The organism is Kitasatospora sp. NPDC098652, assembly GCF_044760155.1.
In the GTDB taxonomy this organism is placed as follows: domain Bacteria; phylum Actinomycetota; class Actinomycetes; order Streptomycetales; family Streptomycetaceae; genus Kitasatospora.
Genome location: NZ_JBIWAQ010000008.1, coordinates 283279 through 338458, shown reverse-complemented (window position 1 = coordinate 338458; position 55180 = coordinate 283279). Strand labels below are relative to the sequence as shown.

At 74.6% G+C, this 55180-nt stretch carries 50 protein-coding genes and 4 pseudogenes (2 of these 54 running past the window's edge); 24 read left to right on the top strand and 30 right to left on the bottom strand.

Annotation, left to right across the window (positions count from 1 at the left end; all coding sequences use genetic code 11):
• Positions 1–137, bottom strand: partial view of an AEC family transporter gene (locus ACIQWA_RS20365; RefSeq protein ID WP_402484272.1) — the 5' portion only. It extends 790 nt beyond the left edge of the window; only the first 137 of its 927 coding nucleotides appear in the window; its start codon is at positions 135–137; its stop codon lies beyond the left edge, outside the window.
• Between the two features lie 207 nt (positions 138–344).
• On the opposite strand from ACIQWA_RS20365, the gene ACIQWA_RS20360 reads away from it, so the two are divergent.
• Entirely contained in the window at positions 345–803 is a 459-nt protein-coding gene (locus ACIQWA_RS20360) for an HD domain-containing protein (RefSeq protein ID WP_402484270.1), read from the top strand.
• Positions 804–1031: 228 nt separating this feature from the next.
• Here the strand turns inward: ACIQWA_RS20360 and ACIQWA_RS20355 are convergent, their stop codons facing one another.
• Complete coding sequence (locus tag ACIQWA_RS20355; RefSeq protein ID WP_402484268.1) at positions 1032–1406, bottom strand: transglycosylase SLT domain-containing protein; 375 nt, start codon at positions 1404–1406, stop codon at positions 1032–1034.
• Between the two features lie 551 nt (positions 1407–1957).
• Entirely contained in the window at positions 1958–3586 is a 1629-nt protein-coding gene (locus ACIQWA_RS20350) for a carboxyl transferase domain-containing protein (RefSeq protein WP_402484303.1), read from the bottom strand.
• Positions 3587–3876: 290 nt separating this feature from the next.
• Here ACIQWA_RS20350 and ACIQWA_RS20345 point away from each other — a divergent pair, with 290 nt between their 5' ends.
• Complete coding sequence (locus tag ACIQWA_RS20345; RefSeq protein ID WP_402484266.1) at positions 3877–4269, top strand: ribonuclease; 393 nt, start codon at positions 3877–3879, stop codon at positions 4267–4269.
• Between the two features lie 67 nt (positions 4270–4336).
• On the opposite strand, the gene ACIQWA_RS20340 is transcribed toward ACIQWA_RS20345, so the two are convergent.
• Positions 4337–5161, bottom strand: a complete 825-nt coding sequence (locus ACIQWA_RS20340; RefSeq protein ID WP_402484264.1) for an MOSC domain-containing protein — start codon at positions 5159–5161, stop codon at positions 4337–4339.
• A gap of 136 nt (positions 5162–5297) precedes the next feature.
• Between ACIQWA_RS20340 and ACIQWA_RS20335 the strand changes: the two genes are divergently transcribed.
• Both ACIQWA_RS20335 and ACIQWA_RS20330 read left to right on the top strand, forming a co-directional pair.
• Complete coding sequence (locus ACIQWA_RS20335) at positions 5298–5969, top strand: TetR/AcrR family transcriptional regulator (protein ID WP_402484262.1); 672 nt, start codon at positions 5298–5300, stop codon at positions 5967–5969.
• Positions 5970–6140: 171 nt separating this feature from the next.
• Positions 6141–6665: a universal stress protein gene (locus tag ACIQWA_RS20330; protein ID WP_402484260.1), complete on the top strand. Its 525-nt coding sequence runs from the start codon at positions 6141–6143 to the stop codon at positions 6663–6665.
• A 75-nt stretch (positions 6666–6740) separates the two neighbouring features.
• Here ACIQWA_RS20330 and ACIQWA_RS20325 read toward each other — a convergent pair whose 3' ends face one another.
• Both ACIQWA_RS20325 and ACIQWA_RS20320 read right to left on the bottom strand, forming a co-directional pair.
• A complete protein-coding gene (locus tag ACIQWA_RS20325; protein WP_402484258.1) occupies positions 6741–7451 on the bottom strand; it encodes an alpha/beta hydrolase in 711 nt (236 codons plus the stop codon).
• Between the two features lie 226 nt (positions 7452–7677).
• Entirely contained in the window at positions 7678–8514 is an 837-nt protein-coding gene (locus ACIQWA_RS20320; RefSeq protein WP_360237191.1) for an IclR family transcriptional regulator, read from the bottom strand.
• A 330-nt stretch (positions 8515–8844) separates the two neighbouring features.
• On the opposite strand from ACIQWA_RS20320, the gene ACIQWA_RS20315 reads away from it, so the two are divergent.
• Genes ACIQWA_RS20315 through ACIQWA_RS20305 form a run of 3 tightly spaced genes read left to right on the top strand, consistent with a single transcriptional unit; the run spans position 8845 to position 12021 of the window.
• Positions 8845–10155, top strand: coding sequence for an extracellular solute-binding protein (locus tag ACIQWA_RS20315; RefSeq protein WP_402484256.1), 1311 nt, complete (start codon positions 8845–8847; stop codon positions 10153–10155).
• A gap of 28 nt (positions 10156–10183) precedes the next feature.
• Positions 10184–11164: a carbohydrate ABC transporter permease gene (locus ACIQWA_RS20310; RefSeq protein ID WP_402484254.1), complete on the top strand. Its 981-nt coding sequence runs from the start codon at positions 10184–10186 to the stop codon at positions 11162–11164.
• Entirely contained in the window at positions 11161–12021 is an 861-nt protein-coding gene (locus ACIQWA_RS20305; protein WP_402484252.1) for a carbohydrate ABC transporter permease, read from the top strand. The genes ACIQWA_RS20310 and ACIQWA_RS20305 overlap by 4 nt, the downstream gene beginning before the upstream one ends.
• 30 nt (positions 12022–12051) lie before the next feature.
• On the opposite strand, the gene ACIQWA_RS20300 is transcribed toward ACIQWA_RS20305, so the two are convergent.
• Positions 12052–12687 carry an alpha-ketoglutarate-dependent dioxygenase AlkB gene (locus ACIQWA_RS20300; protein ID WP_402484250.1) on the bottom strand — a complete coding sequence of 212 codons (636 nt, stop codon included), beginning with the start codon at positions 12685–12687 and terminating at the stop codon, positions 12052–12054.
• 48 nt (positions 12688–12735) lie between these two features.
• On the opposite strand from ACIQWA_RS20300, the gene ACIQWA_RS20295 reads away from it, so the two are divergent.
• The 3 genes from ACIQWA_RS20295 to ACIQWA_RS20285 all read left to right on the top strand — a co-directional run bounded on the left by ACIQWA_RS20295 (position 12736) and on the right by ACIQWA_RS20285 (position 14316).
• The gene (locus ACIQWA_RS20295; RefSeq protein ID WP_402484248.1) at positions 12736–13041 is read left to right on the top strand and encodes a helix-turn-helix transcriptional regulator; all 306 of its coding nucleotides are present in this window, start codon (positions 12736–12738) and stop codon (positions 13039–13041) included.
• 71 nt (positions 13042–13112) lie between these two features.
• Positions 13113–13709 (top strand): hypothetical protein, encoded by a 597-nt coding sequence (locus ACIQWA_RS20290; RefSeq protein ID WP_402484246.1) that lies wholly within the window; start codon positions 13113–13115, stop codon positions 13707–13709.
• 85 nt (positions 13710–13794) lie between these two features.
• Complete coding sequence (locus ACIQWA_RS20285; protein ID WP_402484244.1) at positions 13795–14316, top strand: universal stress protein; 522 nt, start codon at positions 13795–13797, stop codon at positions 14314–14316.
• A 32-nt stretch (positions 14317–14348) separates the two neighbouring features.
• Here ACIQWA_RS20285 and ACIQWA_RS20280 read toward each other — a convergent pair whose 3' ends face one another.
• The 12 genes and pseudogenes from ACIQWA_RS20280 to ACIQWA_RS20225 form a co-directional block, all read right to left on the bottom strand.
• Positions 14349–15980, bottom strand: coding sequence for an amidohydrolase (locus tag ACIQWA_RS20280; protein WP_402484242.1), 1632 nt, complete (start codon positions 15978–15980; stop codon positions 14349–14351).
• Positions 15977–16819, bottom strand: coding sequence for a PaaX family transcriptional regulator C-terminal domain-containing protein (locus ACIQWA_RS20275; RefSeq protein ID WP_402484240.1), 843 nt, complete (start codon positions 16817–16819; stop codon positions 15977–15979). Before ACIQWA_RS20275 ends, ACIQWA_RS20280 begins: the two co-directional genes overlap by 4 nt.
• A 109-nt stretch (positions 16820–16928) precedes the next feature.
• On the bottom strand, positions 16929–17681 hold the full coding sequence (locus tag ACIQWA_RS20270; RefSeq protein WP_402484238.1) for an Asp/Glu racemase: 753 nt from the start codon (positions 17679–17681) through the stop codon (positions 16929–16931).
• Positions 17682–17697: 16 nt separating this feature from the next.
• Entirely contained in the window at positions 17698–18591 is an 894-nt protein-coding gene (locus ACIQWA_RS20265; protein ID WP_360237167.1) for a fumarylacetoacetate hydrolase family protein, read from the bottom strand.
• Between the two features lie 16 nt (positions 18592–18607).
• Positions 18608–19750 (bottom strand): cupin domain-containing protein, encoded by a 1143-nt coding sequence (locus tag ACIQWA_RS20260; protein ID WP_402484236.1) that lies wholly within the window; start codon positions 19748–19750, stop codon positions 18608–18610.
• A gap of 13 nt (positions 19751–19763) precedes the next feature.
• Complete coding sequence (locus ACIQWA_RS20255; protein WP_402484234.1) at positions 19764–20732, bottom strand: carbon-nitrogen hydrolase family protein; 969 nt, start codon at positions 20730–20732, stop codon at positions 19764–19766.
• Positions 20733–20741: 9 nt separating this feature from the next.
• Entirely contained in the window at positions 20742–23147 is a 2406-nt protein-coding gene (locus ACIQWA_RS20250; RefSeq protein ID WP_402484232.1) for an FAD-dependent monooxygenase, read from the bottom strand.
• On the bottom strand, positions 23144–23668 hold the full coding sequence (locus tag ACIQWA_RS20245; RefSeq protein WP_402484302.1) for an acyl-CoA thioesterase: 525 nt from the start codon (positions 23666–23668) through the stop codon (positions 23144–23146). Before ACIQWA_RS20245 ends, ACIQWA_RS20250 begins: the two co-directional genes overlap by 4 nt.
• A 12-nt stretch (positions 23669–23680) precedes the next feature.
• Positions 23681–25279, bottom strand: a pseudogene (locus ACIQWA_RS20240) (AMP-binding protein); the annotation flags it as partial.
• A 229-nt stretch (positions 25280–25508) separates the two neighbouring features.
• Positions 25509–28127 carry a hypothetical protein gene (locus tag ACIQWA_RS20235; RefSeq protein WP_402484230.1) on the bottom strand — a complete coding sequence of 873 codons (2619 nt, stop codon included), beginning with the start codon at positions 28125–28127 and terminating at the stop codon, positions 25509–25511.
• A gap of 96 nt (positions 28128–28223) precedes the next feature.
• The gene (locus tag ACIQWA_RS20230; protein ID WP_402484228.1) at positions 28224–28766 is read right to left on the bottom strand and encodes a GNAT family N-acetyltransferase; all 543 of its coding nucleotides are present in this window, start codon (positions 28764–28766) and stop codon (positions 28224–28226) included.
• Positions 28763–30130, bottom strand: a complete 1368-nt coding sequence (locus ACIQWA_RS20225; RefSeq protein WP_402484226.1) for a DUF6271 family protein — start codon at positions 30128–30130, stop codon at positions 28763–28765. Before ACIQWA_RS20225 ends, ACIQWA_RS20230 begins: the two co-directional genes overlap by 4 nt.
• A gap of 425 nt (positions 30131–30555) precedes the next feature.
• Here ACIQWA_RS20225 and ACIQWA_RS20220 point away from each other — a divergent pair, with 425 nt between their 5' ends.
• The 7 genes from ACIQWA_RS20220 to ACIQWA_RS20190 all read left to right on the top strand — a co-directional run bounded on the left by ACIQWA_RS20220 (position 30556) and on the right by ACIQWA_RS20190 (position 36723).
• Complete coding sequence (locus ACIQWA_RS20220; RefSeq protein ID WP_402484224.1) at positions 30556–31755, top strand: peptidoglycan-binding protein; 1200 nt, start codon at positions 30556–30558, stop codon at positions 31753–31755.
• A gap of 204 nt (positions 31756–31959) precedes the next feature.
• Positions 31960–32586 (top strand): DUF2269 domain-containing protein, encoded by a 627-nt coding sequence (locus tag ACIQWA_RS20215; RefSeq protein ID WP_402484222.1) that lies wholly within the window; start codon positions 31960–31962, stop codon positions 32584–32586.
• A gap of 63 nt (positions 32587–32649) precedes the next feature.
• Complete coding sequence (locus tag ACIQWA_RS20210) at positions 32650–33657, top strand: MsnO8 family LLM class oxidoreductase (protein WP_402484220.1); 1008 nt, start codon at positions 32650–32652, stop codon at positions 33655–33657.
• A 610-nt stretch (positions 33658–34267) separates the two neighbouring features.
• Positions 34268–34651 (top strand): hypothetical protein, encoded by a 384-nt coding sequence (locus tag ACIQWA_RS20205; RefSeq protein WP_360237141.1) that lies wholly within the window; start codon positions 34268–34270, stop codon positions 34649–34651.
• A gap of 55 nt (positions 34652–34706) precedes the next feature.
• Positions 34707–35753 carry a hypothetical protein gene (locus ACIQWA_RS20200; RefSeq protein ID WP_402484218.1) on the top strand — a complete coding sequence of 349 codons (1047 nt, stop codon included), beginning with the start codon at positions 34707–34709 and terminating at the stop codon, positions 35751–35753.
• 82 nt (positions 35754–35835) lie between these two features.
• The gene (locus ACIQWA_RS20195; RefSeq protein ID WP_360237138.1) at positions 35836–36231 is read left to right on the top strand and encodes a roadblock/LC7 domain-containing protein; all 396 of its coding nucleotides are present in this window, start codon (positions 35836–35838) and stop codon (positions 36229–36231) included.
• A 117-nt stretch (positions 36232–36348) separates the two neighbouring features.
• Positions 36349–36723 carry a hypothetical protein gene (locus ACIQWA_RS20190; RefSeq protein ID WP_360237137.1) on the top strand — a complete coding sequence of 125 codons (375 nt, stop codon included), beginning with the start codon at positions 36349–36351 and terminating at the stop codon, positions 36721–36723.
• Positions 36724–36783: 60 nt separating this feature from the next.
• Here ACIQWA_RS20190 and ACIQWA_RS20185 read toward each other — a convergent pair whose 3' ends face one another.
• The 7 genes and pseudogenes from ACIQWA_RS20185 to ACIQWA_RS20155 all read right to left on the bottom strand — a co-directional run.
• Entirely contained in the window at positions 36784–37230 is a 447-nt protein-coding gene (locus ACIQWA_RS20185; protein WP_402484216.1) for a DUF6188 family protein, read from the bottom strand.
• Positions 37211–38410 carry an NUDIX hydrolase gene (locus ACIQWA_RS20180; protein WP_402484214.1) on the bottom strand — a complete coding sequence of 400 codons (1200 nt, stop codon included), beginning with the start codon at positions 38408–38410 and terminating at the stop codon, positions 37211–37213. Before ACIQWA_RS20180 ends, ACIQWA_RS20185 begins: the two co-directional genes overlap by 20 nt.
• Positions 38411–38673: 263 nt before the next feature.
• The gene (locus ACIQWA_RS20175) at positions 38674–39558 is read right to left on the bottom strand and encodes an SGNH/GDSL hydrolase family protein (protein ID WP_402484212.1); all 885 of its coding nucleotides are present in this window, start codon (positions 39556–39558) and stop codon (positions 38674–38676) included.
• Complete coding sequence (locus tag ACIQWA_RS20170) at positions 39533–40729, bottom strand: glycosyltransferase (protein WP_402484210.1); 1197 nt, start codon at positions 40727–40729, stop codon at positions 39533–39535. Before ACIQWA_RS20170 ends, ACIQWA_RS20175 begins: the two co-directional genes overlap by 26 nt.
• Positions 40730–40929: 200 nt before the next feature.
• Positions 40930–42078 (bottom strand): annotated as a pseudogene (locus tag ACIQWA_RS20165) (glycosyltransferase family 4 protein); the annotation flags it as partial.
• 154 nt (positions 42079–42232) lie between these two features.
• Positions 42233–42421 carry a YegP family protein gene (locus ACIQWA_RS20160; RefSeq protein WP_402484208.1) on the bottom strand — a complete coding sequence of 63 codons (189 nt, stop codon included), beginning with the start codon at positions 42419–42421 and terminating at the stop codon, positions 42233–42235.
• A 177-nt stretch (positions 42422–42598) separates the two neighbouring features.
• Positions 42599–42805, bottom strand: a pseudogene (locus tag ACIQWA_RS20155) (transcriptional regulator); the annotation flags it as partial.
• Positions 42806–42997: 192 nt separating this feature from the next.
• On the opposite strand from ACIQWA_RS20155, the pseudogene ACIQWA_RS20150 reads away from it, so the two are divergent.
• The 3 genes and pseudogenes from ACIQWA_RS20150 to ACIQWA_RS20140 all read left to right on the top strand — a co-directional run.
• A pseudogene (locus ACIQWA_RS20150) lies at positions 42998–43167 on the top strand (SDR family NAD(P)-dependent oxidoreductase); the annotation flags it as partial.
• Positions 43168–43439: 272 nt separating this feature from the next.
• Positions 43440–44852: a hypothetical protein gene (locus tag ACIQWA_RS20145; RefSeq protein WP_402484206.1), complete on the top strand. Its 1413-nt coding sequence runs from the start codon at positions 43440–43442 to the stop codon at positions 44850–44852.
• A gap of 95 nt (positions 44853–44947) precedes the next feature.
• Positions 44948–46321, top strand: a complete 1374-nt coding sequence (locus tag ACIQWA_RS20140) for an MFS transporter (protein WP_402484204.1) — start codon at positions 44948–44950, stop codon at positions 46319–46321.
• On the opposite strand, the gene ACIQWA_RS20135 is transcribed toward ACIQWA_RS20140, so the two are convergent.
• A complete protein-coding gene (locus tag ACIQWA_RS20135; protein WP_402484202.1) occupies positions 46318–46986 on the bottom strand; it encodes a TetR family transcriptional regulator in 669 nt (222 codons plus the stop codon). The genes ACIQWA_RS20140 and ACIQWA_RS20135 overlap by 4 nt on opposite strands.
• A gap of 143 nt (positions 46987–47129) precedes the next feature.
• Here ACIQWA_RS20135 and ACIQWA_RS20130 point away from each other — a divergent pair, with 143 nt between their 5' ends.
• Positions 47130–48029 carry an SDR family NAD(P)-dependent oxidoreductase gene (locus ACIQWA_RS20130; RefSeq protein ID WP_402484300.1) on the top strand — a complete coding sequence of 300 codons (900 nt, stop codon included), beginning with the start codon at positions 47130–47132 and terminating at the stop codon, positions 48027–48029.
• A 30-nt stretch (positions 48030–48059) separates the two neighbouring features.
• Here the strand turns inward: ACIQWA_RS20130 and ACIQWA_RS20125 are convergent, their stop codons facing one another.
• Positions 48060–49499, bottom strand: a complete 1440-nt coding sequence (locus ACIQWA_RS20125) for an amino acid permease (RefSeq protein ID WP_402484298.1) — start codon at positions 49497–49499, stop codon at positions 48060–48062.
• 402 nt (positions 49500–49901) lie between these two features.
• Here ACIQWA_RS20125 and ACIQWA_RS20120 point away from each other — a divergent pair, with 402 nt between their 5' ends.
• Positions 49902–50126: a hypothetical protein gene (locus ACIQWA_RS20120; RefSeq protein WP_402484201.1), complete on the top strand. Its 225-nt coding sequence runs from the start codon at positions 49902–49904 to the stop codon at positions 50124–50126.
• A gap of 120 nt (positions 50127–50246) precedes the next feature.
• Here ACIQWA_RS20120 and ACIQWA_RS20115 read toward each other — a convergent pair whose 3' ends face one another.
• Positions 50247–52337, bottom strand: coding sequence for an MMPL family transporter (locus tag ACIQWA_RS20115; protein WP_402484199.1), 2091 nt, complete (start codon positions 52335–52337; stop codon positions 50247–50249).
• 196 nt (positions 52338–52533) lie between these two features.
• Positions 52534–53475, bottom strand: coding sequence for a deoxyribonuclease IV (locus ACIQWA_RS20110; protein ID WP_402484197.1), 942 nt, complete (start codon positions 53473–53475; stop codon positions 52534–52536).
• 307 nt (positions 53476–53782) lie between these two features.
• On the opposite strand from ACIQWA_RS20110, the gene ACIQWA_RS20105 reads away from it, so the two are divergent.
• Both ACIQWA_RS20105 and ACIQWA_RS20100 read left to right on the top strand, forming a co-directional pair.
• Entirely contained in the window at positions 53783–54862 is a 1080-nt protein-coding gene (locus ACIQWA_RS20105; protein WP_402484195.1) for a nitrous oxide reductase family maturation protein NosD, read from the top strand.
• 115 nt (positions 54863–54977) lie between these two features.
• Positions 54978–55180 carry the 5' portion of a methyltransferase gene (locus tag ACIQWA_RS20100; RefSeq protein WP_360237107.1) on the top strand. 832 nt of this gene lie beyond the right edge of the window, so the window shows 203 of its 1035 coding nt (coding positions 1–203); the start codon lies at positions 54978–54980; its stop codon lies off the right edge, out of view.

Genomic DNA, 55180 nt, shown 5'->3' with positions numbered 1-55180 from the left:
GCGACGTGGAAGACGAAGCGGGTCAGCACCAGCTCCGCCTGCGGTCCGAGCAGCCCGGCGCGGGCGACGACGTAGCCGACCGCGGTGAGGGCCCAGATCGGGGCGAAGGCGGACAGCAGCGGGTGGAGGTCTGGCATGGTTCCTCGGATCGCTCGGACGGGTCTGCCGGGTGCGGCGGGGATCGCCCGCCGGAGGGCCCCGGAACGCCGGTGCCGCCGAGAACCCCCCGTGGCAGTAAATCAGTGGCCGTCCGGGTGTTGATCAAGGGGCCCGGGTCCGGGGCGGGCCGCCGGCCGGTGGCCCGCGCCGGGAGGGCGGCGCGGGGGCGGGCCTACGATGAGCGGGTGGAGAACCAGTACCTGAGCCTGTCCGAGGTGGAGGCCGTCGCCCGCCGGGCCCACCAGGGGCAGGTGGACAAGAACGGGCACCCGTACGCCGAGCACATCGCGGCGGTCGCGGGCGGGACGGCGGCGCGGGGTGGCAGCGAGGCGCAGATCGCGGCGGGCTGGCTGCACGACGCCGTCGAGGACGACCGGCTGAGCCGGGAGTGGCTGGCGGGGGCCGCGCTGCCGGCCGAGACCAAGGCGATCGTGGACGCGCTCACCCGGCGGCCCGGGGAGCCGGTGGAGGCGTACACCGCGCGGATCCTGGCCACGCCGGGCGCGCTGCTGGTCAAGCGGGCGGACCTGGCGCACAACTCGGACCCGGCGCGGCTGGCCGCGCTGGACGGGGCGACCGCCGAGCGGCTGGCCGCCAAGTACGCGCGGATGCGGGAGCTGCTGGGGCTGACCGGGGAGCTCTGAGGACGCGAGCGGGGCGGGCGCGAGCCCAGGGGCGCGCGAACGCGCGGGAACGTACGGCAGAGCGGGAACGTACGGCAGGGCGGGAACGCACCGGAGGGCCCGGGCTCGCGCGGATCGCGCGGGCCCGGGCCCTCTCGGGTCACCCCGGTGGTCCCTGTCCGACCCCCGGGGTGAGGGGGGAGTGGTCAGGAGACGGGTGGAAGCTCGGTACGCCGGTGGTCGGGCGGCTTAGTACCAGTGGTGGGTCTGCCAGAAGGCCCAGGCGGCGTTCGGGCTGCCGTAGCGGGTGTTCATGTAGTCCAGCGCCCACTTGATCTGGGTGGCCGGGTTGGTCTTCCAGTCCGCGCCGGCGGAGGCCATCTTGGAGGCCGGCAGCGCCTGGCCCAGGCCGTACGAGCCCGAGCTCGGGTTGGTCGCGGTCACGTTCCAGCCGGACTCGTGGGAGATGATCTGGCTGAACGAGGCCAGCTGGTTCGCCGGGACGATCTGGGCGGCGATGGCCTGCGGGGAGGCGGTGGCGGCGTTCGCGGTGGCGGGCAGGACGCCCGCGCCCAGGGCGGTGAGACCAGCGGCGCCGGCGAGAATCGCGGCGGAAGTGCGCATACGGAGCTTGAAAGCGGGCATGTAGAACAGGACCTCAATCAGGTTGGGCCGAGTCGCGCCCCACCCAGGACCACGGGCCGGACAGGGGCCGTTGCGGTTGTGGGGCGCGACTCGGCGGTAAGCCGTCGACCGGCGGGACAGGAGCCGGTGCGGCTGACGACGAGAGCCATTGTTGCCAGACGGGATCGGCCGTCGCCAAGACCCCCTCGTTACGACGCACCGTCGTAGCCGCGACGGTGGCCGTGGATTCGAAGGGCGGCCCGGGCGGGGTGCTCCGACCGGGTCCGAGCTGGGCGGACGCCGGTCGGCCGGCCGGTGGTCCGGAGGGGCGGCGGGGGGTTCCAGGCCACCACTACCCGCCGTCGTAGCCGCGATTCGCCTGTGAGCGCACTCACCGTTTGAGGGGCGCGGCCGTCACCGGACGGTCCGGTCACAGCACTTTGGGTACTGACGATCTGTGCCCGGCGCCACAGGATTCGGTCACGGTCCGCAGCCGCCCCTTCGCCGGGCGCCACCGGAGGTCACCGAAGGTCGTCAAAAGCCGCCGGGGATCACCGAAGGTCGCCGAGACGGCGGTGCCGGAGCGCCCGGGCGGCGAGCCGGTCCGCCTCGCCGACGGTCGAGAGCTCGCCGAGCGCCCGCGCGACCGCCGCGCCCAGTCGCTCGCAGAAGGCCGCCGGCTCCTCGGCGGCGTCCGGCAGCTCGGGGACCACCTCGTCCACCAGGCCGACCGCCGCCAGCTGTCCGGCGCCGATGCCCTGGGCCCGGGCCAGCTCGGCGGCATGCGCGCCGTCCCGGTGCACGATCGCCGAGGCGCCCTCCGGTGGTAGCGGTGCCAGCCAGGCGTGCCCGGCGGCCAGCACCCGGTCGGCCGGGAGCAGTGCCAGCGCCCCGCCGCCGGACCCCTGGCCGAGCAGGACGGCGAGGACGGGGGTGCGTAGCGCCAGCAAGGTGGTCAGGCAGTGCGCGATCTCGACCGCGATCCCCTCCCGCTCGGCCCCGGCCGACAGCTCGGCGCCGGCCGTGTCCACCACGGTGACCAGCGGCAGGCCCAGTTGCTCGGCCAGTCGGGCGCTGCGCCGGACGGCCCGAAGGTCGGCGGCGGTGAAGGGGCGCTCGTGGTCGGCGCCCTGCCGCTGCTGGCCGACGACCAGGGCGGGGTGCCCGCCGAGCACGGCGAGGGCGCGGACCAGGGCGCCGTCGTGGCCGCCGGGGGCGTCGAGCAGGACCAGTTCCTGGGCGGTGCGGCGCAGCAGCTCGCGGGTGCCGGGGCGGTCGGGGCGGCGGGTGCGGCGGACGGAGTCCCAGGCGTCGGGGGGTGCGGCGGTGGCGGGGGACTCCGCCGGGGGAAGAGGGGTGCCCTTATAAGGAGGAGGGGTGGCCTTGTGAGGGGGAGGGACGGCCCCCAGGACGGCGAGGGTGCGGCGCAGCAGTTCGCGCAGTTCCTGCGGCGGGACCACGGCGTCCACCAGCCCCTGCCCGGCCAGGGCCTCGGCCCGCTGGACGTCCGGCGGCAGCTGTACGCCGCGCAGTTCCTCGTACACCCGGGGGCCGAGGAAGCCGAGCCGGGCGCCCGGCTCGGCGAGGACCAGCTGGCCGAGGGTGCCCCAGGAGGCGAAGACCCCGCCCATGGTCGGGTTGCGCAGGTAGCTGAGGTAGGGGAGGCCGGCCGCGCGGTGCGCCTGGACGGCGGCGGTGATGCGGAGCATGCAGAGGAAGGCCGCCGAGCCCTCCTGCATCCTGGTGCCGCCGGAGACCGGCAGGGCGATCAGCGGGAGGCGTTCGGCGGTGGCGCGCTCGACGGCCCGGGTGATCCGTTCGGCGGTGGCGACGCCGATCGAGCCGCCGAGGAAGCCGAACTCGGAGGCGATCAGGGCGACCGGCCGGCCGTCGATCAGGCCGCGGCCGGTGAGGACGGCCTCGTCCAGGCCGGTGCGGTCGCGGGCCCGGTCGAGCGCGGCGCGGTAGTCGGGGTCGGCGGTGGGGAGGGGCGGCGGTTCGTCCCAGCTGTGGAAGCCGCCCGGGTCGACCAGCAGGCCGATCAGCTGGTGGGCGGTCAGTGCGGCGGCCCTGGCGGTCCGCCCGCCGCCGTCCGTGCGCCCGCCGCCGTCCGTCCGTCCGCCGCCGCCCGTCTGCCCGCCGCCGTCAGTGCTCGCGTCCGTGCTCGCGCCCGTGTCCATGTCCACCCCGTCAGTGATCGTTCCGGTCCGGCACGGTCCGTCACTCTATGCGGCGCGGGCGGGGAGCTGTGGGAGTGCTGTGAAGGTGTGAGGAGCCCGACAGCGGCGCGGATGGAAGTTCGACGGCGGTCGACCCAAGGATGGTGCGGACGGTTCGTGGACGGCTTCGGCACACCGGCTCCGGAGGCTGGCGTACGGGTGAAGTCGCTTGTGGGACAAGGGAGTTACCCCTCGGTAAAAAGTTGACTCAAGCCTTCCGGAGTTGTCGGGGGACCGCCACACTGATGGACATGACCCGCACTCTACGCGCGTGGAAGACCCGCGCTGCCGCCATCACCGCTGTCGCCCTGATGACCCTCGCCCCCGTCGCCGTCGCCACCGAGGCGCACGCCGACGTGAGCGGCACGGTGTGCCTGTCCGCGCTCCCGCCGCAGGCCACCGACACCCTGAACCTGATCGCCGACGACGGGCCGTTCCCGTACTCGCAGGACGGCGTGGTCTTCCAGAACAGAGAGGGCGTCCTGCCGAGCCAGTCGTACGGGTACTACCACGAGTACACCGTCATCACCCCGGGCGCCCCGACCCGCGGCGCCCGCCGGATCATCACCGGCGAGGCCGCCCAGGAGGACTACTACACCGGCGACCACTACGCCACGTTCTCCCTGATCGACCAGACCTGTTGATCGAGTCCCGGTACGACCGTGGCCCGGCGGATCCCTCCGCCGGGCCACGGGCCCACCAGGAACCGGGTCACAGCTCGGACGGCCCCCAGCCGCTCACCGTCAGCTCGTCCCCCACCCGCACCGTGCCCGGGCGCAGCACGGCGAACTTGCTGCCGAGCGCCACCCCGCCGACCGCCGCCCGGCGGTACCGCGCCAGGGTGCGCAGCGGCTCCGGGCCCGCCTTGGCGCCGGTCGACTGGTCCACCAGCGTCACCGCGCAGCGGATCGCCAGCTTGGTGTAGCCGAACTCGGCGCCGCCGACGCGGAAGCGGCGCAGCAGGTCCTCGGTGTGCGGCTCCGGCCAGCCGTCCACCACCAGGTTCGGGCGGAACCGCTCCACCGGCAGCGGGTCGACGTCCTCATCAATGCGCGCGTTGAAGTCGTCCAGGGTCGCCCGGGACAGCAGGTGCATCGCGCTGCTGTCGGCGAAGCCCGACGTCCCCGGCGTCAGCCCGTCGGTCGCCCGGTCGTGCTCCGGCGGCACCCGGACCAGTCGGCTGGGCGCGCCCAGCACCCGGGACAGCCAGGCGGCCGCCTCGTCGCCCTGGTCGACGGCCGGGTACGGCACGCCGAACAGCTCGACCTTGCGCCGGGGGCCCGAGGTGTCCACGGCGAAGGCCACCGGCTGCACGCCGGGCGCGGACAGCGACAGCCGGGCACCGCCCTCCGCCACCGCCGGGCGGACGGTCGCCAGCAGCGGATCCCGCCGCTGGGAGCGGAACACGCCGTCCTGGTCCACCACCATGAACTCCCGGTCGTGCGCCAGCCCCGCCCCGGTCACCTCCGCCCGCTCCGTGCGCACCCCGGCGCAGCCCTTCACCGGGTAGTACCGCAACTCCGTCACCCTCGCCATGTCGCCCCCCGTGGTCCGCGGCCGCCCGGGCCGCTCTTCTCCTCGCCCCCGTAGGGTAGTTGCACGGCAGGTGCGGGCCGGCCCGGCCGTCGTGCCGGTGAACGCCCGGCGGCCGTGCGGTTGCTAGGGTCTGCCCATGGCACCGAGCAGCGCGAACCCCCCGGGACGGCTCCGGCGCGACGCGCAGCGCAACCGGGACCAGCTGCTCGCCGCCGCCCGCGAGATGTTCTCCCGGCACGGCCTCGACGTCCCGCTGGACCAGATCGCCAAGGAGGCCGGGGTCGGCAACGCCACCCTCTACCGGCACTTCCCGACCCGCGAGGCGCTGATCGCCGAGGTCTTCGCGGACGCCGGGGCCGGACTGGCCGAAGCCGGGCGGGAGGCGCTCGCCGCCGAGGACGCCTGGACCGGTCTGGAGGGCTACTTCGAGCGGATCTTCGCCCTGGTCGCCGCCGACCGCGGCATCAACGACCTGGTCACCCAGGCCATTCCGGTCATCCCCGGCATGATCGAGATCAGTCGCGGGCACGCCGCCACCGTCGGCACCCTGATCGCCCGGGCCCAGGAACAGGGCACCATGCGGCGCGACGTGGTCGCCATGGACCTGCTCTTCCTGCTCGGCCCGCTCTGCCGCGCCCTGCCCGCCGCCACCGAGCTGCGCCCGGACCTCTGGCGCCGCTTCCTCGCCCTGCTGCTGGACGGGTTCCGCGCGCGGGCCGCCCACCCGCTGCCCGTTCCGCCGATCGGCGAGGAGCTCCTGGATCGGATGTTCGCCGACCTGTGGGAGGCCGAGGCGCCGGAGGCCTGACGTCCGTCGGTCATCGGTCGTCCGTCGTCGGCCGTGGGCATCAGGGAGGCGTACGGAACACCGGGTGGCGCGTCAGGGCCGTGTCAACGGGTGCGGGTGGGCGTGGGCGGGCCGCTTTGCTGGGGTGATCCGCCCGGGGGCGGCGGCGCGGACGGAGAGGCGGGGCGGGCGATGACGGACACGGGTACGGGCGACGGCCGGATCGTGGTCGGCGTCAGCGGTTCGCTCGGCAGCCTCGCCGCCCTGCACCACGCGGTGGCCGAGGCCCGGCGGACGGACGTCGAGGTGCTGGCGGTGCTGTGCTGGACCCCGCCGGGGGAGGAGCTCGGGTACCGCCGCTCGGTCTGCCCGCCGGTGGTCGGCGCCGGCCGGGACGCCGCCGTCGCCCGGTTGCGGAAGGCACTCGACGAGGCCTTCGCCGGGCGGTACACCGGAGCCCGGCTGCGCTGCCAGGCCGTGCGCGGCGAGACCGCCCACACCCTGCTGCGCTGCGCGGACCGGCCGGGGGACGTCCTGGTGCTCGGCGCCGGACGGGACCGGGGCTGCCTCTCCCGGCTGGTCCGGCCGTCGGTCACCGCTTACTGCGTCCGGCACGCGACCTGCCCGGTGCTCACCGTGCCGCGCCCGCCCCTGCAGCGGGACTTGGAGGCGCTGGAGCGCGGTTACGGCCTGCGGGACCTGGTGGCAGGAAACTAGCGGGCAGAGTAAGGCCGTTGGGCGCGGATGAGGGCGCTGTGACGGTCACCCTCCTGGGCCCGCCCGCCGGAGCGTCTAACCGAGCCCGGCCGCCCGGGCGAGGAGTGCGGCGGTCCGCCGGCCGGCCGCCAGGGTGGCCGGGTCGGTGGCGGGCAGGCAGCGGTTGGCCCCGGGGTCGTAGGCGGTCATCACCACCCCGGCGTGGTCGGTGGGGAGTTCGAGCAGTTCGGCGCCCGGCACCACCGCGTGCAGCTGACGGGTCAGCTCGGCGGGTACCACCTCGTCCGCGGTGCCCAGCACCAGCAGGACCGGCACCGGGGACGGGCCCGCCGCCAGGTGGTCGAGCGGGACGTCCCCGGTGGTGACCGCCGGGCGGCCGTACGCGGAGGCCATGCCGACGGCGGCGGTGGGACGCAGCTCGGCCGGGGTGTCCGGGTGGGTGGCCACGGCCACGGCCTCCCGGCCGCCGAGCGACCAGCCGGCCAGTACGAAGCGGTCCGGATCCCCGCCGTACGCCGCCGCGTTGCGCCGGGCGAAGGCCAGCGAGGCGAGCAGGTCGGCGCGGCCGCCGTCCGCCCGGTCGGGGCGCCAGTCCGGGACGAGGACCAGCAGGCCGAGCCCGGCGGCCTCCCGGGCGAGGGTGTGCAGCACGTCGCGCTCGTCGGGGCCCGAGCCGTGCCAGAGCAGCACGACGGGGGCGGGCCCGGAGCCGGCGGCGGTGGGGCGGTGGACGTCCAACAGCCGTCCGTCCGCGTACGGAACGGCCTCCGGTCGCGCGGTCGTCATGCCGGGTTCGCCTCCGATTCGGTGGGTGGTCACGGGGCTGCTACTGTACTTCCTGTCGCGAGGGAGATGATCTCTCGTCAGGCGTCAGCGGTGCTACCAGAGCACGTCCTACTTTCAGTAGGAAGAGTCCGTGCGATCCGGGCCTGGCGCTCCACGGTCGGACCGGGTCCGGCACCTTCACGGGTGCCGGGCCCCGTTCGCGTTTTCGCTTGCGGGGAGCGGGAGTTCAGGACGGCTGGCGGTCGGAGCCCAGTTCGCGGGAGATCCGCAGGCCGACCTGGGCGACGACCGGGCCGAGGGCGCGGACCCGGGCGGCCGTCATCCGGGAGGTGAGGCCGGAGACGGACAGGGCCGCCGTGACCTCGCCGGTGTGGTCGAAGATCGGCGCGGCCACGCAGCGCACCTCGGGTTCGTTCTCCCGGTCGTCGATCGAGTAGCCGCGGGCGCGGATCCGGGCGAGGTCGGCGCGCAGCCGCGGCTCGTCCGCGATGGTCCAGGCGGTGACCGGGCGCAGGCCGGCCGCGACGACCTCGGTGACCGCCTCCTCGGGCAGCCAGGCGAGGATCGCCTTCCCCGTGGCGGTGCAGTAGGCGGGCGCCCGGCTGCCGACCCGGGAGGCCATCCGGACGTTGGTCTCGTCCTCGACCTTGTCCAGGTAGACGATCCCGGGTGCCTGCCAGACGGTCAGGTGGACGGTCTCACCGGCCTCGCGCTGGAGCCGGCGCAGGTGTTCGGCGGCGACGCTGCGCAGGTCGAGGGTGGTCAGGTAGGCCTGGCCGAGCCGGAGCGAGCCGTGGCCGAGGCGGAACCAGCCGGTCTCGCGGTCCCGTTCGAGCAGGTGCTCGTCGAGCAGTGGGCCGGCCAGCCGGAGCACGGTGCTCTTGTTGAGGCCCAGGGCGTCGGCGAGTTGGGCGAGCGGCACGCCGCGCCCGTCGCCGTGGTCCCGGACGTGGCCGAGGACGGCGAGTGCGCGGCGCAGCGAGGAGGACTGGTTGCGCTCGGTCGTGGGCTTCGACGCGGGCGCGGCCGCCGTCGTGGGCTGCTGGGGCGACGTCTCCGTCATGGGTGCGTTTCCCTGGTCCGGGTTCTGCTGGCGTGGCCCCGCACGCCGGCGGGGGTGGTCAGAACGTACCCCTTCGGGCCCGGATCACCGCATCCTCGATACAACGTTGTGCAGTGCAAAACTTCGTGAACCGCCTCTTGTTGGGCCCGATCGCCCGCGCCTAACGTCCCTGCCATCGAGCAGGCGGCGTCGCCCACCCGAGGCGCTGCGCCCTGCCGTCACCCCCACCACTTCACCCACCACCGGCCCCGGTCAGGGCCTGCTTCGACGCGCCCGTCCCCCGGCGGAGCGCGTCCTTGCGGCAGCTGTCGGGAGGGGAGGTCTCCACCCATGCGACTCACCAGTCGGGCCGCCGCGGCCGTCGTGCTCGCCGTCGGCTGCCTCGCCGCCACCGCCTGTGCCCCGGGCACCGCGGCGCCGGCCGGCGGCAGGGCCGCCGACGACCGCACCGGCACCCTCCAGGTGTGGCTGTACAACGAGGCGGGCAATGCGGCCAAGGAGGCCGTGGTGGCCAAGGCCGTCAACGAGTTCCAGGCCTCCCACCAGGGCGTCACCGTGAAGGTCGGCTACATCGACACCGACGCCTCGGCCCGCGCCGCCAAGATGAAGGGCGCCTTCAACGACCCCAACAGCGCGCCCGACCTGGTCGAGTTCGGCAACACCGACCTGCCCGGCTACGTCGCCGCCGGCGGACTGGCCGAGATCGGCGCCGAGTTGGACCGGTGGCAGGCCAAGGGCGACCTCGACCCGGCGATCGCCGGGACCGCGGTGGTCGACGGCAGGACCTACGGCCTGCCCTGGTGGGTCGGCGTGCGCGCCCTGTACTACCGCACCGACCTGTTCACCGAGGCCGGGCTCAACCCGCCCGCCTCGTACGCCGAACTGGTCGCGGCCGGGCAGCGGATCCACGCCGCGCACCCGGACACCTTCGGCATCGCGGTCGGCGGCAGGTACACCTACGGCGCGCTGCCCTTCGTCTGGGACGCGGGCGGCGACATCGCCGCGAAGAACGGCACGGCCTTCAAGGCCGCCATCGACTCGCCCGCCGCGCAGGCCGGGATCAAGCGCTACACCGACCTGTTCGGGCCGGACGGCTGCCCCGCCCAGCAGTGCGCGGACCTGACCGGCGGCAGGACCGTCGACCTGTTCGCGGCCGGGAAGTCGGCGATGGCGATCCTGGTCAACTCCAACCGCAGCAAGGTGGACGCGGGCGCGGTCAAGGGAAAGTACGGTGTGGTGCCGCTGCCCGGGGAGAAGGCCGGCTCGATCGCCCCCGCCTTCGCCGGCGGCAACCACCTCGGGGTGATGAAGGCGGCCAAGCACCGCACGCTGGCGGTGGAGTTCGCCGAGCTGCTGGCGAGCCCGGCGTACCAGGAGCAGATGTACGACGCGATGGGCAACCTGCCGACGCTCAGGTCGGTCAGCGCCGAGGTCGGGGCGAAGGACGCCTTCCTCAAGCCGTTCACCGACACCATCGCGGCCGGCACCCGCTTCGTGCCGCTGGACCAGGCGTGGGCGCAGATCGACGCCCAGGCGGTGATCCCGACCATGCTGCAGCAGGTGGTCACGGGCAAGGCGGACGTGGCCAAGGCCTCCGCCGACGCCGCGGCGCAGATCAACTCGGCCTTCGCCGCGCACTGACCCGCCGAGCAGAGAGCAGGTCCCGCACGTGTCCGCATCCACCACGACCGCCCCGTCGGCGCCGGCCTCCCCGCAGCGACGCCGTGGGGGCAGGGCGCCGGCCGCACCCCCGGGCGGCCGGCGCCGACGGCCCCCGCTGCTGCTGCTCCTGCCGGCCGCGGTCATCCTGGTCCCGCTGGTGGCCTACCCGATCTACCAGCTCGGGCTGTTGTCCGTGCTGGACTTCGGGCAGGCCCAGGCCTCCGGCGGCGTCCCGACCTCCTTCGTCGGCCTCGGCAACTACGCGAGGATCCTGGCGGACGGCCAGTTCTGGACGGTGCTGGTGCAGACCGTCGGCTTCGCCGCCTTCTGCGTGGTCGCCACCCTGGCCGTCGGCGCGACCCTCGCGGTGCTGCTGACCAGGGTCGGCCGCTGGCCGCGGCTGGTGCTGACCACGGCGGCGACGGCCGCCTGGGCGGCGCCCGCGATGACCGGTTCGACGGTGTGGAGCTTCCTGTTCGACACCAACCTGGGGCTGGTCAACCACACCCTGGTGAGGCTCGGGCTGAGCGGCTTCCACGAGTTCAACTGGTTCTACGACAAGTGGACGGCGTTCCTGATCGTCGGCGCCGTGGTGGTGTGGCACTCCTACCCGTTCGTGATGGTCACCCTCTACGCGGGCATCCGGGCCATCCCGGAGGAGGTGATGGAGGCCGCCGCCCTGGACGGCGCCGGCACCTGGACCACCTTCCGCCGGATCACCGCGCCGATGCTGCGGCCGATCCTGACCATCGTGGTGATCCAGTCGGTGATCTGGAACTTCAAGGTCTTCACCCAGATCTACGTGATGACCGAGGGCGGCGGCATCGCCGGCCAGAACCTGGTGCTCAACGTGTACGCGTACCAGAAGGCCTTCGCCTCCTCGCAGTACGGGCTGGGCGCGGCGATCGGCGTGATCATGCTGCTGATCCTGGTGGTCCCGACAATTCTGTACATCCGCAGCCTGCGACGGACGGGGAACGAGCTGTGAACGCCCTGCGCAACCCCCGCGGCCGGTGGCGGCTCGCGGCGAACAGCGGTGCCGTGCTGCTGGGCGTGGTCACCGCCTTCCCGATCTTCTGGATGGTGCTCTCGGCCTTCAAGCCCAAGGGCGAGGTGCAGTCGCTGGACCCGAGGCCGTGGACCGCCCACCCGACGCTGGACAGCTTCCGGCAGGTGCTCAGCGTGGACGGCTTCGGCCGGTACTTCGTGAACAGCCTGGTGGTCGCGCTGTCGGTGGTGGTGCTGTCGGCGGTGGTGGTCTTCCTGGCCGCCGTGGCGGTGACCCGGTTCAGGTTCCGGTTCCGCACCACGATCATGGTGATGTTCCTGATCGCCCAGATGATCCCGGTCGAGGCGCTGACCATCCCGCTGTTCTTCATGTTCCGCGACGCCGGCCGGTTCGCACCGGGCATCGGGCTGAACACCCTGGCCTCGCTGGTGCTGGTGCAGTTGGCGTTCTCGCTGCCGTTCGGGATCTGGATGATGCGCGGCTTCGTCGCGGCCGTGCCGGTCTCGATCGAGGAGGCCGCGCAGCTCGACGGCGCGAGCCGGACCCGCATCCTGTGGCGGATCCTGCTGCCGCTGGTGGCCCCGGGGCTCGCCGCGACCAGCGTGTTCTCCTTCATCGCGGCGTGGAACGACTTCGTCTTCGCGAAGACCTTCATCATCAGCGCCACCCAGAACCAGACGCTGCCCTCCGCGCTGCTGGTGTTCTTCAAGCCGGACGAGAACGACTGGGGCGGGATCATGGCGGCGTCCACGCTGATGACGGTGCCGGTGCTGGTGTTCTTCGTCGCGGTGCAGCGCAGGCTGGTGTCCGGGCTGGCGGGCGCGGTCAAGGACTGACGGGCGAGGGGTGGCTCGCCGGGGCGGCGCTCAGGCGACCCCGTACGGGCGGAACTGGATGCTGATCCGCGGGCCGACCGGGCGGGCGGTCTTCGGGATCGCGTGCTCCCAGGTGCGCTGGCAGGAGCCACCCATCACCACCAGGTCCCCGTGGCCGAGCGGCCGGCGGACGACGGCGCCGCCGCCGTTGCGCGGCCGCAGCGCGAGGACGCGCGGCTCGCCCACGGAGAGGATCGCCACCATGGTGTCCTCCCGGGCGCCGCGCCCGATCCGGTCGCCGTGCCAGGCCACGCTGTCCCGGCCGTCCCGGTAGTAGCAGAGCCCGAGGGTGCGGAAGGGCTCGCCCAGCTCCGCCGCGTAGTGCCGGCTCAGCTCCGCCCGGGCCAGGCCGAGGACGGGGTGCGGCGGTTCGGCGTCGGCGCCGTAGGAGGCGAGCAGCCGGGGGACGTCGACGGTGCGCTCGTACATCTCGCGCCGCTCGGCCCGCCAGGGGACGTCCGCGGCCAGCTGTTCGAACAGCCGGTCGGCGCCGTGCAGCCAGCCGGGCAGCACGTCCAGCCAGGCGCCGTCGCCGAGGAGCAGGCGCTGGACGCCGTCGAGCGGGCCGAGCCGGGGGTCGGCGGCTTCTTCGAACAGCGAGGGCTGGAGGTGGACGGTGCCGTGCATGGGACCAGCGTACGCCGCGAATCGAACAGGTGCGCGAATATGTCGGGCGTGGTCTTCGGAGAACCCGTGCAGGCCACCCGGCTCACCGGGCCGCCCCGGCCGCAGACCGCGGTGACCATCGAGCCCGCGCCGCCACGGCAGCGGTCCTCGCTGCTGCTCAGCGCCTACGGCCTGAGCCCGGCGCAGACCAGGGTCGCCACCCTCGTGCTGCGCGGCCGCTCCACCCGCGAGATCTCGGCCGAGCTGTGCATCTCGGCCAATACCGTGCAGGAGCACCTGACCGCGGTCTTCGACCGGCTGGGCGTCCGCAGCCGCCGGGAACTGGTCGCGCTGGCGCTGGCGGGGAACGGCTGAGCAACGCCCCCGGGGCCCGTCCCGTGTCGCGCGCCCGGCGGGATCCGCCGGACGGGATCTAGCCTGTCGTCATGGCGGTCAACGGGTTCGGGGTCACCGAGTTCCAGCTCTTCCTGCTACGACGGATGGCCGACTACCACCCCGAGTTGGTCGAGGATGCGGTGCGGCGGCTCGGCGCCACCCGGGCCTCGATGCGGGAGGCGAACAAGCGCTGGCAGGCGATGGTCCGGGCGCCCCGGTTCCCGCGCGGCGGCGCCCGGTACGCCGCGGTGCTGGGGCCGGCGGAGGTGAGCCTGCCCCGGCGGATCGGCGACCTCGCCTGCACGGCCCGGCAGTGGGTGCTGCCGCTCTGGCCGGAGCTGCGCTTCGAGGTGCTGCTGGGGCCGGCGGAGATCGGTGCGCCGGTGCTGAACGAGTGGCTGGTCCGCGCGCCGGGAGCCCCCGGGCCCGAACTGCGGACGGTGGCCGACCTGGCCCCCTGGGGCTGCGTGGTGGGCGACGTGGGGGAGGCGTTCCCGGGGGCCGTGCCGCGCGAGGGGAGTGCGCCGACCCGCTTCCGGCTCGACTTCGCGGCGCCGGGCGCGGACGGGCGGACGGTCGCCTGGACGGCCGACTTCACCTGGGGGCTGCTCCAGGAAGTCCGAGCGATGCAAGGCGATATTCAGTGAATGCCTTCGATTTGCAGGTTGGCGCGGCGATGTGGAAGCATAATCGCAGACACTGGATAGGCTTCACATCGGAAAGCGAAGGATCATGTCGGACGGCGCCCGCGTCATCGTCGGAGTCAGCGGCTCCCTGCACAGCGTGACCGCCCTGCACCGGGCGGCGGAGGAGGCCCGGGCCCGACAGGCCGTCCTCGTCCCGGTGCTGGCCTGGACCCCGGTCGGCGGCGAGCGCAGCTACCGCGCCCGGCCCTGCCCGCCGCTGCTCCGCGCCTGGCAGGACGCCGCCGGAGCCCGGCTGGAGAGCGCGCTCGGCCAGGCCTTCGGCGGCCTGCCGATCGGCCTGCCGGTGCAGCCGCTGGTGATGCGCGGCGAGGCCGGCCCGGTGCTGACCGCGCTGGCCGACCGGCCCGGCGACCTGCTGGTGATCAGCGCCGGCCGGCACGGCTCACTGCGCGGCCGCCTGCGCCGACTGCTGCGCGGCTCGGTCGCCCGCTACTGCCTCGACCACGCGCGCGGCGGCGTGCTCGTCGTCCCGCCGTCCACCCTGCACGACGACCTGCGCGCCCTGCACCGCGGCGACATCGACCTGCGGGAGCTCATCGCGGCCTGACGTCCCATCAACTACCGTGCACGGTCGGGCCGTCATCCCCCGTGCACGGTACGGCCGCCGACCACCGTACGCAGCGGCAGCAGCCCGCGCAGTCCCGCCGTCGGGCAGTGCAGCGGATCGACCGGCCACAGCGTCAGGTCGGCGAGCGCCCCCGGCCGCAGGCTGCCGCGCTCGGCCTCCTCGCCGGTCAGCCGGGCGGCGTTCACGGTGTGCAGCGCGATCGCCTCGGCCCGTCCGATCGCGTGCTCGGGGCCGACCACCCCGGCCGTGGTGCCCCGGGTCGTCATGCCCCACACCGACAGCATCGCGCCGTACGGGCCGACCGGGAAGTCCGAGCCGGCCGACAGCTGCGCTCCCTCGTCCAGCCACTCGCGCAGCGGGAACAGCGCGGCGGTGCGCTCCGCGCCCCAGGCCCGCTGCTGGGTGAGCGCGCCGTCGTGCAGCAGCGGGTGCTGCACCGTCACCGGGATCCCCAGCGCGACCGCCCGGGCCCGCTGGTCGGCCCGGGCCAGCCCGCCGTGCTCGACCACGAGCGTTCCCGGCGGCAGCCCCGGGTGGCGCTTCACCACCTGCTCGAAGACGTCCAGCAGCACCCGCAGCCCGCGGTCGCCCCAGGCGTGCACGCCCACCCGCCAGCCGCGCCCGACCACCCGCTCGACCGCGGCCAGCAGCTCGGCCGGCTCCCAGAGCAGCCGCCCGTGGTAGCAGGGCTGTCCCTGGTACGGCTGCTCCAGGGCGCCCGCCTCGAAGCCGCCGTCGATGCCGAACTTGACGCCCCACAGCCGCAGTCGGGCGTCGTCCCGGCCGTCCGCGCGCCAGCCGTCCATCCGGTCCAGCAGGGCGTCCACCTGCGCGGGGGTGCGGGCCGCGAAGCCGGAGACCAGGGCCCGGACCCGGACGGCGAGCGCCCCCGCGGCCCGGGCCGCGTCCAGTACGTCGAGGTCCTCGACCGGGACGAGGCAGTCGCGCACCGTCCCGATCCCGGTGGCCGCGTAGTCGGCGGCGGCCGCGCGCAGGCCCTCGATCCGCTCGGCGAGGGTCGGCCTCGGCAGTACCCGTTCGACCGCCTCGATCGCCCGGTTGATCAGCCGTCCGGTCAGCCGCCCCCGCTCGTCCCGCTCGATCACCCCGCCGTCCGGGGCCTCGGTGGACTCGTCGATCCCGGCCAGTCGCAGCGCGGCCGAGTTGAGCACCATGTTGTACGCGCCGCGGCGCACCAGCACCGGGTGGGCGGCGGTGGCGGCGTCCAACTCCTCGGTGGTGGGCAGTCGTTGCTCGGTGAGCAGCACCTCCTGCCAGTTGACCGTGGTGACGATCCACTCCCCGGCGGGGGTGCGGGCGGCCCGCTCGCGGATCAGCGCCAGGAAGCCGTCGAGGTCCCGGGCCCGGTGCACCGGGACGCCGTGGACGCTGTGCCCGGCCAGGATCAGATGGGTGTGGGTGTCGTCGAAGGCGGGCAGCGCCGTCGCGCCCGGGGCGTCCACCACCTCGGTGTCCGGCCCGACCAGGCTGTCCAGACCGGTCGGTTCGGCGGCGAGGGCGGTGATCCGGCCGCCGGTGACGGCGATCGCCCGCTGCGGCGCCTCGCCCGGGACGAGGGTGTGCACGGCGGCGGCGCGGATCAGCAGATCGGCGGGGGCGGGGGTCCGCTCCGGGGTGGTCATGGCAGCTCCTGGGGGTGGGACAGTCCGGTGACCTTCTCGACGTAGCGCAGGCTCGGCTCGGCGAGCAGCCCGTGCACCTCGCTGAACACCGCGCGGGCCGGTACGGCGTTCCAGTGGTCGGGCAGCAGTGGCGCGGGCAGCCCGGGGTCGAGGTACGGCAGCCGGCGCCACTGGGTGAGCATCGGCACGTAGTCCCGGAAGGCCTCGACCGGGTCGATCCGCTCCCGCCCGCGCACCTGCTCGGCGACCGGGCGCCAGGCGTCGGTGAAGGCCGCGTACTGCGCCTCGATCGCCGGGAGGTCCCACCAAGTCGCCACCGCCGTACGGAGTTCGGCGAAGCCGGCGTACTCGGCGGAGAGGAAGAGGTGGACGTAGGCGCTCAGGCCGAGGCGTTCCAGCAGCCGGCGGGCGTCCGGCAGCAGCCGGGCGGGGGCCAGCCAGACGCCGGGGGCGGCGTTGCCGAAGCCGAGCCAGCTCAGCCGGGAGCGCAGCTGGTGGCGGTGGGCGCGTTCGGACTCCGGCACCGAGAAGACCGCCACCACCCAGCCGTCGGCGAGTTCGGCGGGTTCCAGGCTGTGGAAGATCCGGCGGTCGCCCTCGTCGAACACCGGGCCCATCGCGGGGGCCAGCCGGTAGCCGGTGCCCGAGCGGCGCTCCTGGAGCAGGGTGCCGGCCTTCTTCAGGCGGGAGATGGCCGAGCGGACGGCCGGGCCGTCGACGTCCAGCTCGGCCATCAGCGCGATCAGGTCGGCGATCGATATCCAGCCGCCGAGGCGGCGGACGAACTCGCCGTAGACGGTGTTGATCAGGGAGCTGGGCCGGGTCGTGCTCTCCGGCATCTGCGGGCCCTCCTCCCCGACGGCTGGTGGTGATCATAGCGACGCCACCGCGGGTCGGGTGGGCCGGTGGTGGGTCGGGCGTGCGGGTGGGGCGTTGGTCCGGTCGGGCTCAGGCGTACGCGCCGGAGAGCAGGTGCCCGGCGCCGGGGGCGAAGGCGGGCAGGCCGAGCGCCCGGAGCAACTGGTGGGTGGTGCAGATCGCCGCCGAGACCACCGGCTTGCCGAGCAGCTGCTCGGCCTCCTCGACGGCGGACAGCGAGGGCATCTGGACGCAGGCGGAGAGCACCACGGCGTCCGCGTCGCCGTGTGCCAGGCCCTTGGCGATCCCGGGCAGCCGGGCCGGGTCGTGGGCGGCCACGTCGAGGTTGTCGGCGATCTCCAGCGCGGCGTGGTCCAGCACCTCGATGCCCTCCCCGCCGAGGTAGTCGACCACCGTCGCGGCCAGCGGGCGCAGGTACGGGGTGACCATCGCGACCTTCCGCGCACCGAGCGCCCGCAGCCCGGCGACCAGGGCGCCGGCGCTGGTCACCACGGGCGCGGGCGCGCCGTTCTCGACGGTGCGGCGGTGCAGCCGCTGCTCGGCCTCGCGGTGGTAGCCGGGGCCGGCGGCCATCACCGCGACCAGGCAGGCGTAGCCGATCACGTCGACCCGGGCGTCCGAGAGCTCGGCGGCGCAGCGGTCGGACTCGCCGTCCATGGCGCGCAGTTGCTCGGGGGTGACCTTCGTCATCCGCATCCGGCTGGAGTGGAAGGTGAACCGTTCCGGGGCGACCGCCTCGCGGGCCCGCAGCAGGGCCGGGACTTCGGTCTCCATGGTGACGTTGGAGCTCGGGACGATCTGGCCGATCCGGTAGGTGGTCATCTGCGCCGGACTCCTCTCAGCGGGCGTCGATCACGGGGTTGGCGAGGGTGCCGATCCGCTCGATGGTGGCCTCGACCAGGTCTCCGGGCTGCAGGAACTGCGGCGGGACCATGCCGGCGCCGACCCCGGAGGGGGAGCCGGTGGCGATGACGTCGCCCGGTTCCAGGGTCATCCCGGCGGAGATGTCGGCGATCAGCCGGGCGATGCCGAACAGCATGTGGCGGGTGTTGGAGTCCTGCCGCAGTTCGCCGTTGACCCGCAGCGAGAGGTCGAGCTGCTGCGGGTCGGGGATCTCGTCGGCGGTGACCACGACCGGGCCGAACGGCGCGTAGCTGTCCTGGCCCTTGGAGAAGAACCACTGCCCGCTGCGGCGCTGGTCGCGGGCGCTGATGTCGTTGACGATGCTGTAGCCGAACACGTGCCGCCAGGCGTCCGCCTCGCTCACCCGGAACGCGGGCTCGCCGATCACCACGGCGAGTTCGCACTCCCAGTCGAGCTGCTTGGTGAGGTCGGCGTTGTGCAGGATGGGTTGGCCGGGGCCGGTGACGGCGGTGGCCGGCTTGCCGAACAGCACCGGGCGGTCCGGGAGTTCACGCTCGGTGTCCAGGGTGCGGTGCGACTCGGCCACGTGCTCCACGTAGTTGAGGCCGACCCCGACGATCTTGCCGGGGCGCAGCGGGGCGCACAGCGAGACCTCGGCCAGCGGCCGGGTGGCCGGCGTCCCGGCGGTCAGGGCGCGGGCGGTGGCCAGGGCCGGTTCGCCCGCCCGGATCAACCCCAGGAGGTCGTCGGGGAGTTCGACGCCGGCGCCGGTGGCGAGGGCGGTCAGGTCGGCGACCCGGTCGCCGTCGGTGCGGGCACCGAGCCGGGGGGTGGGGTCGCCGTCGGCGCGGTAGGTCAGCAGCTGCATCGGGTGGACTCTCCTGTTACGGGGTGGTGGGGTCGGTGGTGTCGGTGGTGTCCTGGTGCCCGTCGTGGGCCGGGTGGGCCTCCTCGCGGTAGAGGCCGAGGGAGTGCATCACCGGGAAGTCGTTGAAGGAGAACAGGCAGGCGTCCTCGCCCTGGTCGAGGTTCTCGTGCTCGTGCCAGGCCCAGGACGGTACGACGAAGATGTCGCCCTGCTGCCACTCGAAGCGCTGCCCGGCGATCACCGAGACGCCCCGGCCCTTGGCGGCGGTGTAGACCACCGAGCCGGTGTGCCGGTGGGCGCGGGTGGCCTGGCCGGGGCGGAGCAGCTGGAGGTGGGCGGACATGGTGGGCATCACCGAGCCGCCGGTGACCGGGTTGGTGTACTCCATGATCACGCCGTCGTACGGGGATCCCTCGGTGGCGCGGGCCAGTTGGCACAGCGCGTGGTAGCTGGGACCCCAGGGCCAGCCGAGCAGCGGCGAGTAAGGGCGGGTCCACTTCTCGACGCCGTACGGGAGCAGGTTGCCGCCGTAGCTGAGCAGCGAGGAGTTCGGGACCGGGCCGGGGCGCTGGTAGAGGTCCGGGTGGACTTCGTAGAAGTTGGCGTCGAGGGTGTTGACCAGCGGGATGTCCAGGCCGTCCTGCCAGATCACCGGGTTGTCCTCGGCCTCGTTGCCGTGCTCGTGCCAGGTGCCGTTGGGGGTGATCGCGAAGTCGCGCGGGCCGACCCGGAGCTTCTGGCCGTCGACGATCGTCCAGGCGCCGGTGCCCTCGTGGACGAAGCGCAGGGCGGAGGCCTGGTGGCGGTGCGCGGTCATCGCCTCGCCGGGGCCCATGATCTGCAGGCCGGTGTACAACAGGCCGACAGCGGCGCTGAGTTCGCGGCGGCCGGGGTTGACCAGCATCACCACCCGGCGGCCCGCGTCGTCGGCCTTCACCAGCGGGAGGGCCTTGCGGACCAGCGGGCGCAGGTCGGCGTAGCGCCAGAGCACCGGGACGGACTTCGGCTGCGGGTACCAGGGTTCGATCTCGTTCGCCACCGTCCACAGGGCGCCGGCCTCGTGCTTGGCCAACTCCTCGTAGTAGGCCAGGAGTTCGGGGCTGTCGTGGACGCGGGCCCGGCCGATCCGGCCGTCGTCGTAGCTGCCTTCGGTGCTCATGGCTCCTCCTCGGTCAGGTGTCGTCGCGGGGGTACGTCAGGGGCCGCAGTGGGCGGTCGTTCACGTGCAGTTGGAAGACGTCGAAGCGGTTGTAGTGGCCGACGATGTCGTGCATCTGCTTGGGCTGGATGCAGCGGCCGAGGTCGATCTCGGCGTAGACGATGCCCTCCTCGTCCACCAGCGGCTCGGTGACCGCCCGGCCGTCCGGTCCGAAGATTCCGGACAACGCGCTGTGCGGGCGGGTGAGTTGCCTGCGCAGCTGCGGGTCGTCGCCGGCGATCAGGTCGACCATCTCCGGTGAGATGGTCGAGCAGGAGACCACGGTGAACAGCTTGCCCTCGAAGCAGTGGGCGGCGGCGCGCAGCGCGATCGCCTCCGCCATGTCGTAGTCCTCGGGGCCCACCGGCAGGGCGATGTAGGCCGCGGCGTGGACGAGTTCGCCCTGCGCCAGCAGGGTGAAGCGGGCCAGGGTGTTGGTGTTCTCCCCGCAGGCCAGAGCGCCGAGCGGGCCGACGGCGGTGCGGTGCACCTTCAACGAGCTGCCGTCGCCCTGGGTCCAGGTCAGCTTCTCGGCCCAGGTGGGCACCAGTTTGCGGTGCGCCCCGAGGAGTTCGCCGTCCGCGCCGATGATCAGCAGGGTGTTGTACAACACCCCGAGGCTGTGCCGGCCGCGCTCGTTGACGCCGATCACCAGCACCACCCCGGCCTGCCGGGCGGCCGAGCACAGGGTTTCCACGTACGGCCCGGGGACGTCCACCGCGGCGCGGTACAGCCGTTCGTACCAGGGCGAGCCCTGCACCGGGGTCATCGTCCAGTTCCAGTACGGGTAGCCGGGTACGAAGACCTCGGGGAAGACCACGAGTTCCGCGCCGCGGCCGGCCGCCTCCCGGATCAGGGCGACGGCCTTGTCCACGGTGGCGGCCGGGTCCAGGTAGACCGGGGCGGCCTGGACGGCGGCGGCGGTGAAGCGCGGCAGGTCCATGGGTCTTCCTCACTCCCCGGTCGGAGCCGGCCGCCAGCGGCGGTGGACGGGCGGGGCGGCCTCCCGCAGCAGGTGCAGGCGCGGGGAGACCTTGTCGGCGCCCGGTCCCGGCGGCCTGCGGCGCCCGGCCAGCCAGGGCGCGGGCCAGGGGGCGCCCGGGCCGGTGTAGTCCTGGTCGGCGGCGGCGTGCAGGGTCCAGAACGGGTCGTGCAGCTGGGCCCGGCCGACCGCGACCAGGTCGGCGCGGCCCGCCAGCAGGACGGAGTTGGCGTCGTCGTGGCCGGAGATCGCGCCGACGGCGACGGTCGGCAGGCCGGTGGCGGCGCGGACCAGTTCGGCGAAGGGCGTCTGGAAGCCGCGCCCGTACGGCGGCCGCTGGTGCGCCACCACCTCGCCGGTGGAGACGTCCACCGCGTCCGCCCCGGCCTCGCCCAGCGCGCGGCAGATCGCCACCGCCTCGGCCTCGGTGGTCCCGCCGGGGGCCCAGTCGGCGGCCGAGATCCGGACCAGCAGCGGCCGCCCGGCGGGCCAGACGGCGCGGACGGCGGTCAGCACCTCGACCGGCAGTCGCAGCCGGTGGGCGAGCGGCCCGCCGTAGCCGTCGGTGCGGTGGTTGGTGAGCGGGGAGAGGAAGGTGGAGAGCAGGTGCCCGTGGCCGAACTGGAGCTCCAGCACGTCGAACCCGGCCCGGGCGGCGCGCTCGGCAGCGGCCGCGAAGTCGGCGGTGACGGCCGCCAGTTGGACCTCGTTCGCCTCGTGCGGGACGGCACTGCCGGAATCCCAGGGCAGTGGCGAGGGGGCGAGCAGCGGCCAGCCGTCGGCGAGCGGGCGGCCGATGCCGTCCGGTCCGGGTGCGGCCGTGGCGCCCCGGCGACCGGCGTGGGTGAGCTGGATGCCGACCGGGGTGTCGCTCACCGCCGCGACGGCGCGCCGGAGTTCGGCCCAGGCGCCCTGCTGGCGGTCGGTCCACAGTCCGGGGCAGTGGTCGGTGGCCCGGCCCTCGGGGCCGACCGCCGTCATCCCGGCGATCACCAGCCCGGCGCCGCCGAGCGCGTGGGCGGTCAACTGGGCCCGGTCGAAGGCGCTGGGCAGCCCGTCGGGGGAGGTGAAGGTCGCCAGCGGGGGCACCACGATCCGGTTTCGCAGCTCCAGGGCGCCGAGTTTCAGCGGCCGGAACATCGGCGGCACCCCGGGGGAGCCGCCGGTGGCGGCGTCCACGGCGGCGGTGAACTCCGGGTCGCGGGCCCGAAGATTGCCGTAGGTGACCCGGCGGCTGCGGGTGAGCAGGTTGAAGGCGAACCGGTCCGGGTCCTGCCCGGTACGGCGCCCCACCGTCTCGAACCACTCCAGGCTGGCCTGCGCGGCCCGCTGGGTGGACTCCACCACCGGCCGGCGTTCGGCCTCGTAGGCGGCCAGTGCGCCGTCCAGGGTGGGCTGTTCGCTCAGCGCGGCGGCCAGGGCGAGGGCGTCCTCCAGGGCCAGCTTGGTGCCCGAGCCGATCGAGAAGTGCGCGGAGTGCGCGGCGTCGCCGAGCAGCACGGTGTTGCCGTGGCGCCAACTGGCGTTGCGGACGGTGGTGAAGCGGATCCAGCGGGAGGCGTTGGGGATCAGCCGGTGGCCGTCCAGGTGCCCGGCGAACAGCTCCGCGCAGCGCTCCACGCTCGCCAGATCGCTCTCGCCGCGCGCGAACTCCCGTGCCGCGAGGGCCTCGAAGCCCGCGCGGCGCCAGGCGTCGGCGGCGACCTCGACGATGAAGGTCGAGCGGGTGGCGCTGTACGGGTAGGCGTGCACCTGCACGGTGCCGAAGTCGAACTCCTCGACGATGAAGGTGAAGGCCTCGAAGACCTTGTCGGTGGCGAGCCAGATGTAGCGGCAGTGCCGCGCGTCCAGTTCGGTGCGGAAGGTCTCCGGATGGGCGGCCCGGGTACCGGAGTTGATGCCGTCGGCGGCCACCACCAGGTCGTACTCGGCGGCGAGCCGGTCGGCCGGCGGGGCGGGCGTGCGGTAGCGCACGTCCACCGCCAGCTCGGCGCAGCGGTCCTGGAGGACGGCGCGCAGCCGGTTGCGGTCCAGGGCGGCGAAGCCGTGCCCGCCGCTGGTGCGGACCTGACCGGCGTAGCGGATGTCGATGTCGCTCCAGCGGGCGAACTCGGCGCTGATCGCGGCGAAGACCTTCGGGTCGGCCTGGGCGATGCCGTCCAGGGTCTCGTCGGAGAACACCACGCCGAAGCCGAACTCGTCCTCCCGGCCGTCCCGTTCGAACACGGTGATCTCGCGCCGGGGGTCCAACTGCTTGGCCAGGGCGGCGAAGTAGAGCCCGCCGGGGCCGGCGCCGATCACCGCGATCCGGCGCGGGCCGCCGGCCGTGCGCTGCTGCGGCGCGCCGGCCCCGGCGGGCTGGGGCTTGACCGTCATGCGACCACCTCCGGCTGCTGCGGACCGGCCTCGGTGAGCGCCCGGCGGACCGGGGCGGGCCAGGGCTCGGCGCCCTTGACCCGCGGCGCCGCGTGCACCACCGACATCCGGCCGCTGGCGGCCAGTCCCTGCGGGCCGTGCACCTCGAAGGCGTAGTGCAGCGAGGAGCCGCCGACCCGGACCACCCGCAGCTCGGTGCGGACCACGTCCCCGAACCAGAGCCGCTCCCGGTAGTCGGCCTCGAAGTGCACCCGGGGGATCCGTCCGAACAGCTCGGCCAGTCCGAGCCGGCGCAGCAGCGCCGCCTCGGCGGCCTCGGCCCAGCGTTGCACGGCGGAGAAGTGGTAGTGCCCGGCGGCGTCGGTGTCCGACCACTCGACCCGGCGCTCGATGGTGATGGCGGCGGGGGCGGGCGCCGGTTCCGGGGTCGCTTCCGGCGGTGCGGTGTGCTGTCGTGCCGCGTCCTGGGGTGCGGTGTCCTGCCGTGCGGCGTTCTGGGGTGCGGCGTTCTGGGGTGTCACGGCGGCCCTTCTGCGCAGCTCGGCGCGGAGCAGCTTGCCGGTCGCGGTGCGCGGCAGCTCGGGAACGAACTCGACGGCGCGCGGATACTTGTACGGCGCGATGGTGCGTTTGACGTGCTCCTGGAGCTCCTTGACGGTCTCGGCGCCGCCCGAGGTGCCCGCGGTCAGCACCACGTACGCCTTGACCACCGTGCCGCGCCGCTCGTCCGGCGCGGCCACCACGGCGCAGTCGGCGACCGCCGGGTGGGCGGCCAGCGCCTGTTCCACCTCGGGGCCGGCGATGTTGTACCCGGCCGAGACGATCATGTCGTCGTTGCGGGCCTGGTACCAGAAGTAGCCGTCCCGGTCGCGCAGGTAGGTGTCGCCGGTGAGGTTCCAGCCGCCGCGGACGTACTCGCGCTGGCGCTCGTCGTCCAGGTAGCGGCAGCCGGTGGGGCCCTTGACGGCGAGCAGTCCGGGTTGGCCGTCCGGTACCGGGTTGCCCTGCCGGTCGAGTATCGCCGCCCGGTAGCCGGGGACGGGGCGGCCGGTGGCACCGGGCCGGATGTCGTCGTCGGCGGCCGAGATGAACACGTGCAGCAGCTCGGTGGCGCCGATCCCGTCGATCAGCCGCTGGCCGGTGGCGGCGTGGAAGGCCTCCCCGACGGCGGCGGGCAGCGGCTCGCCGGCCGACACGCAGCGCCGTACGCCGGACAGCCGGTCGGCGAGCCCGGCGGCCAGGATCGCCCGGTAGGCGGTGGGCGCGGTGAACAGCACGCTCACCCCGTGCCGGGCCACCTCCTGGGCGAGCTGTTCGGGGGTGGCCTTCTCCAGCAGCAGGCTGGCGGCGCCGACCCGCAGCGGGAAGACCAGCAGGCCGCCGAGGCCGAAGGTGAAGCCGAGCGGCGGGGTGCCGGTGAAGAGGTCGTCGGGGGTGGGGCGGAGCAGGTGGCGGGAGAAGGTGTCGGCGTTGGCCAGCACGTCCCGGTGGAAGTGCAGGGTGGCCTTGGGCCGGCCGGTGGTGCCGGAGGTGAAGGCGATCAGCGCGACGTCGTCGGCGGCGGTCGGTACGGCGGTGAAGCCGGGGCGCTGGGTGGCGCTGCGGGCGGTGAGGTCCTCGGGGCCGGGGCCGCCGAAGGAGAGGACCCGCAGCCCGGGGGTGTCGGCGAGGTCGAGCTCGGTGCGGAAGCGGTGGTCGCACAGGGCGACGGTGGGGCGGGCGATCCGGGCCAGATCGGTCAGCTCGGCCGCGCGGAGCAGCGGCATGGTGGTGACGACCACACCGCCGGCTTTCAGCACCCCGAGCCAACAGGCGGCCAGCCAGGGGGTGTTGGGGCCGCGCAGCAGGACGCGGTTGCCGGGGACCAGGCCCAGTTCCTCGGTGAGCAGGCGGGCTGTCCGGTCGGCGTGGTCGCGCAGTTCGCCGTAGCTCCACCGGGTGGTGGGGGTGAGCAGGCAGCGGCGGTCGGGGCCGAGGCGGGCGATGGTGTCGTCGAGCAGGGCGGATGCGCAGTTCAGGCGGTCGGGGTAGGCCAACTCCGGTAGGTCGAAGAGGAGTTCTGGCCACTGGTCGAAGGGTGGGAGATGGTCTCGGCAGAACGTGTCCATGTGCGCCGAGGGGGAGAGCTCCATGGGCGGCACCTCGTCGGGCGAGCGGGAGTGAAGCCAGTATGGCGCGCTCGTGACGCCAGTCAAGGGAGCGATACACGCATTCGGGCGACGGGGGCGGTCGGCGCAGGTCGGGGGCGGGGCGGGGCACGCGGAACGCCCCGCGGGCCGGTGGGGCCCGCGGGGCGGATGGGGCGAACGGGTGTGGTGGTGGGTGGTGGGGTTCCTGGGAGCAGCGGGCGGCGCCGGGCGTTCAGCCCCCGGTGGTGTGGAGGACGGCGTCCGGGGTCCGGCCGTCCTCGGCCTGCCGGGTGCGCTCGGCGAGCAGTCGGACGAACGGGGTGAGCCCGGGCAGTGCCACCGCTGCCCCCGGGCCGGCGTAGTGCACGTAGAGCAGCGCCGAGTCGACCCGGGCCACCGTCTCCGCCGTCGAGTCGCCCCGGGTGCGGGCGGCGCTCTGGTCGCCGACCGCCTGGACCGCCGCCGGGGCCGCGTCGCCCCGGGCGTTGAGCAGGTCGAGCCGGGTGTCGAAGGCCCGGCCGGCCGCCTCGGCGGAGCTGAAGGTGACCACGGTGAACTGCACGGACGGCAGCGGAGGGGCGCTGAACGAGACGGTCGCGTAGGCGAGTTGCTGGTCGCAGGCGCCCGGGAGCAGGCAGGGCGCGCCCGGCCCGCTGCCCGTCCCGGAGCGCGGTGCGCCCTGCTGCTGCCAGCCGCTCGGCATCGCGGCGGCGTCCGGCAGCACGCCCTGCACCCGCGCGGGATCGCGGATGGTCCGGGCGGCGTGGGCGAGGTCGGGCCCGGTGGGTTGCAGCAGCGGGCGCGAGCCGAGGTTGATCCCGAGGGCGACCAGCGCGGCGATCAGGACCAGGGCCAGGACGGTGAGGACGGCGGCGTTGCCGCGCCGGGCGGCCAGTGCCCGGGCGGCGCCGGCGGCTGCCGGGTCGACCCTCAGCTGGACGGTGCTCGGGCCGCCGGCGGGGGCGTCCGGGTCGACCCGGAGCTGGACGGTGGTCGGATCCGAACCCGGGCCGGTCCGCAGCTGGACGGTGCTCGGGCCCGGGTTCGGGTCCGTCCGCAGCTGGACGGTGGTCGGGCCCGCCTCCGAGTCCGTCCGCAGCTGGACGGTGTTCGGATCCGCCGTCCCGCCGAGGTCGGTGGTGGTCAGGTACTGCGCGAACCCCTGGTCGGTGGCGAGCAGTCGGGCGACGGCCGCGGCCAGCTCGGCCCGCGCCGCCGGAGCGTCCGGGTCCGCCTCGATCGCCGCCAGCGCCCGGGCCCCCTCGGGCAGCAGCCGCAGCCGGGCCCGGACCACCTCGGCCACCGCCTGCCCCCGCCCGCCGGGCGTGCCCCGGGCCAGTCGCACCAGCGCTCCCACCGCACCCGCCACCAGCTCGCGGCCGTCCCCCATGGCAATTCCCCCCGCCGTACGAGTCGTTGCCTCCAGGCTCCCGGACCGGCCGTCGCGGCACACCCCCCTCCGGTCGAACGGAGACGCAACTGCAACCGCGTGCGGACCTGGCGGAAACCCGGCGGCCCGCCGGTCCCGCCCGTCACGGGGGGGCAGCTCCGCCATCACCGCCACCGGCAGGGCGGGGTTGGCGGCCGCCGCCTCGGCGGTGCGGGGGTCCGGGGAGGCCAGGCAGGCGGCCAGGGCGGCGGGGGAGGCGTTGGGGTGGGCGGCGATGGCGCGCAGGGCCTTGACGGGGGTGGGCGGGGTGGTGGCGATGCGGTCCAGCAGCGCGGTGGGGGTGCCCGGGTTCCTGGCCACGGCGGTGGCCACCTTCGTGCCGAACCGGTCCAGCACGGTGGCGAGTTGGATACCGCCGAGGCCCGGATGCGGGGCCACTGACTTGACCACGCTCGCGTCCGCGTCCGCGGCGAGTCGGTCCCGGAGGTCCGTCGGCAGCGCCCGGTGCTCGGCGACCAGCATGCGGACCCTGGGCTCGGGCGCGGCCGCGAGGGCACGGAGTTCGGCAGGAGCGGCGGCGGCGATCCGGGGGAGCAGGGTCGGGCCGATCCGGACGGCGGCCGCGAGCCGGGCGAGCAGGTCGAACGGGACGGCGGGGTGGTGGGCGAGCAAGCGCCGGACGTCGTGGCCGTCGTCCTCGGCCAGCCGGCTCATCAGTGCCGCGTCGATCCCCGGGTTCCGGGCCAGGTTGGACCGGACCCAGGGGATCTCGTCCCCGGCCAGCCGGTGGTACGTCCCGGCGGGCAGCCCGGGGTGGGTGGCGAGCGCCTGCCGGATCAGCATGTGGTCGGCCACCAGCCGGGCGGCGGCCGCCCCCGGGGTGGCCGGATTGGCTGCCGCCTGTTCGCGGACCGTCATCTCGGGATCGTCCAGCAGGGCCGTGAGCACCTCCGCCGGCGTGGCCTCATTGGCCGCGGCCGAGCGTCGGACCTGCGCCGCCGGGTGCGCGGCCAGCCGTGCCAGCAGGTCCGATCCGGTGGTGTGGAGGGCGAGTTCGGACACCACGTCGTCGGATCCGTCGGCCGCGAGGAGTGCCGCGACCTCCTCCGGCAGTCCGACCGCGGAGGCGAGCCGTACCCGCACCAGCCCGTCCGGGCCGTGGGCGAACAACGAGGCCCAGGCCGGGTCCCCGCGTCCCTCGTCCAGCAGGATGAGCGCGACCCGCGGCCGGGCGAGCGGGTTGACGTCCCCGACGGGCAGCAGGCCGCGCTCGGCCAGCCGGACGGCGGCGTCCTCGAACCGTTCGGCCAGCAGCCGCACCTGCCCCGGATCGAGGTCCGTCCGCTCCGCGAGTCCGTATGCCAACTCCTCGTCGGCGTCGGTGAGTCGGGCGATCATCCGCCCGAGCAGCTCGGGCGGCAGGGCGGGGTTGCGGGCGACGGCGTGCAGCAGGGCGGGCATCCGCGCATTCTGCCCGCCGCCCGCCGGGGCCCGCCGCCGGTTTTCGTGCGGGCCCGACCGGCTGCCGTCGTCCGCCCGCCGGGGTGTCGGCCCGGGTCAGCGCACGGGTGCCGACATCACGGGTGCCGACATGTAGACGGCGCGCCGCCCGTAGTACTCCGGCACCGTGACCTCCCGGTGCGCCCGGTAGCCGAGCAACCGCAGCAGGATGTCCGCGCCGCGCACCGCGACCATCGAGATCCGCTCGAAGCCCTGCTCCTCGGCCCGTTCGCGGAAGTGCCGCATGAACCCCAGGGCGACCTCCCGGCCGCGCAGGTCCTCGGCGATCACCAGGTCGTGCACGTGCAGGTTGGCCGAGGCGTACGCGGTCCGCTCCGGCTGGGTGAGGTCCGGGCAGCGCAGCGGTGGGTAGGGCAGGCTCAGCAGGTAGCCGCGGACGGCGCCCTGCTGCTCCAGCACGTAGCAGGTGTCCGGTGAGCTGCGGGCCCGGGACTGCAGCGCCTCCCGGCCCTCGGACAGGCCGTCGGCGGCGTAGGCGTCGTGTTCGAGCGCGACCACGGCGTCCCAGTCGCCGTCGGTCAGCGGCCGGATCCGGAGGTCCTCGCTCACCGGGTCGCCGCTCACCGGGTCGCCGCTCACCGGGCCGCCCCCTCCGCACCGGTGACCGGGCCTTCCGCACCGGCGTCCGGGCCTTCCGGGCCGGCGTCCAGCCCCTGGGCGCGGGCGGCGGCCACCAGCGGCGCCCAGGCCTCGACCAGTACCGCCCAGCGCTCGGCGTCCTGCCGGGCCTCGTCCAGGAGCTGCCCGCGCCGCGCGGCCACCACGTCCGCGAGCTCGGCGTACTTGCCGCCCAGCTTGCGGTAGGAGCGGTCCAGGACGTCCAGGCAGTGCTCGTTCCCGGCCCGGTCCCAGTCGACGCTGCCGCGCACCAGGTCGATGATCGGCTCGACCCGCAGCCCGTGCCGCTCGTCCAGCAGCTCGCGGCCCAGGTCGATCATGCCGCCGTAGACCGGGTACAGGTACAGCATCGAGAGCAGGAACTTGACGAACCGCAGCTGGTAGTTGACGAAGCCGGTGCCGGTGCGGCGCTCGGGCGTGTAGTAGTTGACGATGTGCCGGTTGTGGACGACGCCGGGCAGCCGGGAGTGGACCAGGGCGTGCAGCAGGGCGTAGTCGCTGCCGATGGTCTCGATCGAGGGCAGCAGCGGCAGCACCTCGTAGGCCCGGTGGTCCAGGGCGATGTTGCACATGTAGACGTCCCAGATGTCGGGCACGCCGAGGACGGACTCGTCGGTGGTGAACGGCTCCGAGCCGGCGCCCTTGAACGAGACGTCGACCATCGCGTCCCGCTCCTCCTCCGGCCACACCGGCGGGGTCCACAGGCGCACCACGTCGCGGTAGACGGCCGGGTCCAGCTCGTGGATCTCGCTGATGTCCACGTTGAGTTCGCCGATGAAGGAGCCGCTGACCAGCATCACCGGCTTGTCCGCGTCGGCCGGGTCGAGTTCGGAGCGGGTCACCCCGGCCACCGCCTCGCCGGCCGGTCGGCCGATCGAGAGCAGCTCGTGGTGGATCGGGAAGACCTTCCGGCCGTCGACGACCTGGAAGTCGGCGTCGTCGTTGCGCAGGTGCGCCGAGGTGCAGCCGAGGGCGGCCGCGCCCAGGAAGAGCCGGTTGACGCAGGAGCCGTACGCGACGGCCGGCGGGAGCATCAGGTCGAGCAGCAGGTCGGGGTCGGCGGCGCCGGAGCGCTCGGCCACCCGGTGCAGGAACTCCCGCTGCCGCGCCTCGCCGAGGTGGTGGACGACCACGCCGGGGGTCGGCTCCAGCGCGGCCACGGCGCCCGCGTTCTGCGCGAAGGTAGCGGCGTCGGTGGTGTCGAGGATGACCAGGTGCACCTCGGCCCCGAAGTTCGCGACGGCGTAGGCCGCCTCCTCGGCGAGTTCCGCGATGGTCTCGGGGCAGGAACGCATGGTGGGCAGGGCGAGGCAGACTCTCTGCATGTCGGTGGCTCTCCGTCGGTTCGTCAGAACGGTTGCGGCAGTGGCGCCGTGAGGGCTTGGAGCGCACCACCGTGGACTAGACCACTTCCCAAGTCAACGATTGACAGCGGGGCTGCGGCGGGGTGGAATGCGCCCCCGCCCGCCCGGCTCCGGAGGCCCTTCGGGGATCCTCCGAGGCCCTTCGGAGGTCCTTCGGGGCCTTGCGGGCCGAGCCCGGACCCGCTTCCGGACAGGGCGGAGCACGGCCCCGGCGGCGCGCCCTGTCGCCGCCGGGTCCGCATGTGCGGACGAATTCCCCTCGTTGATCCGAACGGCCGTGCGGCCCTGGGCGGTTCAAGCCCGTCGATTCCGCCGCTAGGGTCAATTCGTGACCGGTACCTGCCGATACCGGCAAGGACGTCATTACGCCGTTCGGAGGAGCCAGCATGCCCGAACAGTGGCTGCCCGGTGCCGAGATCCACGACCTCGGCGACCACGCGCCGACCGACCACCAGTACCCCCCGAAGGCCATCGCCCACATCACCTGGGACCGCAACGCCACCGCCGCGGCGCCGCAGGACTGGTGCCCCTACGAGGACCTCGTCGGGTACTTCACCGGCGCCGGTGCCGGCAACGCCCCGCACCTGGTCTGGGACCCGTTCAGCGGCCGCACGGCCCAGCTCTTCCCCGCCGACTCCCGCTCCAAGAGCCTGCTCAGCCCCGACCGGAGCCCCACCCGCACCAACCGGGCCGGGCTGGTCGTGATCCAGATCGAGGCGGTGTTCTTCCCCTACTGCCGCTACCAGGGCACCGTCTACCCCCGGCTGGTCGACACCCCGTGCGCGGGCTGGGACCGGATCCACGCCTGGATCTCCTCCTGGGGCGTGCCCGACGTCTGGCCGATGGGGCGGCCGACCGACTTCACCGAGCACCGCGACGAGCGGGTCTGGGAGACCGCGGGCGGCTGGTACGCGCACGCCCACGTGCCGTACAACGACCACGTCGACCCCGGTTCCTGGCCCGCCTTCACCGCCGGCCCCGGCTCGCCCACCGGCCCGCCCTCCCAGCAGCACCCCGTCCCGCCCGCCGACCCGACGCCCGCCCGGTACCAGGTCACCGTCAACGGCCTGGCGTACGGCTACGGCGCCCAGGGCTACCAGGTGACCACCGTCGGACGGGCGCTGGTCGCGGCCGGCTTCGGCACCCACTACCACTCCGGGCCCGGACCGAACTGGACGGACGCCGACACCGAGAACTACGCGGACTACCAGGCGAGCCTGGGGTACTCCGGGCAGGCGGCGGACGGCGTTCCGGGCGAGGCCTCGCTGCGCCGGCTGCTCGGCTACCTGCCCGGCCCGCGGACCGTCTCGCTCGCCCACGTCGTCGCGGCGGCGCGCAGCGACCCGGGGGCGGAGCAGGGGCACCGGACGTACGGGGCGGAGGTGGCGATCGTCGAACAGGCGCTGGCGGACGAGGGGTTGCTCGAACAGCGCTGGGTGGACGGGTCGTACGGCAGCCTCACGGTGACGGCCTATGCGGGCTGGCAGCGGCGCTGCGGGTACTCGGCGGCGGCCGCGGACGGGATCCCCGGGCAGGACTCGCTGCACCGGCTCGGTGCGGCGCGGGGGTTCGCGGTGACGGACTGACGGACTGCCGGGCCGAGGGGCTGCCGGCCGACGGGTCGTCGGGGTCGGCGTGGGTACTCCCCGGGGAGGCGGTCGGCCGCGGCGACGCCGGGGCACCTACTCGCCGGGGAGTAGCCGAGGTTACTTCCGCCGTCAGATGCCCGATGAGGGGCGGGCGGGGGAGTCTGGGCGCGTCATCGTGACCCAGACTCGAAGGAGGTACCCGTGCCCCCGTCCACCGAAGCCGTCGCGGCCCCCGGCGCTGGGCGGCGGTCCGCCGGCCGCCGGCTGTCGCCGGGAGCGCGCAAGCGCCTGGTGGTGCTGCACGTCGTCGTCTCGGTGAGCTGGCTGGCCCTGATGCTCTGCCTGCTCACCCTGGCGGTGACGGCTCTCACCACCGACGACGCCGACCGGCTGAGAACGGCCTACCGGGCGATGGGCCTGCTCGGCGACGCACTCGTCCTGCCGCTGAGCCTGCTCACCTTCCTGAGCGGGGTGGCGCTGGGGCTCGGCACGTCCTGGGGCCTGTTCCGGTACTACTGGGTGAGTACCAAGTTCTGGCTGACGCTCGGCGCGATGGTGGCCTCGGTCTTCGCCCTCACCGCCCGGCTGCACGACGCGGTCCGGGTGGCGGACGCCCACCCGACCGGCCCCGTCCCGGTGGCGGAGCTCGGGTTCGTCCGCTACAACTCGGTGATCGTGCCGGCGGTGGCCCTGGCGCTCTACCTGTTCAACGTGATCCTCTCGGTGTACAAGCCCTGGGGCCGCCGCAAGGCCGCGGGCGCACGTCCGGGCCGAATACCCGGTGCCTCGGGCGCGGCCGCTCCCGGCCCGGAGTCCGAGGGCCGGTGACGGCGCGCCCGGGCACACCGGCCCGGGGAATGCCCGTACGCCGGGTGGGCGTTGTCCACCCACGTGACCAGCGCTACGCCCGCGACCAGGCTCTCCGTCCTCGACCGCTCCCGGACCAGGCAGGGCGAGGAGCCGGCGCAGGCACTGCGCGACACCGTGGCCTTCGCCCGTGAGATCGAGCGGCTGGGCTACCACCGCTTCTGGGTCTCCGAGCACCACGGCGTGCCCGGGGTGGCCGGGTCGGCGCCCACGGTCCTCGCGGCGGCGGTCGCGGCGGCCACCAGCCGGATCCGGGTCGGCACCGGCGGGGTGATGCTGCCCAATCACCAGCCCATGGTGGTGGCCGAGCAGTTCGGGGTGCTGGCGGCGCTGTTCCCGGGCCGGATCGACATGGGGCTCGGCCGCTCGGTGGGCTTCACCGACGGCGTCCGGCGGGCGCTCGGGCGGGAGAAGGACGCGGCCGACGACTTCGGTGGCCAGCTGACCGAGTTGCTCGGGTACTTCGACGGCACCCAGCAGGTGCACCGCGGCGTTCACGCCCGCCCGGCCGAGGGCCTGCACGTGCCGGCCTTCGTACTGGCCACCGGCGCGGGCGCCGAGCTGGCCGCCGAGGCCGGGCTGCCGCTGGTCATCGCCGCCGCGCGCGGGGAGGAGCGGATGCTCGCCGCCCTCGACGGCTACCGCCGCCGCTTCCGCCCCTCCGCGCAGTCCGCCGAACCGTATGTGGTGGTCTCGGGCACGGTCGCGGTGGCCGAGACCGAGGAGCAGGCCCGTGACCTCCTCCTCCCGGAGGCCTGGGCCGGCGCCTACTCCCGCACCCACGGGGAGTTCCCGCCGCTGGCCCCGGCCGCCGAGATCCGGGCGCGCACGATGAGCCCGCGCGAACGGGCGGCCTTCGAGCAGTCGCTCAAGGGCCACATCGCGGGCACCCCGGAGCAGGCGGCCGCCGAGCTGTCCGCCCTGGTGGCGCGCACCGGTGCGGACGAGGTCCTGATCGCCACCAGTACCTACGACCGGTCCGCCCTGCTCGACTCGTACCGACTGCTCGCCGAGGCCGTCGGCCAGCTCTGACCCGCTGCGGCCCGGCGCCCGGGCGGATTTCTGACCAGCCCTGCTGACCTGCTACTGTTCTTCTCGTCGAGGGGAAATGATCTTCCGAAGCGGAGGATCCCAGGAACCCTCGAACATGCGTCAGCGGTGCTACCAGAGCACGTCCTACTTTCAGTAGGAAGAGTCCGTGCGACCCGGGCCTGGCGCTCCATCCGAAGGGGCCCGTTCCGTCAAGGAACGGGCCCCTTCGTCATGTCCGGCTGCGCCCCGTTCGCCCGCGCCCCGCCCGGCCGTACCCCGCCCTCGGCGCCGGCGTGCGCCGAGGCCTCTTATCGCACTTTCGCTTTCGAAACTCCGGGCCCCGATCCGGTATCGGTCAAGGTCCCGTGCCAGGTGGCCGACGAGTGGCGGTCCGCGGCGGCTGACCGGCCAGCAGTTTTGCCGCTCCGGTAGGGGCGGCGCATCGTCGCACCTTGGCCGGAAGTCGCCGTAGTTGGTGTGAATATGCCATTGGAATGTTCGTCAGATGGAATCCGGCAGTAGCCTTCCGTGTCGAACCTGCCACTGCTGGTGGCGATCCGGCCGGATCTGCGCTGCGCCCGGCCACCCAGACCCCCTCGAAGGAGCCGGTGTGCCGGGTATCGACGAATGTCTCTCCGGAGCGATGGCGATCGCCGGAGCCCGCTCGGCGAGCCTGGTCGACTGGAGCAGCGGACTCGCCCTCGGCAGCCTGGGCGAAAGCCCGGTCGGCGAACACGAGACCGCCGCCGCCGAGGCAACCGACCTGGTGCGCGCGGCTGTTGAGAGCCAGACCTTCACCGCGGCGGAGGACCGGCGCTCGCCGTTGGAGGACATCATCGTCACCGCGGGCCGCAGCTACCATCTGATCCGCTTCATCGACACCGCCTTCGACAGCCGGCTCGTCCTGCACCTCTGGCTCGACCGCGAGTCGGGCAATCTCGCCGTCGCCCGGTTCCGCCTCCAGGCCCTCGTCGAGGACCTGGTGCTGGGGTGAACACGGGGCCCGCACCGAGCGTCGCATTCCAGCCAGCCCTCCGGCGGTGGCCCGCGTGACCGCCGCGCCGCCCCTGGCGGAGCCCGCCGACCACCACGTCCAGCCCACCGCGCCGAGGTCCCCGGGCGAGGCCGTCGCCCTGCTCGCCGCCCGCCGTGCCACCGGGGCCCTGCGCGGCCCGCTCGGCATCCTGTGGCTGGTCGACGGGCAGGTGACCGCCGCGGAGTCCCCCCGCGCGCCCGGCCTGGCCGACCTGCTCACCGGCTGCGGTCGGCTCACCCCCGAGGCGTGGGCCGACCTCCTGCACCGCCACGGCCCGCACGGGCGGGTCGGCGAGGCACTGGTCGACCGGCAGCTGCTCACCCGCGGTGAACTCGAACTCGGCCAGCTGGGAACGCTGTTCGATGCCGCCTACTTCGTCCTCGCCGACCGGGCCGGCGGCACCTGGTGGTTCGAGTCCGAGGCCCGGCACTGGCTCGGAACGGTGACGCCGGTCGACCCGGCGCGGCTCGGCCGCGAGGTCGAGCGCCGGCGCCAACTCCTGGACCGGATCTGGCCCTGGCCACAGCTCGACACCGCGCCGGTACGGCCGGTCGAGCACAGCAGGCGCGCCTCCCACCGCCCGCCCGGGCGTCGGCGGCGCGAACTGCTGGACCACGCCGACGGCCGAAGAACCCCGGCGGACCTGGCCCGGCTGCTCGGCCGCTCCGGCTTCGGCGTGACGGCGGACATCCGCCGCCTGGCCGCCGCCGGACTGCTCGACACCCCTCGGCACGCCGCGCCGGCCGCCGAACCCGTCCCGTCGGCCGCTGAACCCGCCCGACCGGCCGCCGAACCGGGCCCGTCGGCCGCCGTGCCCGCCAGACCTGGCGGCGGCCTGCACCGCAGGGTCCCCGGCGCCACCCTCCGCGGCCTCCCGGGCCCCGGCCCCGCAGCCGGCGGCGGCCTCGCGGTCCCCACAGCCCCCGCAGTCCCCGTAGCCCCCGCCCCCACGCGCTCCGACCGACCGCCCACCACGGCAGCGGCCCACCCGCTGGCCGTCCCCGACCCGGACATCGCGCTGCTGACCCGGGTCCGAGACCTTCTGGAGGCCCGACTTTGAGTCACTCCCCGCCCGCGACCCCGCCGTACCGGCCATGAGGCGGGCACTCAAGCAGCGTGTCGGAAGGAGACAACTGATCGCCTTGGAGACCGAGCTGCTCGCCGAACTCCGCGCCGTCAAACGTCGCGTCCCGCACCTCGCGGGCGGGCTGGTGGCCAGCGTGGACGGCCTGTTGGTCGCGCATGACACCCACGGGACCGAACCCTCGGGCCTGGCCGCGATGACGGCGGCCTCGCTCTCGCTCGCCCAGCGGCTCGCCGACACCACCGGGCAGGGGGAGTTCCGCGAGTCCGTGGTGCGCGGTGAGCACGGCTACGTCGCCACCTACGCGGCCGGCGGCAGCTGCGTGCTGACCCTGCTGGCGCTCCCGGACGTCAACGTCGGCCGGCTCCACCTGGAGGCCCGCCGCAGCGCCCGGCACATCGCCGAACTGCTCAACGACGCCCTGGTGCCGAAGGATCCGCGCGACGCGCTCTGAGCTGTCCCGGACCGTCCCGTCCGGTCCCGGACCGGACCCCCGCCCACCCCTGTACCAGCCAACCGACCCACCGGCCCACCGACCCACCGACCCACCGACCCACAGGAGTTGATCAGAATGACCGACGCAGCCGGCGCGCTCAAGCAGGCCATGACCGTCATCGAGGGCGCCATCGGCGCAGCCCTGGTGGACTACAACAGCGGCATGGCGCTCGCCACCCTCGACGGCCCCGGCGGCCTGGACCTCAACGTCGCCGCGGCCGGGAACACCGACGTGGTGCGCGCCAAGATGCGCACCATGGACATGCTCGGCCTCCAGGACGGCATCGAGGACATCCTCATCACGCTGAGCAGCCAGTACCACCTGATCCGCCCGCTCACCGGTCGCACCGGCAAGGGCCTGTTCCTCTACCTGGCGCTGGACAGGAGCCGCGCCAACCTGGCGATGGCCCGCCACCAGCTGGTCAGGATCGAGGCCGACCTGGAGGTCTGACCGGGCACCGGCACGGCCCCGGCGGCGGCTCACACCCCGCCGGGCCCCGCCCCGTCCGGCTCACACTCCGCCGGGCCCCGCGCCCGCCGGCCCCGCCCCCGCCAGCCCCGCTTCATCCGGCTCGGCCCACCGGACCTCCCCGCCGGCCAGCCCCGCGCAGACCGCCCCCTCGGCGGTCAGCACGCTCCACGGCGCGAGCACCGCGTGCGGCGGGACGGACAGTTCACCACCCTCCGTGAAGCCCAGTTCCAGGCCGCCGGCCAGGGTGATCCGGGCGCTGCCGACGGTCCGGCCGACCAGGGCCTGCAGGGTGGGCGTCGGCCGGAAGGTGAGCTCGGGGAAGAAGTGCCCGACCTCCTCCGGCCTGGTGAAGGACGGCGCCGCGAAGCGGAACTCGTGCACCACCCGTACGGTCACCGGCCCGTCGAGCCGCAGGTCCAGCCGGTCGCCTCCGCTGACCGCCTCGACCGTCCGGCCGGCCAGCACCTCAGTGATCGTGTTCTGCATGCTCCCAGTCTTCACCCGCCGACGCGTTCCCAACCACGGGACCGACCGGCCGTCCGCGCACCAGCTCGACCGGTCCGCCCGACCGCTCCCGGGCGGCGAGGGCGGCGGCCACCCGGTCCCAGGACGGTCCGGAGAGCAGCGTCCGCGCCTCGGCCGGGTCGCACAGCCGCCACTCCACCAGCTCCTGCTCCTGGAGTGCGATCGTGCCGAGCAGCTCCTCCGTCACCGCTCCGCCGTCGTACACGTACACCAGCACGGCGGTGTCCAGGCCGGTCGCCGGATCGGCCCCGGGATCGGCCGTCGTCCCCGGCTGCCAGTCCAACGCCAGCAGCCGCCCGGGCTCGACCTCCCAGCCCAGTTCCTCGCGGATCTCCCGCTCCGCCGCCGTGCGGGGCGTCTCCCGGTCCGCCTCCACCCCGCCGCCCGGCAGCGTCCAGTACGGCACCATCCCGCGCGGCCCGTCCCACGGCCGCAGCCTCACCAGCAGCACCCGCCCGTCACCGTCCGTGAACAGTGTCCGCGCCTTCGCCCGGATCCGGGGCCGGGTGGCGTAGTAGGTGTCCCGGTCCATCGGCGGTTCCGGCGGCTCCGGCGGTTCCGGTGACTCCGGCGGCCCCGCCGAGTCCGACGGCTGCCCCGCGCTCGGTACCAGCCCCGGCGCGGCGGCCAGCCCGGTGTACTCCGGTACGGGCTCCTCGGCGGGCAGTACCCCCAGGGTGTGCCCCACCGGCCGACTGTCCTCCAGCTCCAGCGGCCCGGCCTCCCGCGGCGCCCGCAGGCAGGCCGCCACCCGGCGGGACAACCGCGGCGGCAGGGCGTGCCCGGCCTCCTCCGCCGTCAGCCAGACCCAACCGCCGACCTCCGCCGCGTCCGGCCGGATCGCCGACACCTGCTCCGGCGTCAACGCCTCGGCCCAGTACAGGTACGCCACGATGGGCGGCCGGCTCGGGGACATCGCCCAGTCGACGCACGCCAACGGTCCCAGCCGGGGCGTGAACCCGAGTTCCTCGGCGATCTCCCGCACGGCCGTCTCCCGCGGCGACCGGTCGGCGGGTTCCCACCCGCCACCCGGGATCGCCACCGGATGCTTCCGGTCGTACGGCAGCCGCACCACCAGCACCCGCCCCCGCCCGTCCGGGAACAGCACCCCGGCCGCCGCCATCGCCTCCCGCCCCGTCACACCCGACGCCTCCACCCTGGCTCCCTCCACCCTGACACCCTCCACCCCGACTCCCTTCACCCGCTCGTCTCCCGGGGGACGACATCCCCACGCGCCCGATGGTTCCCACCCACCCTCCACCTCGATCACCACCCAGGAGTGACACGCCCACCGTCGGGGCCGCACCGGCGAGCAGCCACCCATCCCGTGTCCCCCCGGCATCAGCACTCCCGCGCCCCGGACTCCGACCAGCCACCCCACCACCCACCCCGCCCGCTGGACGATCACCCCAGCGAGGCCAGGGCCTGGGCCGCCGCCCGGGCCATCTGTTCGTCGTGGCGGGCGCTGGAGCCGCGGAGGCGGGCGGCGCCTTCGACCGCCGCGAGGGCGAGCAGTCCCGGGAGGAGGTCGGTGCTGCGGGCGGCGAGCCAGCGGGTGCCGCGGGTGGCCATCCACCACAGGTCGGCGGCGAGGCCGGGCGGGGGTTCGGCGGGGTCGGCGGCGGGCGGTGGGCCGAGCGGGTGGCCTCGGGTGTGGAGCAGTTCGTGGAAGCGGCGGGCGATCAGGTGGTGTCCTTCGGCGCTGGGGTGGAGGCGGTCGACGCTGAGCAGGCCGCGTTGCTCGCACCAGGGCAGTTCGGCGATGTGCAGGTGGACGGCCCGGTGCCTGGTGGTGAGGGCGTGGACGACGGTGTTGACGGCGCGCATCCGCCGGGCCAGCGGTCGGGCGAGCGGGACGGGGAGCCGGAGGAGGGTGCCGGGGTCGGGCAGGCAGGCCGTGAGCAGTACGGCGCCGTGGCCGGAGAGTTCGCCGAGGGTGGCGTCGAGTTCCCGGGTGGTGCGGTGGATGTCGAAGCCGGCCCGCAGGGTGTCGTTGCCGCCGACCAGGACGGCCGCCAGTTGGGGCCGGAAGGCGAGTGCTGCCGGTAGTTGACGTCTCGTCAGATCAGCGGTCAGTGCGCCGCTGTACGCCAGGTTGGTGAACTCGACGTCCTGCCCCTCGGGTGCCATTGACCGGGCGAGGACGGCGGCCCAGCCGCGCCACTGCTCGCCGACCTGGTCCCCGACGCCCTCCGTGAGCGAGTCGCCGAGCGCGACGAAGCGCAGCAGTTCGCCTGCCGTGGGCCGGTCGTCGGCGGTCCGGTCAGGCCCCGCGTCGAGCACGCTCATCCCAACTCCTCTCCGGGGCCTCGGAGTTGCGGACCCCGTGCGCGGCCAGGAAGGCGGCCACCGCGGCCGGCCAGCCGTACCGTTCGGCCTGCGCCCGGGCGGCGTCTCGCCGGGCCTGCTCCGGGCGGCGGAGCAACTCCCTGACGGCGGCGGCGAATCCGGCCCCGGTGTCGGCGGCGGCCGCCCCGGCGAGCCCGATCAGGCCGGGCAGGGCGGAGGAGCGGCTGACCGCGACCGGGGTGCCGCAGGCCAGGGCCTCCAGCGCGGCCAGCCCGAAGGTCTCCACCGGTCCGGGGGCCAGCACCACGTCCGCGCTGCCCAGCAGCGCGGCCAGCTCCGCCCGCCCGTTCAGGTGCCCGAGGAAGCGTACGGGCAGCCGCAGTCGGGCGGCCCGGGCGGCGAGCCGTGGCCGCAGCGGTCCGGTCCCGGCCACCACCAGGACGGCGGGGAGGCCCCGTGCCCGCAGCCGGGCCAGTGCCTCGACGGCGCGTTCGGGGCGCTTCTCGGCGGAAAGCCGGGAGCAGAGCACCAGCAGGACGTCCCCGGGCGCCGCGTACCGGGCCCGTTCCACCACCCGTACGGCCGTCGGCAGCGGGCGCATCGCCGCCAGGTCGACCCCGAGCGGGGCCCGGACCAGGTTGGGCACGCCGATCCGGCGGAACTCCGCCGCCGCCCAGTCGGTGGTGCACAGCACCGAGTCGTAGCCGCGGGCGGTGGCCGCGTTGAGCCGGTCGGCGGCCGCGGCGGCGAGCGGGCCGGGCAGGCCCCAGGTCCGCAGCACCCCGGTGGCGCTCTCGTGCGAGACCATCACCGAGCGGACCCCGTGCCGACGGGCCCAGGCGCCGGTCCAGCGCAGGGTGGTGCGGTCGGAGACCTCCAGCCGGTCGGGGCCGAGCCGGGTCAGTTCGGCGGCGACCGCCCGTCGGTCGGCGAGCAGCCGATAGCCGCCGCTGGCGGGGAGCACCGGGCCGGGCAGGGTGATCACCAGGCCCTGCTCGGTGTCCTCCTCGGTGCGCCGTTCGCCGGGCACGATCAGTACGGGCCGGTGTCCGGCGGCCCGGTACCCGGCGCCCAGGTGGCGCAGCGCGGTGCGCAGGCCGCCGGAGACCGGGGTGACGAAGTTGGCGAGCCGCACGATGGTCAGCGGCCCGCCGCGGGGCGGCGGAGTCATGCCGGCAGCTCCTCCGGCAGGACCGGCACCACCGTCCCGGCCGGTGTCCCCAGTGACCCGGGCTCTACCTCGGCCCCGACTCCGACCTCGGCCCCGACCTCGGCCCCGCTGTCGGCCTCGGCCCCGACTCCGGCCCCGCCGCCGGCCCCGGCCCCGACTCCGATCCCAGCAGGCGAAGGCGAAGGCGAAGGAGCCACCCCCACCCCCCGATGCTCCGCCAGCACCTCGGCGTAGTGCCGCAGCAGCAGGTCCCCGACCGCCTCCCAGGTCCGGGCGGTCACCTCGGCCCGCCCGGCCTGCCCGTACGCGGCCCGCCGGGCCGGGTCGGCGGCCAGTTCGGCGACGGCCCGGGCGACCGCCGCGCCGTCGCGGGGCGGCACCAGCAGCCCGGTCCGGTGGTGGGCGACCAGGTCGAGCGGGCCGCCGGCGGCCGGGCCGATCACGGGGACGCCGCTGGCCATCGCCTCCTGGATGGTCTGGCAGAAGGTCTCCAGCGGGCCGGTGTGGACGAACACGTCGAGGGTGGCGAAACATCGCGCGAGTTCCTCGCCGGTGCGGCGCCCGAGGAACACCGCGCCGGGCAGGGCGGCCCTGAGGCCGGGCGCCGAGGGGCCGTCCCCGACCACCACCACCCGCACCCCGGGCAGGGCGGACGCGGCGGCCAGCAGGTCGACCCGCTTCTCGGGCGCGAGCCGTCCGACGTACCCGACCAGCACCTCCCCGCCGGGGGCGAGGGCCCGGTGCAGCGCCTCGTCCCGGTGCCGGGGGTGGAAGCGTGCCGAGTCCACGCCGCGCGGCCACAGCTGGACCCGGGGCACCCCGTGCGCGGTGAGGTCCTGGGCGGCGGGGGTGGACGGCGCCAGCGTGCGGGCGGCGGCCCGGTGCACGGCCCGGATGCGTCGCCAGGCGGCGGCCTCGCCGAGCCCGCGCCCGGCCCGGTAGGCGTGGGCGTACCCGGCGAGGTCGGTCTGGTAGACGGCGACGGCGGGTACGCCGAGCCGGGCCGCGACCTGCATGCCGCGCGCGCCCAGCACGAACGGGCTGGCCAGGTGGACGATGTCGGGCCGGTGCCCGGCCAGGGCGGCGGCCAGCTGCCGGCTCGGCAGGGCGATCCGCACCTGTGGGTACCCGGGCAGCGGCACCGACGGGATCCGCACGACGGGGATCCGCTCCGCGTCGGCGCCGGAGCCGAAGGTCTGCGGCGGGCACTGGGCGCCCCGAGCCGGTGCGGGGGTGACGACGAGGGGCCGGTGGCCCCGGCGGAGCAGGTGCTCGGCCGTCCGCAGCACGCTGTGGGCGACTCCGTTGACCTCGGGAGGGAAGGATTCGGTGACGATGGCGACGCGCATGCCTGTGTTGTGTCCGCGCACGGCGTGCACCCGGCCAAAGGGATCTGTCGTACAAGCGAACGCGGGTCGGCGATTTGCACCGCCGACCCGCGGGTCGTCCTACCGTGGTCCCTCGGCCGGCCCTCCGGGGTCCGCCGCGGACCCCGCTGCCGCCTCAGGCGGACCCGGCCGTCTCCTTGAGCTCCGCGTACGGCGCGAGCTTGCGGATCGACTCGATGCTCTTCAGGCAGTCGTCCTTGCTCTCCTGCGGGTCACCGGTCACCACGACGGACCCGTTGCTCGCCTTGAGCCGGAACCGGTGCATCCCGCTCTCGTCCGTGTACAGCTCGAACTTCCCAGCCATGCCGTCAACAGCCTTTCGCTCGACAACCCCCTGGCACCGCACCGTAGGCCCAAATCGATTGGAGCGCTCGCCAGTTGACCCAGCCGAGTGGCGACCGTTCGAGTCGCGGAGCCGGGTGCCGTGCGGCCGCCGGATGAGCTGGACGAGACGCCGATGCCGATGGAGCCGGCTTCCGGCCTACCCGGCGCCCCGGTCCGTGGTGGCGCGCAGGGACCCGAGCAGGCTGAGGGCCTGGGCGCTGGAACTGCCGGGCTCCGCCTGGTACACGACCAGCTGCTGGCCGGGGGCGTCGCGCACGTCGAAGGCCTGGTAGGTGAGGGGCAGTCGGCCGACGTCCGGGTGGAGGAAGTGTTTGGCCTCCTGGGTCTTGCCGCGCACCGCGTGATCTCCCAGGTGGTTGTCGGTCACACCCGCAGCCTACGGAGAGTCTGACGTGCCCGGCCCGGGTGTACCGCACCCAGGCAGGACACGTCCTGGTCGGTCACCCGCGCCCCGCCCAGACTCGGGTCCTGATCCACCACGAGCACCCCGTGTTCCACCACCAGCACCCGTGTTCCACCAAGAGGAGAAGCAGGCATGACGCAGGCAGCCAAGGTCGTACTGGTCACCGGGGCGAGCAGCGGGATCGGGGAGGCGACCGCCCGCCGGCTCGCCGCCGCCGGCCACCGGCTGTTCCTCGGGCCCGGCGCACCGACCGCCTCGACGCGCTCACCGGTGAGCTCACCGCCGCGGGCGGCACCGCGGCTCGTCGTCCGCCCTGCGGCGAGCGCCCAGTGACCCGAGTGACCGTCCACGTCGGCGGGCGGGCCGCCGCGGACGGACCGCCGCGGACGGACCGTTGCAGGCGGATCGGTGCAGGCGGACCCGTGCGCGTTCGGCCCCTCACTCGATCTGACGAACCGCGCGCTGCGCTCCACCGAGTCGTCCGCAGGGGGCTGGATACTCCGGGATCACGTGTGTGCACCGGCCGTGGCGGGGCGCGGGCACACGTCTCCCATCTGCGGAAGGACACCGGATCATGCAGTCGATTCCCGGCCCCGGCGGCCCCGGCGGCGAACAGGGCACGGTCGGCGGGCCGACCGGCGCGACCACGACCACGGTCATGCCGGCCCGCCCCCACGTGCCGTCCCCGGACGGGCCCAGGACCGGCGGGTACACCTGGCCCGGGCTGGACGAGGAGTTCACCCGGAAGGTCGTCGAGATCGCGCGGACGGCCGAGGGGCGCGAGCTGGCCGAGTCGCAGGTCTTCGAGATCGTCCGGGCGCAGCCGCAGCCGCAGGGACTGCCGTTGCGGGTGCGCCCGCAGCTGCGCCACGAGCTGGACGCGTTCGTCGCCTCGTACCACCGGGTGATCGAGGCGGTGGTGGCCGCCTGGGAGCACGACCGCCACCTGCGCGAGGTGCTGACGCTTCCCCAGGTGCTGCACGACCACGTGGCCGCCGCCCGCGACACCAGGGTGCACCTGCTGCGGATCGACCTGCTGCCCCAGGCCGACGGCACGCTGCGGGTGCTGGAGACCAACGCCAACTGCCCCGGCGGCCTGCCCGGGGCCGGCCGCGGCCGCTCGGCCTGGCGGCCGCTGCTGGCCCGGCACGGCGTCGAGGTGCCGGGCCCGCTGCCGGCCGACGACCCGCTCTGGCCGGGGAGTTGGCTGCTGCGCCTGGCGGAGCAGCACACCGGCACCCGTCCGGAGACGGTGGCCCTGCTCTGCCCGGACGGCAGCTACCGCGCCGACACCCGTGACTACGACACCGCCCTGACGGCCCTGGGCGTCCGGGTCCTGCACGCGGACCCGCGTGAACTCTCGCTCGACGGGCGCCAGGGCGTCGCCGTACGCGGGGAACCGGTGCGGCACGCGTTCGCCAAGGTCGGCATCCAGGACCTGCTCCGGATGGGCGACGACGCGGCGCCCTACCTGGAGGCCGTACGGGAGGGGCGGCTGTTCGTGCAGAACGGGCTGCGCGGGCGCCTGATCGGCGACAACAAGCTGTGCCTCGCCGTACTCTCCGACCCGCGCTTCGCCCACCTCTTCGACGCCGCCGACTACCGCCGGGTCCGTCCGGCGATCCCGTGGTCGCGCAACCTCGCGCACTGCGACGCCGCGACGCTGCGCGCCGTCCTCCGCGACCGCGACCGCTACGTCCTCAAGCGCCCGCTGGACACCCGCGGCAACGGTGTGGTGATCGGCCGGGAGGCCGCCGACGCACCGGCCTGGGAGGCCGCCGTCGACCTCGCGGGCACCGAGGGCTGGCTCGTCCAGGAGTACGTGACCAGTCCCCACCTCCTCGGTGTCGTGGACGGGCCGGCTCCCCGTCACGACGTGGCCCTGGGCGCCGTCGACGGCCGTCTGGTCTCGGCCTTCTCCCGCGCCGGCCACGGGGAGCGCCACAACGTCGCGGGCTCCGGACGGCCGCACCCGCTGTACCTGTGAACCGGCCGGGCGAGGTGGTGCCACCCACGGGTCCGCGGCGGGAGCTCCCCGCGCCGGGGCGGCCGGTGCCCGACCGGAGGCGAGGGAGCGGGGACGTGGACGTGGACCTGCGTGTGGACCCGGACCTGGGCGGGGCGATCGTAGGCTCCGACTCGGGCCCGGCCCCGGCTGCTCCCGCCCGGCGGCCCCGGCCCCGGCCCCGCCCGCCTGTCGGCGTCAGCGTCAGCGTCTGGCGGCAGAGGAACTTCCAGGTCCTGTGGTCGGCGCACACCGTCAGCGAGTTCGGGACGCGGATCACGTTCTTCGTCATTCCCGTGCTCGCCCTGACGACCCTGTCCGCCTCGACCGGCCAGCTGGGGCTCGTCTCGGCGATGGAGTCCCTGCCGTTCCTCCTGGTCGGCCTGCCGGCGGGCGCGCTGCTCGACCGGTGGGACCGCCGGCGCGTGATGGTCGTGGCGGACGTCGGCCGGGCCGTGGCCATCGCCCTGCTGCCGGTCGCCCACCTGGCGGGGGTGCTGAGCGTGCCGCTGCTCTGCGCGGTCGGGTTCGCCATCGGGCTGTGCACGGTGTTCTTCGACATCGCCGACCAGGCGTTCCTGCCGACGGTCGTGGCGCGGCAGCAGACCCCGGACGGCAACAGCCGGCTCGAGTTCTCCCGCTCGACGGCGGAGCTGGCGGGCCCCAGCATCGGCGGCCTGCTGCTGCAGAGCGTCGCGGCGCCCCTGGTCCTGGTCGTCAACTCGGTGAGCTACCTGGTGTCCGCGCTGCTCCTCTGCCTCATCCGGACTCCCCGGGTGCCGCTGCCGCGGACGAGCACCAGGATGCGCACCCGGATCGCCGAGGGGCTGCGGTTCGTCTTCCGCCACCGGACCCTGCGCTCGCTGACCCTGGCCACGGGCATCAGCAACCTCGTCGGCCTGAGCGGCGCACTGGGGGCCGTCCTGACCGCGTACGCGCTGCGCGACCTGCGGCTCTCGCCGGGGGAGCTCGGGCTGGCCCTGAGCGTGGGCAACTGCGGGGCGCTGCTGGGGGCCGCGCTCAGCGGCCGGGTCATCAGGCGCGTCGGCCTCGGCCCCGTCCTGGTCGCGGCCAAGTCCATGTCGGGGATCGCCGTGCTGGTGCTCGCGACCGCGGCGCCGGCCCGTGCCGTGCCGACCCTGGGCGTCGCGACCGGCATCATGGCCTGCGGCATCACCGTCTACAACATCGGCCAGGTGAGCCTGCGCCAGGCCATCACCCCCACCGGCCTGCAGGGCCGGATGAACGCCTCCGTCCGGTTCGCCATCTGGGGCACCCGCCCGCTCGGGGCACTGGCCGGCGGCTACCTCGGTTCGGTCCTCGGCACCCGCCCCACGCTGTGGACGATCGCCGGGATCGGCCTGCTCTCCTGCCTGCCCCTGATCGCGACCGAGGACCTCCGGACGCTGCGGGCCTTCCCGTCCCGGCCCGAGCTACCGGACACTTCCTAGCCCCCGGACTTCCCGGCCAGCCCGGTGATCGTCGCGGTGAGGATGCGGGCGAGCCGGGGTTCGACCTCGACGACGGCGTGGGCGAGGCGGGGGTCGCTGCGGTAGAGGGCGGCGACCTCTGGGCCCGGGTTGGCGATCTGCCACATGGCGCCGGCGAGGGAGACGGCGGTGGCGATCAGGTCGAGGACGTCCTGGTCGTCCAGGGTGGGCAGCTGTTCCTGGACCGCCGCGGTGATCGGTTCGCGGGCGGCGACGGTGGCGAGTTTGAAGTCGCGGACGGTGGTGACGGAGACATGGCGTTCGAGGTTGAGCGGCGCGTGGGCGAGCAGGTCGCAGAAGCTCCCGCGGTCCGCGAGGGTGCCCGCGAACGCTTGGGCGACGGTCGCCGGGCTCGGGTCCCGGGTCTCCCGCAGCCGTGCGGTGAGGGCCTGCGACCACTCGGCCCAGCCCTCGGCGGTCAGCCGCAGGAAGATCTCCTCGCGGGTCTCGAAGTACCGCAGCAGTGCCGACTTGTGCATCCCGACGGCGGAGGCGATGTCGGTCAGGGTGATCTCCCTGATGCCGCGCTCACGGCCGAGTGCCGCGGCCGCCTCCAGGATCGACGCCTCGCGTCGGCGCTTGGCCTCGGGCGAGCGTGCGCGCTGGAACTCCGGTGCGTCTGCCATCCACCCATGGTAGAGCAACACTGTTGCCGTAATACCGCAACAGCGTTGCACTATTAACGCAACGGTGTTCTACTAATGGCACGGAGCGGAACGCGACGGAGGGCGAGATGAGCGACATGAGCGACATGAGCGAGATGACCCACATGGAGAGCACGGAGACCGTGGAGCACGGCAAGGAGCAGGTCTGGTTCATCACCGGCAGCTCGCGCGGCTTCGGCCGGAGCCTGGTGCGCGCGGCGCTGGCGGCCGGCGACCTGGTGGCCGCGACGGCCCGACGGCCGGAGCAGCTGGCCGACCTCGTCGAGGAGTTCGGCGAGCGCGTGCGCCCGGTGGCGCTCGACGTGACCGATCCGGCGGCGGCCCGGGCGGCCGTCGCGCAGGCGCGGGCCGCCTTCGGCCGGATCGACGTACTGGTCAACAACGCCGGGTACGCCAACGTCTCGCCGATCGAGACCACCGAGGACGCCGACTTCCGGGCCCAGTTCGAGACCAACTTCTGGGGCGTCTACCACGTCACCAAGGCCGCGCTGCCGTTGCTGCGCGAGCAGAAGGGCGGCCTGGTGATGCAGTTCTCCTCGGTGGGCGGCCGGGTCGGGGGTTCGCCGGGCATCGCCTCGTACCAGGCGGCGAAGTTCGCCATCGACGGGTTCAGCCGCGTCCTGCGGGCCGAGCTCGCGCCGTTCGGCGTCAAGGTGCTGGTCGTCGAGCCCAGCGGCTTCCGGACCGACTGGGCCGGCTCCTCGATGGTCGTCCACGACGTCCCGGAGGCCTACGCGGAGACGGTCGGCGCGATCAACGAGCGGCTGCGGCAGGGTGGCGACGGCGCGGCCGGGGACCCGGACCGGGCCGCCGGGATCCTGGTGCGGATGGCCAGGCGCCGCGACGTCCCCGATCATCTGCCCCTCGGGGTGAACGCGGTCGAGGCCTCGATCGCGCAGGACCGCCGGCTCCTGGAGCAGGACACCAGGTGGCGTGAGGTCTCCCGCTCGGCCGACTTCGCGGAGCCCTACCCGGTCGCCTTCCCGCCCGATTCCGAGCGGTGAACCCCGAGCGGTGAACCCCGACGTCGGCGGTCAGTTCACCTGCCCCTGCCCCTGCCCCTGCTCCTGGCGGTGGCGGCGGCCGGCCAGCCAGACGTAGACCAGGATGCCGGCGAACAGGAACAACACGCCCTGGTAGACGGCGGCGTAGCCGGCCCCGGCCAGCAGCCAGATCGAGAAGGCGAAGGCGCCGAGGCCGAGCACCGCGTCGCGGACCAGGCGGGTGCCGTCGACCTTGTCGGTGGCGCCGCGGACCAGCCAGTACAACTGGGCGGCGGTGGACAGCAGGTAGGGCACCACGGCGGTGAAGGTGGTGATCAGGACCAGTACGTCGAACGCGCCCTTGGCGCCGCTGGCGAAGTTGACCACGGTCAGCACCGAGGCGAGCGCCACGCTGACCAGCACGCCGAAGGTCGGCACGCCGCGCTTCTCCTTGCCGAAGGCGGCCGGGAACAGGCCGTCCCCGGCGGCCGCGTACGGCGCCTGGGCGGCCAGCAGGGTCCAGCCGTTGAGTGCGCCGGTCATCGAGACCAGCGCGGCGACGGCGATCACCGTGCCGCCCCAGGTGCCGCCGAACATGGCGTTCACGGCGTCCGAGAACGGCGCGCTGGAGTCGACCAGTTGCCGGTGCGCGACGGTGCCGAACACCGCGAGGGTGCCCAGCAGGTAGACCACCGCGGCGCCGCTGGTGCCGAGCACGCTGGCCCGGCCGACGTTGCGCTCCGGGTCGCGGACCTGGCCGGCGCTCATCGCGGCCGACTCGACGCCGACGTAGCTGAACATCAGGATCGCCGCGGCGGCCGTCATACCGCCCATCCAGCCCTGGCCGCTGGCCTCGAAGGGCCCGACGTTCTTCGGGTCGAAGAAGAACAGTCCACCCACCGAGATCAGCAGCAGCGGGATGAACTTCAGTACGGTGGAGACGAGTTGGACCGCCCCGACGTACCGGGTGCCGGCCAGGTTGGCCAGTGCGGGCAGCCACTGCAGCGCCAGCGCGGCGGTGATCTCCAGCGCGACGTCGTGGTGGATCGGCAGCAGGACGTCCAGGTAGCCGACGGCGGCCACGGCGAGCGCGGCGTTGCTGACCACGGCGGTGATCCAGTACGACCACGCCGACAGGAAGCCGGCGAAGTCGCCGAAGGCCTCGCGGGCGTAGACGTACGGCCCGCCGGTGCGCGGGTTGCGGCGGGCCAGCTGCCCGAAGACCAGCGCCAGCGCGATCGAGCCCACGGTGATGACGGCGAAGGCGAGCAGGCTGACCGTCCCGAAGGGCGCCACGGCGGCCGGGATCATGAAGATGCCGCCGCCGATGATGTTGCCCATCACCAGGGCGGTGGCGACGGGCAGCCCGAAGCGGCCGTTCTTCGACGGTCCCGCATCGACGTGGTCCGGGGGCTCCGGGCTGCTCGGTGACGTCGTCTGCCGGGTCGTCTGCGGGGTCGCCTGCCGGGTTGCGGCGGGGCTGGTCTGCATGAGGGTGGTGCGCCTTTCGTGGTCCTGCCTGCGCTCGGTGGAGCGACCGTTCATGCTCGGACCGGGCGGCACCTCGCACCAAATCGACGGGATTTGTTCATTTCGCCCGGCGGAACACCGCAAGACTTGCGGTCGTACGCCCGCCGGACCGGCACTCGTCCGGTGCGCCCCGCGAGGGCGTTCGACCCGGAACGCGGGCGTACGACCGCGTTCGTCCGGCCGGGGGAGATGTGTCACCCGAATGCCTCAGCGCGGTTGCGGCGCGCGCGCCGCCTGCGGGTTCGTGTGCCAACCTTGGCCCGGCGCCTCCCCGGTGGAGCGCCGCCCGGCCCGTCGGACCGGCTCGAACTGGCCGTTCGGGGGCGTGGGTTGACGACCAGAGACCAACCAAGAGGACATCAGATGTCGCTTCGTGGGAACATCCGCAAGTTCGCCGTGATCACCGTCGTGACGGGCGCTGCCGCCCTCGCCGCGCCGGCTCCGGCGATGGCGGCGTGGCACGCGTCGGACTCCTCGTCCAGCGCGAGCCTGGAGTCGGGCTCGGCCGGTGTCGGCCTCTTCGGCCCGCACGCCAGCTGGCTGAACGCCCACTCGCACATGGAGGACGCCTGCATCGGCGACTGCTGATCCGGCTGATCCGCAGCTGAGCCCGGGGACCGCCCACAGCGGTCCCCGGGCTCACGGCCGTCCGGGCGCCAGGCCCACGGCCGTCCGGTCCCCGGGCCCACGGCCGTCCGGAGATCGAGCTCACGGCCGTCCGGACACCGCGGGCGGAGCCGGCGCGCGGGACAGCCGCCCCGGCCACCATAGGTGCCGGTCCAGGTCCATGGTCAGCGCGGTGACCAGCACCGAGCGCACCACCAGGGTGTCCAGCAGCACCCCCAGCGCCACCGCGAACCCGATCTCGGCCAGCCCCACCACCGGCAGCGTCCCGAGCACCGCGAAGGTGCCGGCCAGGATCAGCCCGGCCGAGGTGATCACCCCGCCGGTCGCGGACAGCCCGATCAGCGCGCCCTGCCGGGTGCCGTGCCGGGCGGACTCCTCCCGCACCCGGGTCATCAGGAAGATGTTGTAGTCGATCCCCAGCGCGACCAGGAAGACGAAGACGAACAGCGGGAACGCGTTGTCCTCACCCTGGAAGTGGAAGACGTGCGCGAAGAACAGCGCGCTGATCCCGAGCGCCGCCGCGTACGACAGCACCACGGTCGCGATCAGCACCAGCGGCGCGGTGACGGCCCGCAGCAGCACGGCCAGGACCAGCAGCACCACGCCGAGCACCAGCGGGATGATCGCCCGGTTGTCGTCCCCGGCGGCCCGCCCGGCGTCCAGGACGACGGCGGTGTTCCCGCCGACCTTGGCGTCCGCCCCCGGTACGGCGTGCACGGCGGCGCGCACCCGGTCGACGGTGGCCTTGGCGGCCGGGCTGTCCGGCGGGTCGGCCAGGGTGGCCCGGAACAGTGCCCGCCCGTCCCGCACCACCGGTGGCGAGGTGTCCACGACCCCGGCGGTGGACTGCGCGGCGGCCCGTACGGCCGGGGCGCCGGCCGCGGCGGAGACCACGGTGAGCGGGGCGCCCGTCCCGCCCGGGAAGTGCTGCTCCAGCACCTGCTGGCCGACCACCGAGTCCGGCTTGCCGGTGAAGGAGGCGGCCGTGCCGAGCCCGTTGGCGTTCAGCGAGACCAGCCCCACGCAGCAGGCCGCGAGCGCCAGCGCCGTCCCGACCCACACCTTGCGCGGCCGCCGTCCGATCCAGGCGCCGACGTGCGCCCAGCGGCCGGTCCGGGTCGGCTCCGGGGTGCCGTAGGCCGGGCTGACCGGCCAGAACACCCAGCGGCCGACGATCACCAGCAGCGCGGGCAACAGGGTCAGCATCGCGGCCAGGGCGACCACGACACCGATCGCCAGGACCGGGCCGAGGCCGCGGGTGGAGTTCATCCGGGCGATCAGCAGGCACAGCATCGAGGCGACCACGGTCGCCGAGGAGGCCAGCACGGCGGGCCCGGCCCGGTGCAGGGCGTACGCCATCGCCTCGTGCCGGTCCTGGTGCCGGCGCAGCTCCTCCCGGTAGCGGGCGGTGAGCAGCAGGGCGTAGTCGGTGCCGGCGCCCAGCACCAGGACGATCAGGATCCCGGCGCTCTGCGCGTTGACGGTCAGCCCGGCGTGCTTCGCCAGCAGGTAGACGAAGGCCTGGGCGACGGTCAGCGCACCGGCGGCGGAGAGCAGCGGCAGCAGCCACAGCACCGGGCTGCGGTAGGTGAGCAGCAGTAGGACGATCACCACGCCGACGGTGGCGGCGAGCAGCGAGCCGTCGATGCCCGCGAAGGCCTTGGCCTGGTCGGCGGCGATCCCGCCGGGGCCGGTGACATGGGTGGTCAGGCCGGGGCTGTCGGCGGCCGCGGTCCGCCGCAGGGTGTCCACGGCGGGCTTGAGGTCGTTCCAGCCGTTGGTGCCGACGTCGATCGGCACAATGGTCTGCATCGCCTGCCCGTCGGCGGACACCACCGGGCCGATCACCGGCCCGACCACGTGCGGGACGGCGGCGAACCCGACGGCCTGCCGGGCGGCCTCGGCCCGGTCGGCGGGGGTGATGCCGGTGGTCCGCTGGTAGACGACGACGGCCTGGGCGGTGTCCACCGGCTGGAAGGCCCGCTGCTCGTTCAGCACCTGGGTGGACTCGGCGCTGCCCGGCAGCCAACTGGACGCCTGGTTGTCCTCGGCGCCCATCAGCTTCCCGGCCGACGGGCCCAGCACGATCAGCAGCACCAGCCACAGGGCCAGCACCACCCACTTGCCCCGGCGCCCGCAGGGCAGCGCGGCCAGCTTCCGAGTCGTGGACATCCGCCCACCCCCAGGTGGCGATGGATCGTGCAGGTGGCGTGAACCGTTCCAGCCTGCCACCGCCCCGCCCGACCGGCAGCTCCGGCGGTCGACGGCCGGACGGGGACCCTCGGACGCGGGCCGCCACGACGGGCACGGTCAGGACGGGCACGGTCAGGACCGGGACGGTCAGACGGGGCGGTCAGGACCGGGACGGTCAGACGGGCACGGCCGCCCGCTCGCGCAGCTCCCGCAGCACCGCGATGTCCATTGCGTGCCCGGTGCCGTCCCCGCCGTGCTTGCGGTCCGGGGTCTCCACCAGCAGGGGCACCCCGGCCGTCTCCGGGTGCTCGAACAGCTCGCGGAACGGCTCCGCGCCGATCATCCCGGCGCCGATGTTGGCGTGCCGGTCCTTGCGGGCGCCGACCACGTCCTCCGAGTCGTTGGCGTGGATCAGCCGCAGCCGGCCGGGACCGGCGGCCGAGGCCAGCGAGTCCAGCGCGGCCGTCACCCCGCCGGGGGCGGCCAGGTCGTGCCCGGCGGCGAAGGCGTGGCAGGTGTCCAGGCAGACGCCGACCTTGGGGTGCCCGTCCAGCGCCTCCACGTACTCGGCCAGCTGCTCCAGCCGTGAGCAGAGCGAGCTGCCCTGGCCGGCGGTCGGCTCCAGCAGCAGCCAGGGCGCGTCGTCGCCGAGCGCGTCCAGTTCGTCCAGCAGCGGCCGGACGTCGGCGCGCACCTGCGCCATCGCCTCGGCCCGGCGCGAGCCGCCGCCGGGCGCGGTGCCGACCGCCGAGCCGGTGTGCAGCACGACGCCGAGCGCGCCGATCGAGTGGCCGCGGTGCAGCGAGTGCCGCAGCGAGTCGGCCGAGCGCTCCCGGGTGGCCGGGTTGTCCGAGCCGAAGTTGATCAGGTACGGCGCGTGCACCCAGGCCGGGATGCCCTGCTCGGCGCAGGCCGTACGGAACTCCTCGTCCTGGGCCGGGTTGCCCGCGGGCGTGGCCCAGCCGCGCGGGTTGGCCACGAACACCTGCACCGTCTCGGCCCCGACCCGGCTCGCGTACGCCAGGCCCGTCCCGGCCAGGCCCCGGCCGGCCACCGGGACGTGGGCGCCGATCGGGTTCCGGCGGGCGGCGGGGGTCGGTCCGGTCGCGGTGCTCATGCCCCCGAGGATGTCACGGGCCCGGGTGGCGACGGCGCGCGGGCCCGTCCCCGCGCCGGGTGCGCACGACTCGCCGGGGCGCGCCCGGCGGGAACGGTCGGACCCGCCCCAATGGCCGACGGCCCGTCAGTCCGGCAGCCCAGCCCTGGTGGCGGGCCCCCGGGGGCGACCGTACCGTCGACTCGGCCGTACTCACCGAACGTCACCACCCGCACACGCCGGGTCGGACCGTCCCCTCAGCCCTCCCGCAGCCGACCAGCGCGCCCACCGTCCCACGGCGCGCGCGCCGAAAGACAGGTCACCACTGATGCCCACGCGCCGGGTCCACCACCTCGCCGCGGCCACCGCCGCCGCCACCGCCCTGACCACCGCTCTCGCCGCCCTGGCCGCCGCCCCCGCGGCCCGCGCCGCCGGCGGGGCCCTCCACCTCGTCCACCCCGGAGAGTCGATCCAGCGGGCCGTCGACGCCGCCGCCCCCGGCGACACCGTCCAGGTGCTGCCCGGCAGCTACCGCGGCAGCGTCCGCATCACCACCCCCGGCCTCACCCTGCGCGGCGCCGGAGCGGCCACCGAGATCACCCCCGGGGACGGCACCGAGAACGCCTGCGCCACCGCCGGGCACGGCGTCTGCGTGGTCGGCACCGAACGGGCCCCGCTGCCCGGGGTCACCGTCGAGGCCCTCGCCGTCACCGGCTTCCGCAAGAACGGCATCGACGCCAGCGGCACCACCGGCCTGACCGTCCGCGCCACCTACGTCCACGACAACGCCCAGCAGGGCATCAGCCAGGAGATGTCCACCAAGGCCACCATCGTGGGCAACCGCTCCGTCGACAACGGCCAGTCCGGCGTCTTCCTCGCCAACTACGCCTACCGCGAGGGCGGCGCGCCGGACACCGGGGGCACCCTCGTCGACGGCAACGTGCTCACCGGGAACCGGGTCGGCGTCACCGTGCGCCGGCTGCGCGTGCTCACCGTCCAGGGCAACGAGATCAGCGGCAACTGCAGCGGCGTCTTCGTGGTCGGCGACGAGGGCGTGCCCCGCGCCGGGGACCTCGACGTCCGGCGGAACCGGGTGGTCGCCAACAACCGGTTCTGCCCGGCCAATCCGCGCCTCGGCGCCATCCAGGGCGCGGGCATCGTGCTCACCGGCACCGAGGACACCCGGGTGACCGACAACGAGGTCCGCGACAACGTCGGATCCACCGACTTCTCCGGTGGCATCGTCCTGGTCAAGAGCGCCGTCGGCATCCCCAACACCCGGGCCACCGTGGCCGACAACCGGCTGAGCGGCAACGGCCCGGCCGACCTCGCCGACCGGGACACCGGCACTGACAACTCCTTCACCCGCAACACCTGCGCGGTCTCCCAGCCGTCCGGCCGCTGCTGACCCGCCCGTCGACGCCCCGCCGACCCGCGCCCCGCCGACCCGCGCCCCGCCAAGCCGCGCCCCGCCGACCCGCGCCCGACGCCCCGCCGAGCCCCCGACCGACAAGGACCAGCCCATGACCACCGCCCCCGTCAACCCCACCCCCCAGCCCGCGATGCGCCTGCGCGAACTCGTCTTCGGCGCCGCCTGCGCCGCCGCCGTCCGCGCCGCCGCCCGGCTCGGTGTCGCCGACGTGCTCGGCGACACCCCGACCGCCGTCACCGAGCTCGCCGCGCAGCTGGACACCGAACCCCGCCAGCTGCGCCGCCTGCTGCGCGC

What these genes read in the sequence shown, in the direction of transcription:
- ACIQWA_RS20355 (WP_402484268.1), bottom strand. Translation starts at nt 1,406, where the DNA reads ATGCGCACTTCCGCCGCGATTCTCGCCGGCGCCGCTGGTCTCACCGCC.
- ACIQWA_RS20350 (WP_402484303.1), bottom strand. Translation starts at nt 3,586, where the DNA reads ATGGACACGGGCGCGAGCACGGACGCGAGCACTGACGGCGGCGGGCAG.
- ACIQWA_RS20345 (WP_402484266.1), top strand. Translation starts at nt 3,877, where the DNA reads ATGACCCGCACTCTACGCGCGTGGAAGACCCGCGCTGCCGCCATCACC.
- ACIQWA_RS20340 (WP_402484264.1), bottom strand. Translation starts at nt 5,161, where the DNA reads ATGGCGAGGGTGACGGAGTTGCGGTACTACCCGGTGAAGGGCTGCGCC.
- ACIQWA_RS20335 (WP_402484262.1), top strand. Translation starts at nt 5,298, where the DNA reads ATGGCACCGAGCAGCGCGAACCCCCCGGGACGGCTCCGGCGCGACGCG.
- ACIQWA_RS20330 (WP_402484260.1), top strand. Translation starts at nt 6,141, where the DNA reads ATGACGGACACGGGTACGGGCGACGGCCGGATCGTGGTCGGCGTCAGC.
- ACIQWA_RS20325 (WP_402484258.1), bottom strand. Translation starts at nt 7,451, where the DNA reads ATGACGACCGCGCGACCGGAGGCCGTTCCGTACGCGGACGGACGGCTG.
- ACIQWA_RS20320 (WP_360237191.1), bottom strand. Translation starts at nt 8,514, where the DNA reads ATGACGGAGACGTCGCCCCAGCAGCCCACGACGGCGGCCGCGCCCGCG.
- ACIQWA_RS20315 (WP_402484256.1), top strand. Translation starts at nt 8,845, where the DNA reads ATGCGACTCACCAGTCGGGCCGCCGCGGCCGTCGTGCTCGCCGTCGGC.
- ACIQWA_RS20300 (WP_402484250.1), bottom strand. Translation starts at nt 12,687, where the DNA reads ATGCACGGCACCGTCCACCTCCAGCCCTCGCTGTTCGAAGAAGCCGCC.
- ACIQWA_RS20290 (WP_402484246.1), top strand. Translation starts at nt 13,113, where the DNA reads ATGGCGGTCAACGGGTTCGGGGTCACCGAGTTCCAGCTCTTCCTGCTA.
- ACIQWA_RS20285 (WP_402484244.1), top strand. Translation starts at nt 13,795, where the DNA reads ATGTCGGACGGCGCCCGCGTCATCGTCGGAGTCAGCGGCTCCCTGCAC.
- ACIQWA_RS20280 (WP_402484242.1), bottom strand. Translation starts at nt 15,980, where the DNA reads ATGACCACCCCGGAGCGGACCCCCGCCCCCGCCGATCTGCTGATCCGC.
- ACIQWA_RS20275 (WP_402484240.1), bottom strand. Translation starts at nt 16,819, where the DNA reads ATGCCGGAGAGCACGACCCGGCCCAGCTCCCTGATCAACACCGTCTAC.
- ACIQWA_RS20270 (WP_402484238.1), bottom strand. Translation starts at nt 17,681, where the DNA reads ATGACCACCTACCGGATCGGCCAGATCGTCCCGAGCTCCAACGTCACC.
- ACIQWA_RS20265 (WP_360237167.1), bottom strand. Translation starts at nt 18,591, where the DNA reads ATGCAGCTGCTGACCTACCGCGCCGACGGCGACCCCACCCCCCGGCTC.
- ACIQWA_RS20260 (WP_402484236.1), bottom strand. Translation starts at nt 19,750, where the DNA reads ATGAGCACCGAAGGCAGCTACGACGACGGCCGGATCGGCCGGGCCCGC.
- ACIQWA_RS20255 (WP_402484234.1), bottom strand. Translation starts at nt 20,732, where the DNA reads ATGGACCTGCCGCGCTTCACCGCCGCCGCCGTCCAGGCCGCCCCGGTC.
- ACIQWA_RS20250 (WP_402484232.1), bottom strand. Translation starts at nt 23,147, where the DNA reads ATGACGGTCAAGCCCCAGCCCGCCGGGGCCGGCGCGCCGCAGCAGCGC.
- ACIQWA_RS20235 (WP_402484230.1), bottom strand. Translation starts at nt 28,127, where the DNA reads ATGCCCGCCCTGCTGCACGCCGTCGCCCGCAACCCCGCCCTGCCGCCC.
- ACIQWA_RS20225 (WP_402484226.1), bottom strand. Translation starts at nt 30,130, where the DNA reads ATGCAGAGAGTCTGCCTCGCCCTGCCCACCATGCGTTCCTGCCCCGAG.
- ACIQWA_RS20220 (WP_402484224.1), top strand. Translation starts at nt 30,556, where the DNA reads ATGCCCGAACAGTGGCTGCCCGGTGCCGAGATCCACGACCTCGGCGAC.
- ACIQWA_RS20190 (WP_360237137.1), top strand. Translation starts at nt 36,349, where the DNA reads ATGACCGACGCAGCCGGCGCGCTCAAGCAGGCCATGACCGTCATCGAG.
- ACIQWA_RS20185 (WP_402484216.1), bottom strand. Translation starts at nt 37,230, where the DNA reads ATGCAGAACACGATCACTGAGGTGCTGGCCGGCCGGACGGTCGAGGCG.
- ACIQWA_RS20175 (WP_402484212.1), bottom strand. Translation starts at nt 39,558, where the DNA reads ATGAGCGTGCTCGACGCGGGGCCTGACCGGACCGCCGACGACCGGCCC.
- ACIQWA_RS20170 (WP_402484210.1), bottom strand. Translation starts at nt 40,729, where the DNA reads ATGACTCCGCCGCCCCGCGGCGGGCCGCTGACCATCGTGCGGCTCGCC.
- ACIQWA_RS20160 (WP_402484208.1), bottom strand. Translation starts at nt 42,421, where the DNA reads ATGGCTGGGAAGTTCGAGCTGTACACGGACGAGAGCGGGATGCACCGG.
- ACIQWA_RS20145 (WP_402484206.1), top strand. Translation starts at nt 43,440, where the DNA reads ATGCAGTCGATTCCCGGCCCCGGCGGCCCCGGCGGCGAACAGGGCACG.
- ACIQWA_RS20135 (WP_402484202.1), bottom strand. Translation starts at nt 46,986, where the DNA reads ATGGCAGACGCACCGGAGTTCCAGCGCGCACGCTCGCCCGAGGCCAAG.
- ACIQWA_RS20130 (WP_402484300.1), top strand. Translation starts at nt 47,130, where the DNA reads ATGGAGAGCACGGAGACCGTGGAGCACGGCAAGGAGCAGGTCTGGTTC.
- ACIQWA_RS20125 (WP_402484298.1), bottom strand. Translation starts at nt 49,499, where the DNA reads ATGCAGACCAGCCCCGCCGCAACCCGGCAGGCGACCCCGCAGACGACC.
- ACIQWA_RS20120 (WP_402484201.1), top strand. Translation starts at nt 49,902, where the DNA reads ATGTCGCTTCGTGGGAACATCCGCAAGTTCGCCGTGATCACCGTCGTG.
- ACIQWA_RS20115 (WP_402484199.1), bottom strand. Translation starts at nt 52,337, where the DNA reads ATGTCCACGACTCGGAAGCTGGCCGCGCTGCCCTGCGGGCGCCGGGGC.
- ACIQWA_RS20110 (WP_402484197.1), bottom strand. Translation starts at nt 53,475, where the DNA reads ATGAGCACCGCGACCGGACCGACCCCCGCCGCCCGCCGGAACCCGATC.
- ACIQWA_RS20105 (WP_402484195.1), top strand. Translation starts at nt 53,783, where the DNA reads ATGCCCACGCGCCGGGTCCACCACCTCGCCGCGGCCACCGCCGCCGCC.